This is a genomic window from Serratia sp. CY52157, assembly GCF_052168495.1.
Lineage (GTDB): Bacteria > Pseudomonadota > Gammaproteobacteria > Enterobacterales > Enterobacteriaceae > Serratia > Serratia ureilytica.
Map to the genome: position 1 here is coordinate 57672 of NZ_JBJNMO010000005.1, position 57243 is coordinate 114914.

Sequence of the window (57243 nt, forward strand, 5' to 3'; positions counted from 1 at the left end):
CAGTATTTCCTGGCCTTCAAACTCGCTCACGGAAACGTGGTCGCGGCTCAGCAGGTAATATTCGGTATCGTCTTTCTTCAGCGGGAACGGATCTTGATAGTGGAACGGTTTATTCGACATTGATCTCTCACTTGCAACATCAGCTGCGTTAAATTCACACTTGCGGCGCGCGAGGCGGCGCCTTGTCAAAAAACTGCCTTCACCTTACGTATTTTTAATCAGTCAGTTATTGCGCCAAATCGCAAAATAACCGCTCTTTGCGTAAGGGATTGCCACAGGCGGCGTTTCAACCTTGCTCGGTGAGAACTGCGGGTACAGGCTCATCATGCACGCTTTATTATCCCGCAGTTAACACATTGATTACAATCCATCGGTGGCGATCGCTTTATCAATGTGGCGAAAAAGCGCCGGATGCGATTTGCGCCGGTGCGTATTGTCAGCCGCCGCGCCATTGCTTAAGCTAGCCGCAATGAACAAACCGAGAATCCCCATCGCGCTGCAACAAGCGGTGATGCGCTGCCTGCGAGAAAAGCTGCAGTTGGCCCGCCAGCATTTTGCCGTCGAGTTCCCCGAACCCAGCATCGTCTATCAGCAACGCGGCACCAGCGCGGGCACCGCCTGGCTGCAAAGCTGGGAAATCCGCCTGAACCCGGTGCTGCTGCTGGAAAACCAACAGCCGTTTATCGATGAAGTGGTGCCGCACGAACTGGCGCACCTGCTGGTGTTTCGCCAATTCGGCCGGGTGGCGCCGCACGGCCGCGAATGGCGCTGGATGATGGAAAGCGTGCTGCTGACGCCCGCCAGCCGCACTCACCGTTTCGAAACCGCCTCGGTGCAAAGCAAGACCTTCCCCTACCGCTGCGCCTGTGGGCAGCACCCGCTCACCATTCGCCGCCATAACCGCGTGCTGCGCGGCGAAAGCGAATACCGCTGCCGCCGGTGCGGCGAAAAACTGAAATTTCTTGCTAGCGAGAACCTTTAGTTAAACGATTTATACGTTAAAACAAGCAAATATCGCCATTTGCCACTACCGGCAAGTTCCGTTACCCTGCCTGCTTTTCCAATTTTGAGCTGTTTTGGAATATGCTTCGCAGAATTTTGTTTATGGCGGTTTTCGCCGCAGGCGCCGTACAGGCACACGGCATCAATAACTTCTCTCAGGCCAAAGCGGCGGCGGCCAAGATTAACCAGGATGCGCCGGGCAGCTTTTACTGCGGCTGCCGCATCGACTGGCAAGGCAAGAAGGGCATCCCGGATCTCGCCGGCTGCGGCTATCAGGTGCGTAAAAACGCCCAGCGCGCGCAGCGCATCGAGTGGGAACACGTGGTGCCGGCCTGGCAGTTCGGCCACCAACTGCAGTGCTGGCAAGACGGCGGACGCAAAAACTGCAATAAGGACGCCACCTATCGCCAGATAGAAACCGATCTGCACAACCTGCAGCCGGCGATCGGCGAAGTGAACGGCGACCGCAACAACTTCATGTACAGCCAATGGAACGGCGGCGCAGGCCAATACGGGCAGTGCCCAATGAAGGTGGACTTCAAGAATAAACAGGCGGAGCCGCCCGCCCGCGCCCGCGGCGCCATTGCCCGCACCTACTTCTACATGCGCGATCGCTACCAGCTGCGGCTGTCACGCCAGCAAACCCAACTGTTCGAGGTGTGGAACCGGCAATATCCGGTGAGCCAATGGGAATGTCAGCGTGAAGCACGTATCGCCAAGGTGCAGGGCAACCACAACCCCTATATTCAACAGGCTTGTCAGCAGCGGAAAAGCTAACCTACTATAGCCTTTATCTTTCATGGCGCCGCCAACCCGCGGCGCCGTTTCGTCAGGATCAGACTACCCATGCGCATACCCCGCATTTACCATCCGCAGCCGTTGACCGACCGGGCGGAGATCGCCCTCAGCGAGGACGCCGCCAACCACGTCGGGCGCGTGCTGCGCATGAGCGCCGGCCAGGCGCTGCAGCTGTTCGACGGCAGCAACCAGGTGTTCGACGCCGAGATAGTCCGGGTGGACAAAAAGAGCGTGCTGGTGCGCCTCGGCGACGGCCGCGTGGAGGACATCGAATCGCCGCTCAACCTGCATCTGGGCCAGGTGATCTCGCGCGGCGAGAAGATGGAGTTCACCATCCAGAAATCCATCGAGCTGGGCGTCAACGTCATCACCCCGCTGTTTTCCGAGCGCTGCGGCGTCAAGTTGGACGGCGAGCGTCTGGCGAAGAAAATCCAACAATGGCAGAAGATCGCCATCGCCGCCTGCGAACAGTGCGGCCGCAACCGCATTCCCGAAATCCGCGAGGCGATGTCGCTGGAGGCCTGGTGCGCCGAGCAGGACGGCAGCCTGAAACTCAACCTGCACCCGCGCGCCAGCCACAGCATCAACACGCTGCCGCAGCCGGTAGACCGCGTTCGCCTGCTGATCGGCCCGGAAGGCGGTTTGTCCGCCGACGAAATCGCCATGACCACCGACCACGGATTTACTGATATTCTGCTGGGACCACGCGTTCTGCGTACCGAAACCACAGCGCTCACCGCCATTACCGCTCTGCAGGTCCGCTTCGGCGACCTGGGTTAAAGGAGAAAAGATGATTAAGCTCGGCATCGTGATGGATCCTATCGATTCCATCAACATCAAGAAAGACACCAGCTTCGCCATGCTGCTCGAAGCGCAGCGCCGCGGTTACGAATTGCACTACATGGAGATGAACGATCTCTATCTGCACGCCGGTGACGGGCGCGCCCGCACCCGCCTGCTGAGCGTGAAGGAAGACAAGGAGAGCTGGTTCAGCTTCGGCGCCGAGCAGGATCTGGCGCTGCACGATCTGGACGTGATCCTGATGCGCAAGGATCCGCCGTTCGATACCGAATACATCTACGCGACCTACATTCTGGAACGCGCCGAAGTCAAAGGCACGCTGGTGGTCAACAAGCCGCAAAGCCTGCGCGACTGCAACGAGAAGCTGTTCACCGCCTGGTTCTCGGAACTGACGCCGGATACGCTGGTCAGCCGCAGCGCCGCGCACATCCGCAAATTCCACCAGCAGCACGGCGACATCATCCTGAAACCGCTGGACGGCATGGGCGGCGCGTCTATCTTCCGCGTGAAGCAGGACGATCCTAACCTGTCGGTGATCATCGAAACCCTGACCGAACACGGCAGCCGTTTCTGCATGGCGCAGAACTTCCTGCCGGCGATCAAGGACGGCGACAAGCGCATCCTGGTGGTGGACGGCGAGCCGGTGCCTTACTGCCTGGCGCGCATTCCGGCGCAGGGTGAGACCCGCGGCAACCTGGCGGCCGGCGGCCGCGGCGAAGCGCGCCCGCTGAGCGAAAGCGACTGGAAAATCGCCCGCGCCGTCGCCCCGACGCTGAAAGAGAAAGGGCTGATCTTCGTCGGCCTGGACGTGATCGGCGATCGCCTGACCGAAATCAACGTCACCAGCCCAACCTGCGCGCGCGAGATCGAGGCGGCATTCCCGATTTCGATTACCGGCATGCTGATGGATGCCATTGAAAAGCGCCTGGCGGCGAAGTAATGCGTCATGCGGGCGGCATGCCGCCCGCTATCCTGTATCGCGCCCGCCAAAGCCCGCCTTTCCGGCAGCGGCTTGAAAGGCGGCGGGTATAGCCGCATACTGGCGGCTGTTTATTTTCTCACCCATTGATTACCTTATACTAACGCCATGAATTTACAGCACCATTTTCTGATCGCCATGCCAACGCTGCAGGATCCTCGCTTCAAGCGCTCGGTGATTTACATTTGCGAGCACAATGAAGAAGGCGCCATGGGTTTGGTGATCAATAAACCGGTGGAGCAGTTCACGGTAGCCACGGTGCTGAGCAAGCTGAAGATCATGCCGCCTGCGCGCGATCCGGCCATCAGCCTGGACAAGCCGGTGTTCGCCGGCGGCCCCCTGGCGGACGATCGCGGATTTATCCTGCATACGCCGCGCCACGGCTTTGGCGCCAGCATTCAAATTTCCCCCAACACCATGATCACCACCTCGAAAGACGTGCTGGAAACGCTCGGCACGCCGGAGCAACCGGACGACGTGCTGGTGGCGCTGGGTTATGCGGGTTGGGAGAAGGGCCAGTTGGAGCAGGAAGTATTGGAAAACGCCTGGCTGACTATCGAAGCCAACACCGACATTTTGTTCCGCACGCCGATCGCCAGCCGCTGGCGCGAGGCGGGGAACCTTTTGGGTATCGACATTCGCAGCATCGCCAACCACGCAGGACACGCCTGATGAGTAACCGCACCATTATCGCCTTCGACTTTGGCACCAAAAGCATCGGCGCGGCCGTCGGCCAGGAGTTGACCGGCAGCGCCCGCGCCCTGCCGGCTTTCAAAGCGCAGGACGGTTCGCCGGACTGGCTGAAAATCGAAAAACTGCTGAAGGAGTGGCAGCCGGATTTGGTGGTGGTCGGCCTGCCGCTGAACATGGACGGCACCGAACAGCCCGTTACCGCCCAGGCGCGCAAGTTCGCCAACCGCCTGCACGGCCGCTTCGGCATCCAGATCGATCTGCATGACGAGCGTCTGAGCACCGTGGAGGCGCGCGCCAACCTGTTCGATCGCGGCGGCTTCCGCGCGCTTGATAAAGGCAGCGTGGATTCCGCCTCCGCGGTGGTTATCCTCGAAAGCTGGTTCGAACGGCAGCTGGGCTAAACGCCCGTTCCCTCCCCCGCGCAGTCCCCCAACACACCGGCGTCGATCCGCTGCTGCAAACCTTGCTCAAAGGTTTGCATGCCGGACTGCGCGCCGGTTTGCAACACGCTCGCCAACTGATGCGTTTTCCCTTCACGGATCAGGTTGCTGACCGCCGCCGTCGCCGTCAGCACTTCAAAGATCGCCACTCGTCCGCCGCCGGGGCGCCTCATCAGCTTTTGCGCGATCACCGCTTGCAGGCTGCCCGCCAGCTGGGCGCGCACATAGGGTTTCTCTTCCGCCGGAAACACGTCCACCAGCCGTTCCACCGCCTGCGGCGCGCTGCGGGTATGCAGCGTCGCCAGCACCAGGTGGCCGGTCTCCGCCGCAGTGAGCGCCAGCCGGATGGTGGCGGTATCGCGCAGCTCGCCCAGCAGGATCACATCCGGATCTTCGCGCAGCGCGGCGCGCAACGCCGCATCGAAGCTGTGGCTGTCGCGGCCGATCTCCCGCTGCTGGATCAGCGATCGCCGGCTGCGGTGCAGGAACTCGATCGGATCTTCCAGCGTCAAAATATGCCGCTGCTGGTGCCGGTTGATCTCGTCGATCATCGCCGCCAGCGTGGTGGACTTGCCGCTGCCGGTGGCGCCGGTGACCAGGATCAATCCGTCGGCGCGCCGCAGCAGCGCCGGGACGATGGCCGGCGCCGCCAGCTCGGCAAGCGAAGGCGATTGCCCGGCGATACGCCGCAACGCGAGAGAAATCCCCGCGCTTTGTTGAAAAACGTTGGCGCGCAACCGCTCCCCGCCCGGCCTGTGCAACGCCAGATCGACCTGCCCCAGCCGCCGCAGGCTCTCGCGCTGCTGCGCATTCAGCAATCCATCGCAGAGGGCCTGCGCGCCTTGCGCCGTCAGCGTTGGCGCCGCCGCCAGCGGCTGCAGTTCACCGTCGATGCGCAACATCGGCGGATGACCGGCACAAAGGTGCAGATCGGAAGCATTATGCTTTACACTAAGGGCCACGAATTCATCGATATCCATATCACTCTCCCGGGTCAATAATGAGCACTATCCAACAGAACCTGCAGGATGTCAGAAACCGCATCGCGGCCGCCGCGCAAAACTGCGCACGGGCGCCGGAAGACGTTGCTCTGCTTGCAGTCAGCAAAACCAAACCTGTGGCGGCGATCGAAGAAGCCATCGCCGCCGGCCAGCGCGCCTTCGGCGAGAACTACGTGCAGGAAGGGGTAGACAAGATCCGGCATTTCGCCGAGTCGCCGCAGGGCGGTGAGTTGGTGTGGCACTTTATCGGCCCGCTGCAATCCAATAAGAGTCGGCTGGTGGCGGAACATTTCGCCTGGTGTCATACCGTGGATCGGCTGCGCATCGCCCAGCGCCTGAGCGATCAGCGCCCGGCCGACATGCCGCCGCTCAACGTGCTGATTCAAATCAACATCAGCGATGAGCAGAGCAAATCCGGCATCGCGTTGAACGAACTGCCGGCGTTGGCCGACGCGATCGCGGCGCTGCCGAATCTGGCGCTGCGCGGCCTGATGGCCATCCCGGCGCCGGAAACGGATTATCAGCGGCAGTTGGCGGTATTCAGCCGGATGAACGACGCATTTCTCGCCCTGCGTCAGCGTTATCCGCAGGCCGATACGCTGTCGATGGGCATGACGGACGATATGGCGGCGGCGATCGCCGCAGGCAGCACCCTGGTGCGCATCGGCACCGCAATTTTTGGCGCCCGCGACTACTCGCAGGCCTGACAAACAGACGAGGGATTTGATGCAACATCGCAAGATTACCTTTATCGGCGCCGGCAACATGGCGCGTGCAATCATCGCCGGCCTGGTCGCGGGCGGCTATCCGGCCAAATCCATCAGCGTCTGCGCCCCTTCGCCGAAAAACCGTGACGCGCTGGCGGCGGACTACGGCATCGTCAGCAGCGGCGACAACGTCGCCTGCGCGCGTGAAGCCGACGTCGTGGTACTGGCGGTCAAACCGCAAATGATGGCCGACGTGTGTCAGCCGCTGCGCGAACAGGTCGATTTCGGCGGCAAACTGGTGCTGTCGATCGCCGCCGGCATTCAGGTCAGCCGTTTCTATCAGTTGCTCGGCGACCAACTGGACATCGTGCGCATCATGCCCAACACCCCGTCGCTGGTCGGCAAGGGCATGAGCGGGCTGTACGCGCCGGCGCAGGTCAGCCAACAGGATCGCGACTACACCGGCGATTTAATGGCCTCGGTCGGTAAAGTTTGCTGGGTAGATGACGAAAATGGCATCAACGGCGTGATCGCCGCTGCGGGCAGCGCCCCGGCTTATTTCTTCCTGTTTATGGAAGCGATGCAAAAAGAAGCCGAACGCATGGGCTTCGACAGCCAGACCGCGCGCGATCTGGTGCAGCAGGCCGCTACCGGCGCCGCCGCGCTGGTTGAAGCCAACCCGGATACGCCGCTGGGCACGCTGCGCGAGCAGGTGACCTCCAAAGGCGGCACCACCGCCGAAGCGCTGCGGGTGTTCAACGAACGCCAACTGCCGGAAACCGTGGCGCAAGCGATGCAGGCCGCCGTTTCCCGTGCGCAAGAAATGGAAAAATTATTTTAAATAACCCCGAGTTAAGGAGAAGGACCACTTCATGCTAACGCTGACTTTCCTGGTCAAGACCGTTATTGATCTGTACGTGATGGTGCTGTTGCTGCGCATTTGGATGCAATGGACGCGCACCGATTTTTACAATCCGTTCTCGCAGTTTGTGGTGAAGATCACCCAACCGGTGGTCGGCCCGCTGCGCCGCATCATCCCATCGCTTGGGCCTATCGACAGCGCTTCGCTGCTGCTGGCGTTCCTGCTGATGACCATCAAGTACCCGCTGCTGCTGCTGATACAAAGTCACGCGCTGTCGCTCAGTCCGTATAACCTGCTGTTCGGCCTGATCTCGCTGGTCAAGTCCGCCGGCTACCTGATCTTCTGGGTGATGATCATTCGTGCGCTGATGAGCTGGGTAAGCCAGGGCCGCAGCCCGATCGACTACGTGATGTACCAACTGACCGAACCGTTGATGGCGCCGATCCGTCGCATCATCCCGGCGATGGGCGGCATCGATTTTTCCGCCATGGTAGTGATCCTGATCCTCTATCTGATCAACTACCTGGGCATGGATGTGTTCGGCGAGATCTGGTTCCTGCTGTGAGTGCAGTCACTCCCGTGCTGGACGGGCTGGCGCTCAGGCTATATATTCAGCCGAAAGCCAGCCGCGACCAAATTATCGGCTTGCATGGCGACGAACTGAAAGTCGCCATCACCGCCCCGCCGGTCGACGGTCAAGCCAACGCCCATTTGATCAAGTTTATCGCCAAGCAGTTCAAAGTGGCGAAAAGCAACGTCACCATCGAGAAAGGCGAACTGGGGCGGCATAAACAGTTACGCATCGTGAATCCGCAACAGATCCCCGCCGTGGTCGCGGCGCTCATCGAATAATTTTCAAGGTAGTCATTATGCAAAAAGTCGTTCTTGCCACCGGTAACCCGGGCAAAGTGCGCGAACTCGCCGACCTGTTGGCCGATTTCGGCCTGGACGTGGTCGCGCAAACCGATCTGGGCGTGGAGTCCGCCGAAGAAACCGGCCTGACGTTTATCGAAAACGCCATTCTGAAAGCGCGCCATGCGGCACAGGTCACCGGCCTGCCGGCGATCGCCGACGACTCCGGTCTGGCGGTAGATGCGCTGGGCGGCGCGCCGGGCATCTACTCCGCGCGCTACGCCGGTGAAGACGCCGACGATCGGCAGAACCTCGACAAGCTGCTGGCGGCGATGAAAGACGTGGCGCCGGGCCGGCGCGGCGCGCAATTTCACTGCGTGCTGGTCTATCTGCGCCATGCGCAAGATCCGACGCCGCTGGTGTTTCACGGCAGCTGGGCCGGTGAAATCACCGAACAGGCCGCCGGTGAAGGCGGTTTCGGTTACGATCCTATCTTTTACGTGCCGGAGCTGGGCCGCACCGCCGCCGAGCTGAGCCGCGACGAGAAGCGGGCGATTTCGCACCGCGGCAAGGCGCTGAAGCTGATGTTGGAAGCCATGCGCAATGCTTAAGCTGCCCCCGCTGAGTCTCTACATCCACATCCCGTGGTGCGTGCAGAAATGCCCGTACTGCGACTTCAACTCCCATGCGCTGAAGGGGGACGTGCCGCATCAGGAGTATGTCGATCATCTGTTGGCGGATCTGGATGCCGACCTGCCGCTGGCCGGCGGCCGGGAAATCAGCACTATCTTTATCGGCGGCGGCACCCCCAGCCTGCTGAGCGCCGAGGCGATGCAAGCCTTGCTGGACGGCGTGCGGGCGCGCATTCGCGTCGCCGACGACGCCGAAATCACCATGGAAGCCAATCCCGGCACCGTGGAGGCCGATCGCTTCAGCGGCTACCAGCGCGCCGGCGTCAACCGCATCTCCATCGGGGTGCAAAGCTTCAGCGCCGAGAAGCTGAACCGTCTGGGGCGCATCCACGGCCCGGAAGAAGCCAAACGCGCGGCGACGCTGGCGACCGGCCTCGGCCTGCGCAGCTTCAACCTCGATCTGATGCACGGCCTGCCGGACCAGTCGCTGGAAGAGGCGCTGGACGATTTGCGCCAGGCTATCGCCCTCAATCCGCCGCACCTGTCGTGGTATCAGCTGACCATCGAGCCGAACACCCTGTTCAGCTCGCGCCCGCCGGTTCTGCCGGACGACGATGCGCTGTGGGACATCTTCGAGCGCGGCCACCGGCTGCTGAGCGCCGCCGGCTATCAGCAGTATGAAACCTCGGCCTACGCCAAGCCGGGCTACCAATGCCAGCACAATCTCAACTACTGGCGCTTCGGCGACTATCTGGGGATCGGCTGCGGCGCGCACGGCAAGGTGACCTTCAGCGACGGACGCATCCTGCGCACCGCCAAGACCAAGCACCCGCGCGGCTTTATGCGCGGCGACTACATGGACAAGCAGCATGAGGTGGCGGCGGCGGATCGGCCGTTCGAATTCTTCATGAACCGCTTCCGCTTGCTGGAAGCCGCGCCGCGCGCCGACTTCGCCAACTACACCGGGCTGACGGAAAGCGTCATTCGCCCGCAGCTGGACGAAGCGCTGGCCAAAGGCTATCTGGAAGAAACCGCGGAGCACTGGCAGATCACCGAGAAGGGCAAACTGTTCCTCAACTCGCTGCTGGAACTGTTCCTGGCGGACGACGAGTAAAAAAAAGCGCTGAATGATCAGCGCTTTTTTATTGGTGTTAATCCGGGTAAAACGTCTGAGACAGAATCTGCTGAGTTTCCCAGATGCCGTTTTCCGGATACACATCCAGCCCGGTTTCGGCCGTGGCGAGCGCAACGGCCTTCGACCAGACGACATCCAGCCAATCGGCATCGCTCAGTTTACCTTTTAGGCTGGGCGACTCTTTCAAGCTGTAAAGCACCTCTTTGCGCTGCGCTTTAATCGTTCTTTCCCAGCTGGTTCCGCGCCTGGCCGGCTGATATTTCCATTTAAGCAAATGTGCAATCAGCACCGTCATCCGGCTAGCAAGTTCCCTTTGCTCGCTCTTCCCCACGTCCTCAATCTCCTCGGCGATCTTTTCAATATCGATCTCAGACAATTTTCCGGAGCGCAAAAGAGCGGCCTGTTCATTTGCCCAGGCAACAACATCGGTTTCGTAACGTGTATGGCTCATAGCGTCCTCCGTAAACATCCATAAATCTGTACGTAGTTTGATCAGTCTGTCAGATAAGCTTCAGAAGGTCAAAAAACGGTCTACCAAGAAGATTCTTAAATCACTTCAACGCGTTAAGCAGATCCTTGCGCTGGGTTTCCAGTGCGGTGACGCGGTTGCACACGTCATGACCGAAGTTCTGGAAGTCCTGTTCCTGGTTGTTCCATTCGTTCTGGATCGCCTTCTGCAAGCCGCCCAAATTGCCCATGATCGCCTGCAGCGGGTTGCCGCCGCTGTTGGCGGCCTGTTTGACGCCCATCTCGTTCAGGCTGTCCTGCAGCACGCCGCCCATGCTCTGCTGCACGATGTTGCGGCCGTCCTGCTCCACCTGGTCGATCGCCTTGTGGTGGAAGGTCAGGCCGTCGCTGCGGTGCTCGATGATGCGGTTCATCTGCTGTTTCAGTTGGCCATTCAGGGTGGTCAGCCGGTTGCGCACGTTACTGTTGCTGCCCAGCTCTTTAACGATCACTTTATCCAGCGCTGCGCGGGCTTTCTCCAGGTGTTTCTGCGCGCCGTCGTCGATCCACGGCAGCTGTTTGCGCAAGGCGCTCTGGTAACTGAAGGCTTTCTGCCGCTGGCTGTCGTTCAAGCTCAGCGCCTGGCCGTTGCGGATCACGTCGCCATCCGGCGATATTTGCAGATCGCCGCTGGCGCCTTTCACCTGCACGCTCTGCGGGCTGATGATCACATCGTCCTGGGGTTTAACGCTGCACTGGTACTCGGCGTGGGCCTGCGCGGCAGTCGCCGCCAGCAGCAGTAAGGCTAACCCGGTTTTCTTCAACATAGCTTCTCCTGACTCCCATCCAGACTGGGATTAAAAAATCGAACGGCCGATACGTTGAGACAACAGTTCCAGCGCCGCAGTTCCCGCCAGCGAGTTGCCGGAAGCATCCAGTTCCGGCGACCAAACGACGATCGACAGTTCGCCCGGCACGATGGCCACGATGCCGCCGCCCACGCCGGACTTGCCCGGCATCCCCACCCGATAGGCGAATTCGCCGGCGCCGTCGTACATGCCGCTGGTCATCATCAGGGCGTTGATCTGCCGCGCCTGCAGCGGGCTGATCACCGCCTCGCCGCTGAGATCGCGGCCGTGATTGGCCAGATAGACGAAGCTGCGCGCCAGTTCCACGCAGCTCATGCGCAGCGCGCAGTAGTGGAAATAGGTTTGCAGCACGGTGATGACGTCGTTTTCGAAGTTGCCGAACGATTTCATCAGATAGGCGATGGCCGCATTGCGATCGGAGTGTTCGAACTCGGAGCGCGCCACCCGCAGATCATAGGCCAGGTCGTCTTCACCGGCCAACTGACGCACCACCTCCAGCATACGCTGTTTGGGGGCGCTGAGCCGGGTTTGCAGCATGTCGCACACCACCAGCGCGCCGGGGTTGATAAACGGATTGCGCGGTTTGCCCTGCTCCATCTCCAGCTGCAGCAGCGAATTGAACGGCAGGCCGGAAGGCTCTTTGCCGACGCGCCGCCAGATCTCATGCTCCTGATAGCGCGTCAGCGCCAGCGTCAGACTCAGCACTTTGGAGATCGACTGGATGGAGAAGCGCTCCGCGGCGTCGCCGGCCTGGAACAGTTCGCCATCCACCGTACACACGGCGATCGCCAGCCGATCGGCGGGCACTTCCGCCAACGCCGGGATGTAGTCGGCCACTTTTCCCTGGCCAATCAGCGGGCGCACCTGTTGCAGGATCTCTTCCAGCAACGCGTTATCCAATGTTGTTACCACCTCGGTCACACTCCGGGCAAAACAAAGGCGCCGTTAAGGCACCTTAGATCAATAAAACGGCGCGGCGCGAAGCCGCGCTCATCGGGCAAGCGCGATCAATCCCACCAGATATCGAACAGATCGCTGACCTTAACGTCGGTCAGTTTGCGCGCTTCCAGCCAGTTTTTCACCAGTTCGCGATGCTCGTCGGTGCAGTGGCCGATCTTCTGCAGGCAGATCAGACCTTCCCACTGCAGGTAGCCGCTGCCGTCAAACGCCAGACCGTTCGGCTCGATCACTTCATCGATGAAGGTATCCAGCGTGCTGTCGATATCTTCCACCGACGTGCCTTCGGCGAAGCGCCAGGCTACGGAGAAACCCAACTCCTGAAATTCTTCAATGTGCAACTTTTTACGTAAACGACGACTGCGGTTCTTAGCCATTATTCTTTCCTCTCAAACATCAAGTCCCAAACGCCATGTCCCAGGCGCTGGCCGCGTAATTCAAATTTCGTCAGTGGGCGCGAATCCGGACGCGGCACATAATCATTATCGCTGGAAAGATTACGGTAGCCTGCGACCCCGTTCATAACCTCTAACATATGTTCCGCATAAGGTTGCCAATCGGTGGCCATGTGGAAGACGCCGCCGGTCTTCAGCTTGCGCAGCACCAGTTCGACAAACGGCGTTTGCACGATGCGGCGCTTGTTGTGGCGCGCCTTGTGCCAAGGATCGGGGAAGAACAGCTGCACCATGTCCAGCGAGCCGTCCGGGATCATGTTTTCCAGCACTTCAACCGCATCGTGGCACATTACGCGCAGGTTGCTCAGCTTCGCCTCGTGGGCGTCGGCCAGGCAGGCGCCCACGCCCGGCGAGTGTACTTCGATCCCTAAAAAGTTCTGCTGCGGGTTGTTGCCCGCCATGGTCACCAGCGAGGCGCCCATGCCAAAACCGATCTCCAGCACCGTCGGCGCTTCGCGGCCGAACAGCGCGGCGAGATCGACAGCGTCAGCCTGATACTCCACGCCCATCACCGGCCAATAGTTCTCCAGCGCATGCTGCTGGCCTTTGGTCAGCCGCCCCTGGCGGCGGACAAAACTGCGGATACGGCGCATCGCGCGGCCGTTCTCATCAAATTCCGGGGAGATGACGTCATTAATCATAGTGCTTTCTGTCTGTTTGGCTGCCAATTAGGGAAACGCGCATTATGCAAAGATACATTGGTTTAGCAAGTGTTCATCTTCTGTACCCGCCGTGCGGCGTCGGAAAGTTCCGGTTTACAGCATCATGACTCTATGCTGCAATCTCGCTTCATTTTCTGCCGGATAACGACTCTTCATGATGCAAGCACAACAATTCGCACAGGTGGTGCTTGACTGGTACCAGCGCTACGGCCGCAAAACCCTGCCATGGCAGTTGGAGAAAACCGCCTATCAAGTATGGCTCTCCGAAGTGATGTTGCAACAGACTCAGGTTGCCACCGTCATTCCTTATTTTCAGCGCTTTATGGCCCGTTTTCCCAACGTGCGCGCGCTGGCGGAGGCCCCGCTGGACGAAGTGCTGCATCTGTGGACCGGCCTCGGCTATTACGCCCGCGCCCGTAACTTGCACAAAGCGGCGCAGACCATTGTCGCACAGCACGGCGGCGAGTTCCCGACAACCTTCGCAGAAATCGCCGATTTACCGGGCATCGGCCGTTCCACCGCCGGCGCGGTGCTGTCGTTGGCGCTGGGCCAACACTATCCGATCCTCGACGGCAACGTGAAGCGCGTGCTGGCTCGCTGCTACGCGGTGGAAGGCTGGCCGGGCAAAAAAGAGGTCGAAAACCGGCTGTGGAAAATCAGCGAAGAAGTCACCCCGGCCCAGGGCGTCGGCCAGTTCAACCAGGCGATGATGGATCTGGGCGCCATGGTCTGCACCCGCTCCAAGCCCAAGTGTGAGCTCTGCCCGCTCAACGTCGGCTGCCTGTCTTACGCCAACCACAGCTGGGCCAACTACCCCGGCAAGAAGCCCAAGCAGACCCTGCCGGAAAAAACCGCCTACTTCTTATTGCTGCAGCACGGCGACCGCGTGTGGCTGGAGCAGCGCCCGGCGGTGGGCCTGTGGGGCGGCCTGTTCTGCTTCCCGCAGTTCAGCGCGCGCGTGGATTTGGAACTCTGGCTGCAGCAGCGCGGTCTGAAAGGCAAGCGCCTGGAACAGCTGACCGCGTTTCGCCACACGTTCAGCCATTTCCATCTCGATATCGTGCCGATGTGGCTGTCGCTCGACGCGGCGGGCAGCGGCATGGATGAGGGCGCGGGTCTCTGGTATAACTTAGCGCAGCCGCCGTCGGTCGGGCTGGCAGCGCCGGTGGACCGCCTGTTGCAACAGCTGGCGAAGCAGCCCCCGATCCAACAAAACTTATATGGCGATAGCGCCATCGATGAGGAATTAGCATGAGCCGCACCATTTTTTGTACTTTCCTTCAACGCGACGCCGAAGGCCAGGACTTCCAGCTTTATCCCGGCGACGTCGGCAAGCGCATCTACAACGAGATCTCCAAGGAAGCCTGGGGCGAGTGGATGAAGAAGCAGACCATGCTGATCAACGAGAAGAAGCTGAACATGATGAACGTGGATGATCGCAAACTGCTGGAAGAGGAAATGATCAAATTCCTGTTCGAAGGGCACGACGTGCACATCGAAGGCTATACGCCGCCGAGCGAATAACGCTGTTGGGGCCAGGCGCTGGCCCGCTTCAATCCTCTTATACTTCTTCCAAACGGCTTTAAGATGAAGAAAATTTTAGCTTTGCTCGTAATAGCGCCTTTGCTGATCTCCTGTTCCGGCAAAAAAAGTGAAGAAATCAACGAAGCCTGGATCAAAGACACCAACGGCTTCGACATTCTGATGGGCCAATTCGCCCACAACATCGAGAACATCTGGGGTCTGAACGAAGTTCTGATCGCCGGGCCGAAAGACTACGTCAAGTACACCGACCAATACCAAACCCGCAGCCACATCAACTTCGACACCGGCGCCATCACCGTCGAGACCATCGCCACCACCGATCCGGCCACGCACCTGCGCCAGGCGATCATCAGCACGCTGCTGATGGGTGACGATCCGGGTTCGATCGACCTCTATTCCGACGCCAACGATATCCAGATCAGCAAAGAGCCGTTCCTGTACGGCCAGGTGCTGGATAACAAAGGGGCGCCGATCCGCTGGGAATGGCGCGCGGCGCACTTCGCCGATTACCTGCTGCAGACCAAGCTGCAAAAACGCACCTCCGGCCTGCACGTCATCTACTCGGTCACCATCCAACTGGTGCCGAACCACCTGGACAAACGTGCGCATAAATATCTGCCGATGGTGCGCAAGGCGTCGGAAAAATATGGCGTGGACGAGTCGCTGATCCTGGCTATCATGCAGACCGAATCGAGCTTCAACCCGTATGCGGTGAGCGGTTCGGACGCGCTGGGCCTGATGCAGGTGGTGCAGCACACCGCCGGTAAGGATGTGTTCCAGATGCGCGGCAAATGGGGCACCCCGAGCCGCAGCTACCTGTTCGATCCGGAGAACAACATCGATACCGGCACCGCCTACCTGGCGATCCTGCAGAACAACTACCTGGGCGGCATTCAGAACCCGACCTCGCGCCGCTATGCGGTGATCACCGCTTACAACGGCGGCGCCGGCAGCGTGCTGCGGGTGTTCTCCAGCGACAGAACGCGCGCGGTGGGCATCATCAACGGCATGCAGCCGGGCGACGTGTACCAAACGCTGACCACCAAGCACCCGGCCGCCGAGTCGCGCCGCTATCTGGTGAAAGTGAATACCGCGCAGAAGAGCTACCGCAGAAAGTAGCGCTTCCCGCGTGGATAGAAGAAGGGCCGGTGCGAACCGGCCCTTTTTTCATGGCTTGATCATATAGCCGAAGATGCGCTTCCAGCCGTGATCTTTTTTCTCGATGTAGACCCCCTGCAGCTCCGGCGAGAAGCCCGGCAGGCGGTTGATGCCCTCCTCGAGCGCCAGGAAGTAGCGCTGCACCGCGCCGCCCCACACTTCGCCCGGCACCACGCACAGCACGCCCGGCGGATACGGCAGGGCCCCTTCCGCCGCGATGCGCCCTTCCGCCTGGCCGATCGGCACCAGCTCGACGTTGTCGCGGATAAACTCCACGTTGGCGTCCTGCGGGTTCATCACCACCTGCGGGAAATGATCCTGACGGAACATCTCCTTTTGCAGCTGCTTAACGTCAAAGCTGACGTACAGATCGTGCATCTCCTGGCACAGCCGGCGAATGCTGTAGCCGCGATAACGCTGCTCGTTCTTGCGGTACACCGTCGGCAGCACCACGCTCAGCGGCGCATCCTCTTCGACATAGCGTTCGAACTGCGCCAGCATCTCCACCAGCTGTTCCATCTTGGCCGGGTTCTCCGCCGGGGTCAGCAGGAACAGGATCGAGTTGAGATCGCACTTCTCCGGCACGATGCCGTTCTCGCGCAGGAAGTTGGCCAGAATGGTGGCCGGCACGCCGAACTCGGTGTATTGGCCGGTCGCGGCGTCAATCCCCGGCGTGGTCAGCAGCAGCTTGCACGGATCCACCAGATACTGATCCTGGGCATAGCCTTCGAAGCCGTGCCACGTCTCCCCCGGCACGAAGGTGAAGAAGCGCGCGTCGTTGGCGATCAGATCGGTATCGTAATCCTGCCAGTCCTTGCCCGCCACCTGCAGCGGAATAAACGGCTTCAGCTGCGAGCAGCGCGTGAGCAGCTGTTTGCGCGTCTCGATGCCCAGCTTGACGCAGTCCATCCACATGCGGCGCCCGGCGGGGCCGGCGTGCATCTTGGCGTTGACGTCCAGCGCGGCGAACAGCGGATAGAACGGGCTGGTCGACGCATGCAGCATGAATGCGTTGTTCAGGTGCTTGTGGTTGCAGTGGCGCTTTTGCCCTTTGATGTGGTCGTCTTTCTTGTGGATCTGCGAGGTCTGCGAGAACCCCGCCTGCTGTTTATGCACCGACTGGGTGACGAAGATACCCGGATCGTGCTCGTCCAGCTCCAGCAGCAGCGGCGAGCACTCTTTCAGCATCGGAATAAAGCCTTCATAGCCCACCCAGGCGGAGTCGAACAGGATGTAGTCGCACAGGTGGCCGATGGTGTCGATCACCTGGCGAGCGTTGTAAATCGTGCCGTCGTAGGTGCCAAGCTGAATGATCGCCAGCCGGAACGGCCGCGCCGCCGCGGCCTTCTCCGGCGCCACCTCGCGGATCTGCTCGCGCAGGTAGCGCTCATCGAAGCAGCGCGCATCGATGCCGCCGATAAAGCCGAACGGGTTGCGGGCGGTTTCCAGATACACCGGCGTGGCGCCGGCCTGGATCAGCGCCCCGTGGTGATTGGATTTGTGGTTGTTGCGATCGAACAGCACCAGATCGCCACGGGTCAGCAGCGCGTTGGTCACCACCTTGTTGGCCGCCGAGGTGCCGTTGAGCACGAAGTAGGTTTTATCAGCGTTGAACACCCGCGCCGCATGCTTTTGCGCATCCTTGGCCGAGCCTTCGTGGATCAGCAGATCGCCCAGCTTGACGTCTGCGTTGCACATATCGGAACGGAAAAGAGTTTCACCGTAGAAATCGAAAAACTGCCGGCCGGCCGGGTGCTTGCGGAAGAACTCGCCGCCCTGATGGCCTGGACACGCAAAGGTCGAATTCTCCATCTCGACGTAGGTCTTCAGCGTTTTGAAGAACGGCGGCAGCAGCGCCTGCTCGTAGGCGTCGGCGGCTGCCTCCAACTGCGCCATGTAGAATGGCTTGCTGGCGCCGGCCAGCAGCGCGAAGACCCCGCTGACAAACGGCAGATAATCCGGGGAAAGATGCTCGTCCCCTTCCACCGCCACGAAGGTCGGAATATCGAACCCCGTCGCCTGCAAGCGCGCCAGAATGCCGGCGTCCACGTCGGCGACCGACACCACCACCGCCGCCACGTCGGTGTAGTCCGTCTGCTCTACGCGCACGATCTGGCGCAGCGTCTCAATGGTGGCGACCAGGCTGGCGCTGGTTGCGATTTTCAATTCTTTCATCATGCTGACTCTCAAACGGTGAAGGATGAGGGTGTGCCACCGGCACGGTAATGAGATAACGCGGTTATCCCGGTAAAAGCGATACCCGGGCACGGCAGCATAAGCGGCGTGCGTGACCGCCTCATGATCGGGGACCATCAGGCAGCTATCGGGGGAACTGGTCTTGGCAGCGTCCGACAGGCATCAGTAAAATCAGGGCCGCAGCGCTGGCTTTACGCATGCCTAACAGCGAGCATCACGCGGCCTTACCGCATGATCGGCAGGCGTATTCGGACAGATGGCGTTCGGAGCAAGCAGAGACGGAACGGTGGCGGCGTCAGAGGTCTGGTGCGCGACAGCGCTTGAGCGACAAAACCAGTCATGCCAATAACCCTCTGACTTATAAGAAGCGGGAACACCGTCAGGGAACGGAGAGTGCTAAAATTTGCGCAATGATTGCATGATTCGTTACGAGGTTCAAGCGAGAATCACCTGGATTGAGCTTGCATTAATGCAAAGGTAACGTTTTGTTATTTAAAAATAAATATGAAACACGGCCTTGATAAGGTGGTATAAATACACGTTTTTTATGCATATTTATTGGGTGGCGATATCGCCACAGGCTCTAGCGCTTCGGATTCGCTGCCTGAAAATAGAGCAACCGATCGGCTTTGTGACAGAAAGCGATTGACGCCATCCGGCCAATACGGTTTAATGCGCCCCGTTGCCCGGATAGCTCAGTCGGTAGAGCAGGGGATTGAAAATCCCCGTGTCCTTGGTTCGATTCCGAGTCCGGGCACCATATTTAGAGAACCCAGCCTATGGCTGGGTTTTTGCTTTTCAGGGACAGGACTCTCCATCGAACTGCGTTCGATTATTCGGCCAAGGGCCTCACCCTGCGGGCCAGCTCTAAAGCGCTGTTCAACGCGGCGCCAGCGCTGAGACCTTGAATACCGAGCAGAAGTGCTCCTGTTCCTATCTCTTTAAGCTAAATCTCGGCCTTTATATTCGCAGTCTTAATTGATGCCTGCCCCCCTGCCCTGTGTTTACGGCACTGTATTATTTCCATTTGCGCCATAACCCGACCTTACTTATTTTCGCCGTCATTTGAATTAATACGCAAACACGGGTTACGCAACAATGCCATTAATGTTTTCATTCTGCGCCTGATAAAAACCCACAGCCAAAAACCGATAAAAACATTAAATAACAATCAATTAAACAGAACTCCGCCACGTAATTCCCTGCCGTTATTAAAAATAAACCAAAAATGCGGTCGGCACTCACCTTGTGATTTTTTGATAAATACCGTCCGTTGCCGCTGCTAATTTACCGACAGGCGTTCTTAAAACATCACATCGGTGAAGATCGTCATATCACCGTAATAGAACGCTTAATTTAGCCTGCTCACCCACTGATATTTTGGCCTTTTTTGGCTCTGGCATTAAACACCCGTTGAGAAAAAACATATGGAATATGGTTTATCAGACAATGGCGAACAGCCGGATCAACACAGCAAGGGCGTCAGCCGCAGAAATGTCTTGCTCGGCCTGGCGTCAACGCTTGTCGCCACCGCATTGGCCGGCGCCCCATTCCTCACGCTGGCGGAACAGCATACCGCCGCGCAAAACCCCCTGCTTTTTGCCCGTTTCTTCGCGCTCTCCCGGCAATTGACAGAACGTCAGGATATTGACCCAGGCATTTCGGCTCGTATTTTCACTGCGTTGAGCCTCGCAAACCCGCAATTCTCATCACAGGTTGAGCGATTAAGCGCACGCGTGAAGGCCGGACAAAGCGCCGGGCAACTTCAGCAAATCGCCGGCCAACTGGGGCTCTCGGTATTGGTCTCGGCCATCGTCACCGCCTGGTATACCGGTACCGTGGGCCAGGGGGCAAACGCCAGTCTCATCGCTTATAAAGATGCCCTGATGTATCGCCCGGTTAAAGATGCCTTGATTGTGCCCACCTATTGCGGCAACGGCCCGCTTTGGTGGACCGCCGCCCCGCCTGAGGTTAACGCCTTACTGCCCTCTGAGAGCTGAATCATGAAAAAACCGGTATTCACGGCTGATGGCGATGCCTCGGCCGATATTGTCATCGTCGGCTCGGGGATCGTCGGCGGCATGATGGCGGACCAGTTGGCCGGCCAAGGCTATTCCGTGCTGGTATTGGAGGCGGGCCTGCGTATCGATCGCGCGCAGGCCGTCGAAAACTGGCGCAATATGCCGTTTGATAACCGTGCGGGCTCCGATTTTCAAGGCTTGTACCCGCAATCAGCCTACGCCACCGCGCCGCTCTATTTTCCGCCAAACGATTATGTCGCGTTAAGTGGCCCAAGCGCGGACAGCTTTAAGCAGGGCTATTTACGCACCGTGGGCGGCACGACCTGGCACTGGGCGGCCTCCTGCTGGCGCCATCTGCCAAACGATTTCAAAATGAAAACGCTGTACGGGGTTGGCCGCGACTGGCCCATCGCCTATGACGATCTCGAGCCCTACTACTGCCGCGCGGAGGAGGCGATTGGCGTCGCCGGCCCAAACGATCCGGCCAAACAATCGCCTTCAGCGCGCAGCAAGCCTTATCCCATGGATATGGTGCCCTGGGCCCACGGAGATACGCGCTTCGCCGAAGTGGTCAACCCGCACGGTTACCGCTCCGTACCGATCCCCCAAGGGCGCAGCACGCGACCATGGCAGGGGCGGCCCACCTGCTGCGGCAACAATAACTGCCAACCTATCTGCCCGATTGGCGCCATGTATAACGGCATCCATCACATCGAACGCGCCGAAATGAAAGGAGCGCTCGTGCTGGCGGAAGCGGTGGCGTACAAAATCGATACCGATGGACAAAATCAGGTTACCGCCGTGCATTGGCTGGACAACCAAAAGCGGTCGCACAAAGCCAGCGCCAGCGCGTTCGTCCTGGCATGCAATGGCATCGAAACCCCGCGCCTGCTGTTGATGGCCGCCAATGCGCAAAACCCGAATGGGATCGCCAACAGCTCCGATCAGGTTGGCCGCAATATGATGGATCACTCCGGCTTTCACTGCACCTTCCTGGCGAAAGAGCCGCTGTGGCCTGGACGCGGCCCGGCGCAGAGCAGCTGTTTGGTCGGCCCGCGCGATGGGGATTTCCGCAAGCATTACTCAGCCAACAAGATGATCCTCAATAACATCAACCGCGTTTTGCCGGCTACGCGCCAGGCCCTGGCGCAGGGCCTGGTGGGGAAAGCGCTGGATGACGAGATCCGCCGCCGCGCGGCGCACGGCGTCGATTTGTCCATCAGTCTGGAACCGCTGCCCGATCCCAATAACCGTCTGACGTTGAGCGCAACGCGTAAAGACGCCCACGGTTTGCCTTGCCCGGACATTTACTATGACGTGGGGGACTATGTGCGAAAAGGGGCTGAAGCGGCGCACCGGCAGCTCAAGCATATTGGCCAATTGTTTGATGCCGATGAATTCAACATCACCACCAGCCTGAATGCCAATAATCACATTATGGGCGGCACCATCATGGGCAACGATGAGAAAAATTCCGTGGTGAACGGCGATTGCCGTGCGCACGATCATCCGAACCTGTGGCTGCCCGGCGGTGGCGCCATCCCTTCAGCCAGCGTGGTGAACAGCACGCTGACGATGGCGGCCCTGGGCCTTAAAGCGGCGGACGACATTGCCCGCAAACTGGCGGTGAAATCATGAGAAAACCTGCAAGGATAGCCTGGCTGGCGCTGCTCCTCGCGGCGGGCGGCGGCTCGGCGTTCGCCGCCGACGAAGGACCGTATTTCAGCGCCGAGCTGATTGAAAAAGGCGAGCGGCTCGCGGTGGCGGCGGACTGCCAGGCCTGCCACACCCAAACGGGAGGCGGCGAGCGATTTGCCGGCGGTTACAGCATCGCCACGCCGGTAGGCGTGATTTACACCACCAACATCACCCCCGACAAGGAAACCGGCATTGGCCGCTACAGCGAAGCGCAATTCGCCCGCGCCGTGCGTGAAGGCATTCGCGCGGACGGCACCCCGCTGTACCCGGCAATGCCTTATACGTCATACGTCAAATTAAACGACGAGGACATTCACGCGCTGTACGCCTACTTTATGAACGGCGTCGCCCCCGTCGTTCAGCACAACAGGCGAACCGAACTGCCCTTCCCCTTTAACCTGCGCTTTATCATGCCGGCCTGGAACAGTTTGTTTCTGGAAGAGGGGCATTTCAGCGCCGACAGCAGCGAAGATGCGCAATGGAACCGCGGCGCCTACCTGGTCAACGGCCCTGGACACTGCGATACCTGCCATACGCCGCGCAACGTGTTACTGGCTGAATACAGCGGGCAACCGCTTTCCGGCGCCATGGTCGGCAGTTGGTATGCGCCCAATATTACTTCCGACCCGATCAGCGGCATTGGCGGATGGAGCCGGGCTGAGCTAATCCAGTATTTGAAAACCGGGCGCGCGGCGGGAAAAAACCAGGCGGCGGGGGGCATGGCGGAAGCGATAGAAAACAGCCTGCAATATTTGTCGGACGACGATCTGGCCGCGATTGCCGCTTACCTGAAAAACAGTCCGCCGATCAGAGATCGACGCGATACGCGGCCGGCAGACAGCTTTGGCAAGCCGTTCAACGTTGAACCCGAGCTGCGCGGCGCGCATCCGCCGACCGCCAACGAGACGGTGATTGACGGCGCCGCCTTGTTCAGCGGCAACTGCGCCAGCTGCCACCAACCCGACGGCAGCGGCAGTCAAAACCAGGCCTATCCATCGCTGTTCAACAACACGGCGACGGGCTCGCGCAATCCCTCCAATCTGATCTCGGCCATTTTGTTCGGCGTCGAGCGCCGCGTCGGGGATCAACATATCCTGATGCCGAATTTCGGCCCGCAATCCTATGTCAATCCCTTGAACGACCAGCAGATTGCGGCGATCGGCAACTATGTCTTGCAACACTACGGCAACCCCGCGGCGCACGTCACCGTCGAAGACGTTGCGACCCTCAGACGAGGAGGCCCGGCGCCCTTGCTGGCCGAGATGCAGCCCTATATGGCCCCGGGGTTGGGCGGCGGCGCGCTCGCGCTATTGGCCGCCATCGCGTGGCGGGTGCGCAAACGCCGCGGCGCGTGATTCACGCCAATTAAAGCTCCCTACGCTGGCGGCCGCAGGGAGCTTGTCTGCCGGCGCGCAAGGCTCTGATGCCATACGCCAATGATGTGCTAAAAATAGGCCCCGCCGGCGTTTTGCACTATTTTGGTTATGTCTGCCTGTTCATTCCGGGCGGTGCCTCGCTACGACGATAAACCCTGTACACCGTTCGCCTCGGTCACAAAACACAGTCAATCACGCCAGGAGCCCGACCATGAAAAACGCAACGTTCCCCAACATCGCCAAGTTTTCCTTTCTGTCTTTATTATTGCCGGCCTGGGTCACCCAGGCCGCTCCCCCGCAGCCGCAGCCGGGCAGCACCGCGCAAATCGTTTTGATTGGCACCTGGACAGGGGAAAGAGACGGCGATCGGGTTCAGCCGCCCGTTTATCCCAGCCAGGGGATGTATCGGTTGGCGCTCAACGAAGACGGCAGCCTGCTGCCATTGAATCGCATAAAAATGGACAGCCCTTCCTGGATAGTTCTGAGCAAAAATCGCCAATTTGCCTATACCACCAATGAAACTCAGCAAGGCCAAATCAGCACGCTCAGGCTCGGCAAAGGCGGCGACCCGCAACGCATCAGCGGCATCGACTCGCAGGGACAAGAGCCGACGCATGCCGCCATCAGTCCAGACGGGCGCTACTTATTGGCCGCCAATTACTCCAACGCCCCCGGGCATGCCAGCGTCATCGTGGCCCCCATTCTCCAGAACGGTGAACTCGGCGAGGTGCTGCAGCGCTTTCCCTTCACCAAGGGCTCAGAGGCCGTTGCCGAGCGGCAAGCCAGCGCCCATATTCACTCCGTCAACTTCACCCCCGACGGGCGCATGATGTACGCCGCCGATTTGGGCGGCGACATCATTCATGCCTTCTTCTACGACGCGGCAAATAAGGCCGCGCCGTTCAGGCTCGCGCCGGATTACGATTTGTCGTTTCCACCGGGCACCGGCCCGCGACATATGATCTTTTCCGCAAATGGCAGATTCGCCTACGTGATCAGCGAAATGTCGGCGAATATTTTTGCCTACCAGATTAATAACGATCGGTTGGAGAACATCCAGACATTAGCGCTGACGGAAAGCGCCCGCGCGGATGCAAAGGGCGGCGGCGGGCTGGCGTTTTCCCCTGACGGAAAATACCTCTATGCGAGCAATCGCCAAAAAACCAACGAAATCGTGGGTTATAAAATTAACCCGGAGAATGGCAAACTCACGCTGATTGGCCGCACGCTTTCCGGCGGAATCGAACCGCGCGCTTTCGCCTTCGATAAAAGCGGAAAGTTTCTGCTAATCGCCAATGTGTTTAGTAATAACGTTACCGTATTACAACGCGATCTGGATACCGGCGAATTATATGGCAACGGCGTAAGCGTCCAGATAGGTACGCCAACTGACGTTAAATTTATCCACGAGTAAATTATTGCTGCGGCAATCCGTTTGTCGCAGCGCCAACATCGATTCTCTTGCCCACGAGCGCCATACTTTACCCCATTCCCATGGCGTTTAACGTTCAGGTAATGAGAATCATCATCAGCGGCAAAGGAATTATAAAAGAGAAACGCCAAAACAATTCAAACCGGGTTGATATCATGGCGGCTACATTCAGGCAAGTTCCGGCGGCACACGGATATCCTTGCACGTCACGCCGTCGCTGAACCTAAACGAACCTAAACGTCGAACTGTCGGCCAATCGGTTTTTAATTGGCGCTTTTCCAACGTCAACAGGCGCCTCTGTATATAACATGAACATTCACTCATTGAAATTAATGCATATAGGGATAATTTCCCGCCATACAGGCCCGCAAACAACAAAACTGGGCGCATTGGCCGATGTGAAAGCGGATACCCCCATGCCGCCCAGACGCAATAGCTCTCGCATCCAAAAGATAATAACACATTGAATACAATGATAAAAATACCATCAAAACGGCCTAATTTCATAATTTCACTTTAATTTCATCTTTTCAAAAAGCGCTCAACGCCTAATATCATGTTATTTCACCTTCCCAGAATCCCTTTTAACGCTATTCTAAGCAGCGAATACCTGATTCAAGAAACACAAGCCGAACGCAGAACGGCGTATACACGTTAACAGTCAATAGTCGATGCCAATCCCATGCGGCTTATCCTCTTTGCGGAGTGTCGTTTACATGGAATGATGAACGCGGTTTCTAAGATTATTGCTTAAGAATATTAATTAAACACATACGCAAACTTTCGCAGGGACTTTCATGGAAAGAAATACACCCGTAGCCTTTACCTGATGTGCTACCGAATTCTAAACGGGCATTTAAAAATGACGCATTTTTAACCCGCATATCTTTTAATTATTTTTAATTCATGTCGTTTACTTATAAGAAAAAGGCAGCCTGGTTGCTATAAGCCAACCCCTTTGCAGCCGTATTTCTGGGTATTATTCTCATTATACTGGAGCTTATTAATGAATCAGCGTTTCGATATCATCGGTATTGGCCTTGGCCCGTCGAATCTTAGCCTGGCGGCCTTAGGGAGCGAAATCGAGGGATTTACGGGGCAATTCCTTGAGCGCAAACCTCATTTCTCCTGGCACCCGGGCATGATTTTGGCTGACTGCAACATGCAAACCAACTTTTTAAAGGATTTGGTGAGCGCGGTTGCCCCAACCAATCCCTACAGCTTTCTCAACTATCTGGTAAAAAACCGAAAATTCTACCGTTTCCTGACGACCGAACAGCGTACCGCATCGCGTGAAGAGTTCGCCGATTACCTCACCTGGGCCGCAAGCGGGATGGGATCGTTGGCGTTCAATCAAGACGTTCAGCGAGTCGAGTTTGACGATCGGCAACGCCAGTTCGTGGTGACCACCTCACGGGAGGTCTTCCACGCCAGACACGTAAGTATCGGTATTGGCAAGAAAATAAAGTTACCTGATTGCGTGACGGCGCAAAACGATCGCTGTTTCCACGCCAGCGAAATGATGCTGCGCAACCCTAATCTGGCAGGCAAACGCGTGGCGATCGTCGGCGGCGGCCAGAGCGGCGCCGATCTGTTCCTGAATATTTTTAAAGGGGAATGGGGGCAGCCGGAACAACTCGACTGGATATCGCGGCGCAACAATTACAACGCGCTTGATGAGGCGGCCTTTGCCAATGAATATTTCACGCCAGATTACGTCGAGAGTTTCTACTCACTGGACAGCGCGGCCAAGCGGCATATGCTGGCCGAACAAAAGATGACCTCAGACGGCATCACCAGCGAGTCGCTGCTGGCCATCTATCGCGCCATGTACCACCGCTTCGACGTACTGCGCGAGAAATTATGGGTGCGCCTGCTGCCCAGCCGTTCGCTGACGGCCGTAAAACACACGCTGGATAACGCCTACCAACTCGAAACGCGTCATCATCTCGATCACGGCGAGGAAATCTTCAAGGCGGACGTGGTGATCTTTGCTACCGGTTATCAATCGGCGACGCCTGAGTTCCTTGCGCCTCTGGCCCACCGACTGTTGACCACGGCGGACGGCGAGTACCGCATAGCCCCGGACTTTACCTTTGAGTGGGAAGGCCCGGCGGAGAACTGCTTATTTGCGATGAACGCCAGTATGCATAATCACGGCATTGCCGATCCTCAGCTGAGCCTGATGGCGTGGCGTTCGGCCCGCATTCTTAATCGGGCGTTAGACCACCAGCCATTTGATTTGGGAACAACGCCGACAGCCATTCAATGGCGCAGTGAAGGCGCGCCACCCGCGTTTTAAATACAAGAACGTCTTAATCATTGTCACTATGCTTTGATGGAATTACGTATATGAAAAGACAAATAAACAAGTTCATTATGAATCAGTTGGCCGTATTGGCCCCCGAATTCAAGGCCAGGTTGATCTACAAAAGAGCATTTGGCAAACCGCTGAACTTGCAGGCGCCATCGACCTGGAATGAAAAAATCAATCACCTTAAGTTGAATGACTACAGTAAAAATGCCTTAGTCACTCAATGCGCAGATAAATATGCGGTTAGAGAGTACATCAAGGCAAAAGGATGTGAAGAGATCCTAAATGAGCTGTACTTTGCCTGTGATTCGGTACAGGAGATCCCATGGGAAACGCTGCCTGAGAAATTTGTCATCAAGGGGAATCACGGCTCAGGATATAATTTAATTTGCCAGAATAAACAATCGTTGAACATTAAAAGCGCCTCCCAGCTGATCGATGGCTGGATGAAAGACGATTACTGGAAAACCTATGTAGAACTCAACTACAAAGGGATACAAAAAAAGATCATTGGAGAAAAGTATATCGAATCGGCCAATGGTCACGGGCCTGAAGACTATAAAATTTATTGTTTTCGCGGTGTGCCTTACTGCACCTTGCTGTGCGTCGGCAGGGATACCGGGACGCCGAAATATTACTTCTTCGACAAAGATTTCAAGTTCCTTTGCTATAGCGAGGACTGCCTGGCGTTGAGCCAGGAGGAGATAGACGCCTTCGTGAAACCGGAGGGATACGATGAGCTGTTTGAGTATGCCGCTCGCTTGTCGGCGCCCTTCGAGTTCGTGCGCGTTGATTTCTACATCTCTCAGGGCCAAATCATTTTCGGTGAGCTGACCTTTACCCCCTCGGCCGGGCTGGATACGGATATTCTGCCACCGACCGATGTTTTGCTTGGCAAGATGCTGACGCTGCAACAGCACTGATTATCATCAACAAAAGGCGGCGCAATTCCCCTGCGTATCCATCAAACAGGAGATACCGGCCGGCGTTTTCGCAGGCCGCCCGCCGGTATCTCACTGTGGGGCGGCGGGCCGGCACCGCCCCGCCGCCTGCGCTTTATCCACAGCGGAGTGGCTTGCACCGCCAACGGGAACGTTCCCCCTTGGGCGACATAACCCTTTGAAAAACAATGGCATTAGAACATTAATAAGAATCGTTTACATATTTATAATAAAATGTTCTATATGTATAGGAAGCTATAATATAAGATACCGGAAAGTTTCCCTGGTGTTGTTGTGTGTCTTTGCCCTATTTTATAGGGCTTTTTTTTCGCTAACACCCATTGATGATTGAGTGTTTTTGCACCCATCAGCAGATTATCCCCTCCAAAAAAACATAATCATTTCTAATTAATTGTAACCCTTCTTATTCCTGACTTGCCAATAATAACAATGAGTTGCTATTAACCCTGCGAAGCATCAGGCAGCCACCGCCTGATCCCGGCCGCACTTCGCCACTGAAATACCCGCCCGAAGGAGAGGTTTTTACTGGGCGCGTACCGATGCTAATATCGGCCTTTTTCGAGGACGCTGCCCCGCATGTTATTGTCTCACCGGCATTTTATCTGCACGCTTCTGGCGCTCGCCATCGGCTTTTGGTTGCCGACTGCCGTGCAGGCCAGGCCCGATCTGGAACGCAGGATCGGCGTGACCGTCGCCGATAGCGACTCTGCGGATTACCGCTTCAGCGATCTGCGCTTCACCTCCGCCGATGGTCAACGGCGTTACCGCGTCCGTATCGCCCAGCCGCGTCGGGCGCCTGCGCCTGACGGCTATCCGACGATTTATTTCCTCGACGGCAATGCGGTGCTGATGGAGCTGAACGCCAGCTTACTGGCCAGATTGGCGACGGCGAAGCGGCCACCGGTGCTGGTGATGATCGGCTATGACAACGATCTGCGCATCGATGCCTCCGGCCGCGCCTACGACTATACGCTGCCTCTGCCGACGGGCATGAAGAAACCGCCGCAGGGGGGCGGGGGCGCGGAGGCCTTCCTGCAATTGATGGAAACGCGGATCAAACCGGCGATCGCCGCCAAACTGGCGGTCGATCCGCAGCGGCAAACGCTGTGGGGCCATTCCTACGGCGGGCTCTTCGTTCTGCATACGTTATTCACCCATCCCGCCGCCTTCCAGCATTATATCGCCGTGGAACCCTCGCTGTGGTGGGGCAACGGCATGATCCTGCAAGAGGCGCAGCAGTGGGCGGAACGGCATCCGACGCCGGCGGCAAGGCTGCAGTTGTGGGTGGGTCTGGCGGAGCGCGATCGCGCGGCCCCGCCCGGCGTGAAGAGCCCTGCACTGCCGGCGAACGCGGCGCAAATGCTGGCGGAACGCCTGGCAAAGCTCGACGGTCTTACCGTCGGCTATCGGGAGTGGCCCGGCTTGGGACACGGCGCCATGCTGGGTGCCGCCATCGAGCCGGCACTGAACAGCGTGGCATATGAAGACTAAAGGAGGGTATCGACCGCATTTTCATCGGCGGCTCATATCTTCTGATAAGAAGAGCGTTTAATATCTGAGACAGCGCGCAGTCATCGCGGAACGGATGCGCAAAAACAAAGTGGCTCCCCCGTCGGCAAGTTAGCTTGCTCTATCCGGTGGAGCCATACAGTACTGCAGTTTTCCCTGTGGGGCCCTGGTGAGGCGCAAGTAGGAAAAGATGGTGTTGGCAGGGCATTTCAGCGTTTTAATACTGCCTGTTTCGCTATTTTCTTCACCCTGTGATGCTTACTATAAGCGCCCGCCTGCACGGCGGAAAAGGGTGAAAACCACCCTTGAAATACATTAATAAAAGTGATAATAGAAGCGGTTGGGGCGAAAGCGTCTAGTTCATATTTGAATAATTAAATCAGGGAATTATATTAAAAATGAATATTAACATCACCGACAAACCCAACCCGCAGGATGAAGAGTTCGTTATCGACAGCCTCTGGGCGCACAACCATAAAACCCAGCCCGTAGACATTCACCCGCTGTTCCTGACCGTCACCGACGACAACCAGCAGATCGTCGGCGGTCTGGTCGCACGTACCTGGTGGGGCGGCCTGGAAGTACAGTATCTTTGGGTCGGCGATCAATGCCGCAAAAGCGGTTACGGTCGCCAACTGATGCAGCTGGCCGAAGAAGAAGCCCGCAAGCGCGGTTGCCATATGGCCTACGTCGATACCTTCGATTTCCAGGCCAGAGGCTTCTACGAAAAACTGGGCTACCGGGTCTATGGCGAGCTGGGTGACTATGCGCATCGCCATACCCGCCATTACCTGGCTAAAAGCCTGTAACGCGGCCTGAGCGGCGCAGAGGTGGGTATGGGTTCATCGCATAAAAATAATGAATCTTATTTCAAGGGCCTCATCACCATGATGGAGCACCTGAGCGAGCCCTGGGGCATCAAAGACCAGCTGTCCCGCCACCTCTATATGAACCGCGCCGCTTATCTCTATACCAATACGCCGCTGAATTTCGACGTCGCCGGAAAATATGACCACGAATTCCCCGCCGACTGGGCCGATTCCGCCGCCGACTTTATCGAGCATGACAAGATGACCGAAGCGGCGCGCGATCGGGTCACGGTCATCGAGACGCACTACTGGTATGGCAAAGACAGCCTGACGCCGTTTATCAGCGAAAAGCTGCCGGTCTACAACGATGACAAACAGGTGATCGGCGTGATCTGGAACGCCAAGCCGATGAACAGCCTGTCGCCGCTGAAATACATCAATCAGCAAAAACCCAGCATCTTGACCACCGAAGTTAACAACGAGCTGTTCACCCGCGCCGAGCTCGATGTCATTTTCCTTATGCTGCAGCGATTTACGGTGAAAGAGATCGCCAAAATCTATAACGTCAGCAATAAGACCATCGAAAACCGCATTTATAATATTTACCAGAAGGCCAACGTGCATACTCAGCAACAGTTTGAAGAGTATTGCAAATACGCCAACCTGGATAACTACATTCCCGATCGCCTGATAACCAAGGGCATTCAGTTTATTTGAACCGCAAGGAAGATCTCACCGTGATAAAGATCGAAGATTATCCGCTCACCCGGGTGCCGCAGGATAAAAGAGTCTCGTTTTTAAGCGTGGCCATCGTGCATATGGGCATGCTGACCGCGTTGGACCAGTTCATGCTCGGCGCCGTGCTCGGCAACTCCATGACGCTGATTGACGCCTTCACCGCCATTTTCGTCGGCAGCCTGATCTTCGGCGTGGTGACCTATGGGCTTGGGATGGCGGGCATGCGCGAAGGGATTTCCGGCAGCCTGCTGGCGCGCTGGTGCGGCTTTGGCCGCCTGGGCTCGGTGCTGATCGGCGTGGTCGTGGCCGTCAGCCTGCTGGGTTGGTTCGGCATTCAAAACGCCATTTTCGCCAAGTCGCTCGATTTCGCGCTCGGCAATAAGCTGGGCTTTGGCCTGGCCGCCGGGCTCTCGGGCACGCTGTTGACCATCCTGGTGGCATTCGGCTTCAAGGCGTTGCGCATCGCCGCCCGTATCGCGGTGCCGATGTTCATTATTCTGGTGGCCTATATTTCAGTGGCCGCGCTTTCCGGCCATAACCTGCAGGAGATCATCCAGCTGGCGCCGCCGGGTGAACCATTGACCATCAGCGCCGGCATCACCATCGTCGTCGGCGGCGCCATCGTGGCCAGCCTGATGACGCCCGATCTGACCCGTTACTCCAAAAACGGCAAACACGTGCTCGGCGTTACGATCTTCACCATCGTCGCCGGCGAGTTCGTGGTGAATGGCCTGGCTATCCTGATCGCCAAAACCCTGGGCACTGCGGATGTGGTCACCATCATGTCGCAAGCGGCCGGCGGCGCCGGTTTGCTGGTGGTGGTGTTTTCCACCCTGCGCGTCAACGATCTCAACCTGTACTCCTCTTCGCTGGGCATCGTCAACGCGGTGGAAGGCATCACCGGCAAAAAGCTGAAGTACACCTACACCACGTTGGCGATCGGTATTCTGGGCACCACGCTGTCGGTGCTGGGCATTCTCGACCGCTTCGTCGACTTCCTGACGGTGCTTGGCGTGGTCTTCCCGCCCATTATCGGCATCATGCTGGTGGACTATTACCTGCTGCGCAGCCACCGCAAAATCCTGGACGAGAGCCGCCGTACGGGCCAGTTGCCGAACGAAACCCCAACCATCGGCTGGGCGGCGATCGTCGCCAGCATCGCCGGCGGCGCCGTTGGCCTGGCGACCGAATGGGGCGTACCGACCATCAACTCACTGGTGGCCGCCAGCCTGCTGTATTGGGTGCTCAAACTGGCCTTCAGTCGGGCGCAAAAACCCCTGGCCTCGCAGAAGTCGCTCTGATTTTCGCACAGGCGTTAACGCACTCCTCCGATGATGGGGGAGTGTTTTATTGCTCGCAAAGTGCGGAGTTCAGCGCAAAGGAATAGGCCGATCGCGCAGACAAACGGCCGTGGTGATGAGGGTCCCTGGTGTCGGTAGCAAGCTATCCATTATGCTCAGAGTGCGGGAACATCCCCCTCTGAGCTTTTTATTATAAAAGTCGTTAGCTTCAGTGTTTTGATCGTAAAGAAAAACTTCAGCTTGCATGAACAGTAGCCCATGAAATCGCCTTTGGTCAACATAAAAGTGAACATAAAATTGGCTTTTGTGTTCACTTTTCCATAAGCAAAAGCTAATCAATTGATTTGCACAGCTTTATCATTTCCCCAAACCGCCTTCCGCATCCACGTCGCCCGCCCCCCGCCAAGCCGCTGACAGAAAGCAATAATTAACGAAAATAATCAGTCTGTTATCCTACTCCCTGCGCCTTTTTATCTGGACAACGCCAACGCGTAAGATATAGTGAAGCCAGCGTAATGTTTGTAAGGACAGCCTATGAAAACCCCCAACGCACAGCGCAAAATCAACATCATTAAAAATATTGAATATCTAATGCGTACCCGCGGTGAAACCAAGGCTTCCTTTTCCAACCGCAGCGGCCTGACGCGCACTACCCTATACAAAATTCTTGATGGAAGAGTGAACAACGTTCAGCAATCCACCGTTAATCGGATTTCCGATTTTTTCGGTGTCTCCTGTGAAGAGATCGAAGACTACGATCTGGAAAAACTGGAGCTGCTCAACGAAACGTTGTCCACCGAAGGCAACAAGAACCCTTCCGCCATTCCGGTGATCCCGCAGTCGCGCTATCTGGCCGTCTCGCAGCGCAAGATCGGGCAACTGGTCACCGAGTTTCCTTTGACTTATTTCTTCGGCGATGAGTCGAACATGTTGGCAATGAAAATAGAGACCGAAATTAAAGGGTCATTCATTCCGGGCGAAGTCATTATCATCAAACGTCCGCCGGTACTGATTTGCGATTCACCTTTGCTGTATCACTCGGGAAAAAGCGGCTTCTTTGTGGTTGACGACAAAGACAGCGAAAGCATGGACAAACGCCTTCAGGAGACGGTGCAATTCCTGGGTTATATCGTTGGAGAAAGGTTATAAATGGAACCGAATCAGAAGTTCAAGCTGTTGGGCTTCACCCGACATGGCACCATCGCGGCCAATGTCATGGTATTGGCCACCGGCAAAACCATTACCATGGGGCTCAATGAGCTGGCCGACAGCGAAATATCGGAAGATCTGAGCCGGCACGAGCTGCAGGCGCTGTACCGTAAACTCTACGGCGACAATCAACAAAAAACCGCCTATGAGCTCAGCGATCGCCATGAACGTTCCTGGTACGCCTACCTGATTATTACCGTGGCGCTCAGCGTGATTTATATCTTCTCGACGCTGTGCGGCGTCAAGCCGATCCAAATTCCGGTGCTGAATCTCATCACGCCGCCGGCGATCTTCATCTATCCGCTCACGTTCATCCTGGTGGACATTCTCAACGAGTTCTATGGGTTGCGGCTGGCCAGACGCACCATCATCATCTCGTTCATCGCCAACCTGACCTTCGTCCTCGGCGTCTGGGTGACGACGCTGGTGCCGAGCATTCCACAGTGGGAGTACAGCGAGACCTACAACGGCATCGTTCACAGCATCATGGCGGTGCTGGTGGCCTCTTCGGCGGCCTATCTGATCTCCGAGAACGTCAACTCCTATCTGCTTTGCAAGATCAAGGAGTTGACCAACTCCCGCTACCTGTTCGTGCGCGTGATCACCAGCACCGTAATCGCATCGGCCATCGACAGCGTGGTGTTCTGTACGCTGGCGTTCTACAACGTGCTGAGCTGGGACATCATCAAAACCATGATCCTGTCTCAGTTCCTGATCAAGGTGGTTTACGCCCTGCTGGGCGTCGGGCCGATTTACGCCACCCGCAGTCTGTTTAACCGCTACATCAATACCGAACAAGCAAAGGGCAATGAATATGCATATCCAAAAGCAAGATAAGATCACCCATCTTGGCGCGAACTCCGATTATCCGGACCAATATGCTCCCGCATTGCTCGAAGCCTTGCCGCGCGCACGCGGCCGCGATCTGATCGGCGTGGACGAACGGCGGCTGCCGTTCAGCGGCTTTGATCTGTGGACCGCCTTCGAGTTGTCGTGGCTCAACGGCAAGGGCAAACCGGTGGTGGGCATCGGCGAATTTACCTTCCCGCACTCTTCTTCCAACCTGATCGAATCCAAATCGTTCAAGCTGTATCTCAACAGCTTCAACCAAACGCGCTTCGACAGCGTGGAACAGGTGAGCGCCGCCATGCAGAAGGATCTGTCGCAGGCGGCCAATGGCCAGGTCACCGTCAAGCTCTATCCGGGTTTGGAAGGTTATCCGGCTCAGATCGATCGTCTGCCGGGCATCAACATCGACGATCTGGATATCGCGGTCGACGACTTCGCCTTCAAACCGGAATACCTGAGCGGCGCGGCCGATCAAGGGGAGCACGTAGCGGAGACGCTGTCTTCCAATCTGCTGAAATCCAACTGCCTGGTCACCAACCAGCCGGACTGGGGCAGCGTGGTGATCCGCTATGAAGGCCGCAAAATCGATCGCGAAAGCCTGCTGCGCTACCTGATCTCCTTCCGCCAGCACAACGAATTCCACGAGCAGTGCGTCGAGCGCATTTTCAACGACATCAAGCAGAGCTGCCGCCCGGAAAAACTCAGCGTGTTCGCTCGTTACACCCGCCGCGGCGGCCTGGACATCAACCCCTTCCGCAGCGATTTCGAAACGGCGCCGACGCTCGGCCGCCTGATCAGACAGTAAGCCCCATCCCCCAATGCTCCCGCCAGGGAGCATTGTTTCTCTCGCTTTCATCTCCCTGTTATTTTTCGCCATTATCGTCGTCAGCGGCTATCTTCAAAGCACACTGACGGAGATTAACGACGCATGCCTGACCTTTCTCGCAGAGACATCCTGCGGGCTGCCGCCATCGGATCGGCGTTCTCGCTGTTGCCCGCCTCGATTCGCAAAGCGCTGGCCATTCCCGCCAATAACCGCACCGGCACCCTGCGCGACGTCGAACACGTGGTGATCCTGATGCAGGAGAACCGCTCTTTCGATCACTACTTCGGCACCTTGCCGGGCGTGCGCGGCTTCAGCGATCGATTTACCATTCCACTGCCCGGCGATCGCCTGGTCTGGCAGCAACAAGGCGCCGAACGGCTGGTGCTGCCCTACCATCTGGACAGCAAACGCGGCAACGCCCAGCGCGTCACCGGCACGCCGCACTCGTGGGTGGATGAGCAAGCCGCCTGGGATCACGGCCGCATGAGCGCCTGGCCCACCTACAAAACGCCGGCCTCGATGGGCTACTACCGCCAGCAGGAGCTGCCGTTCCAGTTCGCGCTGGCCAACGCCTTCACCCTGTGCGATGCCTATCACTGCTCCATCCACGCCGGCACCAACACCAATCGGCTGTTCCACTGGACCGGCACCAACGGCCCGTCCGCCGCCGACGTGGCGGTAGTGGTCAACGAATGGGACAGCCCCGGCCCGGCAGAGATCGGCTACCGGTGGACCACCTATCCGGAACGGCTGGAGGCGAGCGGCGTCAGTTGGAAGGTGTACCAATTCCTGCCGGACAACTTTACCGACAACCCGCTGGCGGGCTTTCGCCAATACCGCGCCGCCAGCATTCAGGTGGGCAACCCGGCTCGGCCGCCAAAAGACTTCAACGCCTTCGTGCCTTATCGCGACGAGCTCAACGCGACCGCGCCGCTGTACAAAGGCAACGGCAACACCCTGCCGGCCGCCGACGGCAACGATCTGGACGCCATGCTGGCCGGATTCCGCACCGACGTGCAGCAGGGCAAACTGCCGCAGGTCAGTTGGATCATCGCGCCGGCGGCCTATTCGGAACATCCCGATCCCTCCAGCCCGGTGCAGGGCGGCTGGTTCACGCAAGAGATCCTCAACGCGCTGACCGACAACCCGGAGGTGTGGAGTAAAACCGTGCTGCTGGTCAACTACGACGAAAACGACGGTTTTTTCGATCATATGCCTTCGCCTTCCGCGCCGTCGCTGCGCGAAGACGGCAGCTTCGCCGGTAAATCGACGGTGCCGTTCGATACCGAGATCTTCCAGCACGTGGCGCCGCCCGGCTCGCAGAACCAGCCGCCGCCGGACGGCCGCATCTACGGCCCCGGCCCGCGGGTGCCGATGCTGGTGCTGTCGCCCTGGAGCCGCGGCGGCTGGGTCAATTCGCAGGTCTTCGATCACACCTCGGTGCTGCAATTCCTGGAAAAGCGCTTTCAGGTGCATGAACCCAACATCAGCGCCTGGCGCCGCGCGGTGTGTGGCGATCTCACCTCGGCGTTCAACTTTGTCGATCCTAACGGCGAAGCATTGCCGAGCCTGCCCGCCACCAGCCGCCACGCCGCCGACGGTCTGCGTCAACGCCAGGAGCAGCTGCCGCAGGTGCCGCTGCCGCCGCCCGCCCGCCAGCGTTTGCCACACCAACGCCGCCTGGCGCGCCCTTCTCGCGCACTGCCCTATCAGCTGCACGTCGAGGTCAGCGTCGCGGCCGAGCAGCGGCGCGTAACGCTGAACCTGTTCAATACCGGCGAGCAAGGGGCGGTGTTTCACGTCTACGACCGGCGAGATCTGACGCAGATCCCGCGCCGCTATACCGTCGAGGCCGGCAAGGCGGTCAGCGACGACTGGCAGACGGAGGACGAGTACCATCTGTGGCTGCTCGGCCCCAACGGTTTTCATCGTGAAATGCGCGGCGCGCTGAGCCGGCCGCAGCCGGAAGTGCGTTTGCGCCCGACGGGCCGCAGCCTGCTGCTGCAGTTGGATAACCCAGGTGCCGAAACGGTGACGGTCACTCTCGACCGCTGCCCTTACACGCAACAAGGCCCGTGGCCCATCACGCTGCCTGCGGGCGGCAGCCACCGCCAAACGTTTGACGCCCGCGCCAGCGGCGGTTGGTATGATCTTGCGCTGCACAGCGCCGGAGGCTGGCGGCGCCGCCTGGCGGGCCGACTGGAGGATGGCGAACACAGCGTCAGCGACCCGCTGATGGGCCAGGAGTAACCTATCGACAGCGAAGAGGTTCAAAAAGCGAAAGGATATCGCTTATCATTGCGTTCTCGTTCCTAGCCGATTACTCAAGGATCTCCATGTCCGCTGTTCTTATCGCCAAAGCCGGCCGCTGGCTGGCCGCCTGCGTTTTGCTGTTGGCCGGCGCCGCTCAAGCCGCGCCGATCGTCGTTACCGATGTCGCCGGCCGTCAGGTTACGCTGCCGCAACCGGCCAAGCGCGTTATCCTGGCCGACGCCCGAGCGCTGTTGGCGCTGAATATTCTGCATCCGCAGGAGCCGCTGAAAAACATCATCGCCTGGGACAACTCGCTGAAGGTCAAAGCCCCGGATCTGGTTGAGGCCTATGCGAAAAAATTCCCTCAGGTCATGCAAATCCCCACCTTCGACAACCCCTACACCAGTGACTTCAGCGTGGAGAGCGCGGTGGTGCGCCAACCGGATCTGATCATTTTCGACATCGGTCTGCTGAGCAAATTGAAGGACAGCGGCGTACTGACCCAGCTGGAAAAAGTCGGCATCCCGGTGCTGATCATCGATTTCCGCCAGCAGCCGCTGACCAACACCGTCGCCAGCATGGCGCTGTTGGGCAAAGTGTTTGACGAGCAGCCCAACGCCGACGCCTTTATCCGTTTCTATCAGCAACGCCTCGAGCTGGTGCGCCAGCGCGTCGCCACGCTGAAACCGGAGCAGCGCCCCAGCGTCTTCATCGAACGCAGCGCCGGCATCAAAGGCGAGCAGTGCTGCAATACCTTCGGCAAAGGCAGCTTCGGGCAGTTTATCGATACCGCCGGCGGCGACAATATCGGCAGCAAACTGTTTTCAGACATGGGCGGTGAAGTGAACGTCGAACAGGTGATCGCCAGCAATCCGGATTTCTATCTGCTGACCGGCGCCGACTGGAGCCGTGGCCATCGCGGTACGCTGGCCGTGCCGCTGGGCTACACCACCGATATGGCCACCAGCCAAAAGAAACTGGCGCATCTGCTGGATCGCACCGGCATTAACGTGTTGAAAGCGGTGAAAGAAAAACGCGTGATGGCGATTTATCATCAATTTTACGACACGCCGCTCAACTTTATCGCGGTCGAGGCGATCGCCAAATTCCTGCACCCGGCGCTGTTTAAAGATATTGATCCGCAAGCGGATATCGAAAGCGTGCACCAGAAATTCACCGCGCTGGATTACAGCGGGGTCTTCTGGCTTACGCCGCAATAATCCCCGCCAGGGCCCGCCAACCGGGCCCTGCTACCGGCATCCTTCATGTAGTTACCCGCTTAACTATTCCATAACAATTCTATTTACTTGCCAATAATTATCATTAAGATTGTCGTTTCTAAAAAAACACATCCGGGTCTGAAACTTCTAAGGCATTATTATGTCAATTCTTTTTCGCCTCTCCCTGCTGGCGACCTCTATCGCCGTTGCTTTCCCCATCCTTGCTGCTGATAACTCATCTCAAAACGATGCCGATACGGTAACCGTCGTCGGCAACTGGCTGGACAACCCTGATACCAGTTCGGTGCTGCTCAACCATCCGGGCGCGCGATCCATCGTCACTCAGCAGCAGATGCATGAGCAAGGCGACCAAACCATCGCCGACAGCCTGCGCGGTGTGCCCGGCGTGCAGGTGCGCGACAGCAACGGCACCGGCGGCAGCGACATTTCGCTCAACGTCGGCGTGCGCGGCCTGACCTCACGCCTTTCTCCGCGCTCCACCATTCTGATGGACGGCGTTCCGTTGGCCGTCGCGCCTTACGGCCAGCCACAGCTGTCGATGGCACCGCTGTCGATCGGCAACCTGCAATCGGTTGACGTGGTGCGCGGCGGCGGCGCGGTGCGTTACGGGCCGCAAAACGTCGGCGGCGTGATCAACTTCGTCACCCGCGACATTCCAAAAGCGTTTGGCGGCACCGCCGGCGTGCAAACTCAGGGCGCCAGCCACGGCGGCCTGAAGACCCTGACCAGCGCCTCGGTGGGCGGCACCGCAGATAACGGCTTCGGCGCCGAGCTGCTTTACTCCGGCCTGCACGGCCAGGGCTACCGCGACAACAACGACAACACCGACATCGACGATTTCATGCTGAAAACGCGTTATGCGTTCACCGATCGCGACGAACTGCTGGCCAATTTCCACTACTACGACGCCAAAGCCGGCATGCCGGGCGGGCTGAGCAGCGCGCAATACGCGCAGAACCCGTTCCAGTCCACGCGTCCCTGGGACCAGTTCGAAGGCCGCCGCAAGGATATGTCGTTCAAATACAAACATCAGGAAGACGACAAACAGTTCGAAGTGTTGACCTACTTCACCGACAGCTACCGCGGCAGCAACATCGAGTCGGAAGGCACCGGCAAAAATGCCGGATTGCGGCGCATGGTGTCCTATCCGCGCCACTATTCGACCTGGGCGATCGAACCAAGCTATTCGCAACTGTTTCGCTTCTGGGATATGGCGCACGAGATCACCCTCGGTTACCGCTACCTGAATGAAACCATGGATGAAAAGGCGTCGCGTTCGGCCTGGTATAACCCGGCGAATGTCGGCGCCACGCCGGATACCCCGGACTATTACCAGCACACCTCCGGCGGCACCGCAGCCAACGCGTTCTATATCGACGATACCATTAACGTCGGCAACTGGACGGTCACGCCGGGCCTGCGTTATGAAAGCATTCGCACCCACGTGGACGATTCGTTCAACAACATCAGCCGCGAGAAAAGCTACAGCGAACCGCTGCCGTCATTGAACGTGATGTACCACCTGTCCGACGCCTGGAAACTGTTCGCCAACGCCAACACCTCGTTCGGTAGCATGCAGTATTTCCAGCTGACCAAAGGCGGCAACGGCAACCAGCCTGCGCCGGGGCTGACGGCGGAAAAAGCGCATACCTATGAGTTCGGCACCCGCTACGACGACACCGTGGTCAAGGCCGAAGCCACGCTGTTCTATATCGACTTCGATAATCAGCTGCAATACATCAGCAACGATGTGGGCTGGACCAACATGGGCGCCACCAAGCACAAAGGCATCGAGTTGGCGCTCAGCTACGATCTCAGCGAGCTGAACCGCGCGCTCGACGGCGCCAGCGTCTACACCAGCTATACCTACACCAAGGCCAGCACCGACAAGAGCGACTTCGCCGGTAAAGACCTGCCGTTCTACTCGCGCCAGGTCTATACCGTCGGCACGCGCTACGCCACCGGTAACTGGGTATGGAATCTGGACGGTTACGCGCAGTCCAAACAGCATTCGCCGGGCACCGGGCCGGAGTACGTCACGCAGGAAAGCGCCGATGGTCAGTTCGGCAATATCGCCGGTTACATGGTGTGGAACATGCGCGGGGAATATAATTTCGGGCCGCAGCTATCGAACCTGACGCTGGGCGCCGGGGTGAAAAACCTGTTCGATCAGCGCTACTTTACCCGCTCCAACGACAATAACTTCGGCAAGTACGTCGGTGAACCGCGCACCTTCTTCGTGCAGGGTTCCGTCGCATTCTGACACCACAGGCGCTTCGCTCATCCATACCGCCCGCTCGCATCGCGGGCGGTATTTCCTGCGCCTGACCCGCCCTATTTTTTGATCTTCCTCACTCCCCAAACGCCTGACGCATTATTTCATTGCTTTGCTAAACCGGTTCTTCTATTTTAGCCACCCATCAGACATCGGTAGAAACAGGGATTAAGCATGGCGAATCGCGTATGGGTGCTGGGCGACGCAGTGGTCGATTTGGTGCCAGAAAATTCAAACAGTTATCTTAAATGCCCCGGCGGCGCGCCGGCTAACGTGGCGGTGGGCGTCGCCCGCTTGGGCGGCGACAGCGCCTTTATCGGCCGAGTGGGGCAAGACAGCTTCGGCGCCTTTCTGCAGCAGGTGCTGAGCGAAGAAGGGGTGGATATTGACCATATGCTTTCGGATCCCGAACACCACACCTCCACGGTAGTGGTGGATCTCGATCAGCACGGTGAACGCTCATTCACTTTCATGGTACAGCCCAGTGCCGATCTGTTTTTACAGCCTGACGATCTGCCGGCCTTCCAACGCGGCGAGTGGCTGCATCTCTGCTCCATCGCGCTGTCGCAGGAGCCCAGCCGCAGCGCGGCCTTTACGGCAATGGAAAACATTCGGGCGGCCGGCGGGCGGGTCAGTTTCGATCCCAATATCCGCGAAGAGATCTGGCGCCAACCGGAAGCGCTGCGCCCCTGCCTGCAAAAGGCGTTGCTGCTGGCGGACGTGGTGAAACTGTCGCGCGAAGAGCTGGTTTTCATCAGCCATCTTGACGATGTGGAGAACGGCATCCGCTGGATGATGCAAACCTACCCGTTGCGCCTGTTGCTGGTCACGCTGGGCGGCGACGGCGTCTACGTGCATGACGGCCAACGGCTGCGTCATTTCCGCGCGGCGCCTGTCGTGCCGGTCGATACCACCGGTGCCGGCGACGCGTTTGTCGCCGGGCTGTTAGCGGCGCTGGCGCGCCTTCACGCATTGCCGCAAGAAGCGCAATGGCCGGCGATTATCGCCCAGGCTCAGGCCTGCGGCGCGTTGGCCACCACCGCCAAAGGCGCCATGACCGCCCTGCCGCGCGCCGAAGAGCTCGCCGCTTTTCTGCGCTGATCCTCTGCATCCACGGCGACCCCCTGGGCGCCGTGGTCTTTTAACCCCACGATTTGCGCACTCGATCACAATAGCTGAATCGGGTTAGCAAACTTGATTGCCAGTCCGCTTCTCGATCGTTATCTTTCGCCATGAAAAACCGGTTTAGCAATTTAGCAAAAAATAATAACAACCCTTCCCGGATGATAGACGATGATGAAAAAACTCAGCTATTTGGCGATAACAACAGGGCTTTTCCTCTCCACTTCTGCCGCTGCGGCCTCCGGCGACGGCAGTATCGAGACGCGTCTTAACGCGCTGGAACAACGTCTGGCGCAGGCGGAACAGCGCGCCGCTCAGGCTGAAACCCGCGCCACGGCGGCGGAACGCCGGGCGCAACAGCTGGAGCAGCGCACCGCCAGCACCGAGCGGCAAACCGCGCGGGTCGCGCAACGCGCCGCCGCGCTGGAAACGCAATCCCCCGCAACCGGCGCGCTGAAACTGAACGGCTTCAACGATCTGAAGCTCTACGGCGACGTGGAGTTCAATCTGGACGGCGCCAGCCGCAGCGGCCAACTGACGTCGTTGAAAGGCAGCGATCACAAGGATTGGAAACCCGGCAACAAAGAGCGCTGGGATATCAACGGCCGCATTCTGGTGGGGCTGGACGGCTATCGCCGCAATCCGGACGGCAACTTCTCCGGCTTCAGCGTCCAGCCGCTGGCGGACATGACCGGCAAAATGAACCTGGACGACGCCGCTTTCTTCTTCGGCAATGAAAAGAACTGGCAAACCAAAATCGGCCGCTTCGAAGCCTACGACATGTTCCCGCTGAATCAGGACACTTTCATTCAGTATTCAGGCAACACCGCCAACGATCTTTACGCTGACGGCTTTGGCTATATCTATATGATGAAAGAAGGCCGTGGCCGCAGCAGCAGCGGCGGAAACCTGATGTTGAGCAAATACGCCGGGGATGTCTATTTCGAACTGAACACGCTGGTGGAAGACGGCACCTCGCTGTTCCAGGACAACAGCTACCACGGCAATGCGCTGAACAATAAGAAAAACGTCGCCTATTTGCGCCCGGTGATCGCCTGGAAGAAAGAGGCCTTCAGCATCGCGGCGGCGATGGAAAGCAACGTGGTGAATAATGCCTACGGCTATCAGGACAGCCAGGGCCGCTTCGTCGATCAATCCAAGCGCAACGGCTACGGCATGACCATGAGCTGGAACACCAACGCGGCCGATCCGGATAACGGCGTGGTGGCCAACCTGAGCACCGCCTACCTGGACGCCGCCGGCGAGCAGGACTTGACCGCCGGCGTCAACGTGCTGTGGCGGCGCTTCGAACTGGGTTATATCTATGCGCACAACAACATCAAAGAGTTCAATACCGCCGGGATCGCCGCCGATATCCACAATCCGCTCAGCGAGCCGGGCAACTACGACATCCACACCGTTCACGCGTCGTATCAGATACCTAACATTATGAATATGAAGAATTTCAATGTGTATTTAGGCGCCTATGTTTCGCTGCTGGAAGCCAACGCCGAGAACAAGATCGCCAACGGCGACAACGACCAGCGTTACGGCGTGCGCGCCAGATTCAAGTATTTCTTCTGACATCGATGAACGTATTTCCGCCGCGCAGAGCGCGGCGGCATTTTAATTCAGCAAGGGGACAACATGGACATTACCGCAACCGCCAACGCGCTGTTGCCGCTGCTCGGCGGTAAAGAGAACATCGCCAGCGCCGCCCACTGCGCCACGCGCCTGCGCCTGGTGCTGGTGGACGACAGCAAGGTGGACAAAGAGGCCATCGGCAAACTGGACGGCGTCAAAGGCTGCTTCAGCAACGCCGGTCAGATCCAGGTGATCTTCGGCACCGGGCTGGTCAACAAGGTGCATGCGGAATTCATCAAGGCGGCGGGCGTCAGCGAATCCAGCAAGGCCGAAGCCGCCGATATCGCGGCGAAAAAGCTCAACCCGCTGCAGCGCATCGCCCGCCTGCTGTCGAACATCTTCGTGCCGATCATCCCGGCCATCGTCGCCTCCGGCCTGCTGATGGGGCTGCTCGGCATGGTGAAAACCTATGGCTGGGCGGATGCCGACAGCGCGCTGTTCGTGATGCTGAACATGTTCAGCTCGGCGGCGTTCATTATCCTGCCGATTCTGATCGGTTTCACCGCCGCCCGCGAATTCGGCGGCAACCCCTATCTGGGCGCCACGCTCGGCGGCATTCTGACGCACCCGGCGCTGACCAACGCCTGGGGCGTCGCCGAAGGGTTCCATACCATGAACTTCTTCGGTCTGGAGATCGCCATGATCGGCTATCAGGGCACGGTATTTCCGGTGCTGCTGACGGTGTGGTTCATGAGCCTGTTGGAAAAACGCCTGCGCAAGGTGATCCCCAACGCGCTGGATTTGATCCTGACGCCGTTCCTGACGGTCGTGATCTCCGGGTTTGTCGCCCTGCTGTTTATCGGCCCCGCCGGCCGGGCGCTGGGCGACGGCATCTCCTTCGTGCTCAGCACGCTGATCGCCCATGCCGGTTGGTTCGCCGGCCTGCTGTTCGGCGGCCTCTATTCCGCCATTGTCATCACCGGCATCCATCACAGCTTCCACGCGGTGGAGGCCGGGCTGCTCGGCAACCCCAACATCGGCGTCAACTTCCTGCTGCCGATTTGGTCGATGGCCAACATCGCTCAGGGCGGCGCCTGCCTGGCGGTGTATTTCAAAACGCGCGATGCCAAAATCAAAGCCATCGCGGTGCCTTCAGCCTTTTCCGCCATGCTCGGCATCACCGAGGCGGCGCTGTTCGGCATCAACCTGCGCTTCGTGAAACCGTTCCTGGCGGCGCTGGCGGGCGGCGCGCTCGGCGGCGCCTGGGTGGTGGCCAATCATGTCGGCATGAACGCGGTCGGGCTGACGGCGATCCCCGGCATGGCGATCGTGCAGGCCAGTTCGCTGGTCAGCTATATCATCGGCCTGGCGATCGCGTTTGGCAGCGCCTTCGCCCTCTCCCTGCTGCTGAAATATAAAACGGACGCGCAATGATGGAGGAACTCAGCTTAATCAAACAGGCAATGCGGGCGGTCATGAACGGCCTGCCACTCGCGCTGCGCGATCCGCACCGCCCGGCCTGGCATCTGGCGCCCAGCGTTGGCCTGCTGAACGATCCCAACGGCTTCATTCAGCACAACGGCGTTTATCATCTGTTCTATCAATGGAATCCGCTGGGCTGCGACCATCGCAACAAGTGCTGGGGACATTGGCAGTCGACCGACTTGCTGCGTTGGGCGCATCAGCCGATCGCCCTGGCGCCGGGCGCCTGTTACGACAGCCACGGCTGTTACTCCGGCTCGGCGGTGGTGGCGGAAGACAAAATCACGCTGATCTACACCGGCAACGTGAAATTCCCCGACGGCTCACGCACCGCTTACCAGTGCCTGGCTCAGGAAAGCGATCGGGGCGAGTACCGCAAACTCGGGCCGGTGCTGCCGCTGCCGGCGGGCTACAGCGGGCACGTACGCGATCCGAAAGTGTGGCGTCATCAGAATGCGTGGTACATGGTGCTCGGCGCGCGGGACTTGCAGGATCGCGGCAAGGTGCTGTTACTGCGCTCCGCCGATCTGCGCGGCTGGCAACCGTTGGGCGAGATCGCCGGTTCCGGCCTGAACGGCTTAGGCGAATTCGGCTACATGTGGGAGTGCCCGGATCTGTTCTCGCTGGACGACGCCGACGTGTTGATCTGCTGCCCGCAGGGGCTGACGCCGCAGCCGGAACGCTACCTCAATCGCTATCAGGCCGGTTATCTGATCGGCAAGCTGGATTACCGCCAGGCGGCCTTCCGTCACGGCGAATTCCGCGAACTGGACGCCGGCTTCGAGTTTTATGCGCCGCAGACGACGCTGGCGGAAGATGGCCGCCGCTTGCTGTTCGGCTGGATGGGCGTGCCCGAGCAAGATGAAGAAGCCCATCCGACGCGCCGCTACGGCTGGATCCACACCATGACCTGCCCGCGCGAGCTGTCGCTGCGGCATGGCCGCCTCCAGCAGCGTCCGGCGCGCGAGCTGCAACAGCTGCGCGGCGAACGAACATGCTGGCAGGGCCGAGCCGATGACGCCCCCGCCTGCGCACTGGGGGCCGCGGAGCTGCAGTTGGCGCCACAGGGCGCGTTCAACGCCGCCTTTGGCGACGCCATGACGCTGAACTGGGACGGCGAAAGGCTGCGGCTGACGCGCGCTTCTCTGGCCGACGGCCAGCCGGAGCACCGTTACTGGCGCGGCCCGGTCACGCATCTGCAGCTGCTGTTCGATCGTTCCAGCGTGGAGATCTTCATCAACCGCGGCGAGGCCGTGATGAGCGCGCGCTACTTCCCGGCCATTGAGCCGCAACTGCGGCTGTCCGGAAACGCGCCGCTGGCGTTGGAATACTGGCCGCTGACGCCATGCATGCTAGAATGACGCATCCTCCGATGACTTCAGATGGCGTCAGTGAAAAAAAATAAACGCATTACCATCAGTGACATCGCCACGCTGGCCGGGGTGTCGAAATCGACCGCCAGCCTGGTGCTGAACGGCCGCAGCAAGGAATACCGGGTGTCCGACGACACCCGCGACCGCATTCTGGCGCTGGCGCACGAGCACCATTATCAGCCCAGCATCCACGCCCGCTCCCTGCGCTCCAACCGCAGCCACACGCTGGGGCTGGTGGTGCCGGAGATGACCAACTACGGCTTTGCGGTGATTTCACGCGAGCTGGAAACGCTGTGCCGCGAAGCCGGCCTGCAGCTGTTGATCGCCTGCACCGATGAAAACCCGGCGCAGGAGATGATGGCGGTGAACAGTCTGGTACAGCGGCAGGTGGACGGCTTGATCGTCGCCTCCAGCCAGTTGAACGACGCAGAATACCAGAAGATCAACGCCGGGCTGCCGGTGGTGCAGATGGATCGCCTGATCGCCGGCTCCGAACTGCCGCTGGTGATCACCGATTCGGTCAATTCGACCTCCGACCTGGTGGAAACGGTCGCGCGCCAACATCCGGATGAGATCTATTTTCTCGGCGGGCAGCCGCGCATTTCGCCGACCCGCGATCGCCTGGCCGGCTTCCAGCTTGGCCTGGAGCGCGCCGGCGTAACGTGCAAACCGGAATGGATCATCAACGGCAACTATCACCCCAGCTCAGGTTACGAGATGTTCGCTCAGCTGTGCGCACAGTTGGGGCGTCCGCCCAAAGCGCTGTTTACCGCCGCCTGCGGCCTGCTGGAAGGCGTATTGCGTTATCTGACTCAGCATCAGCTGATGGAGAGCGACATTCACCTGTGCAGCTTCGACGATCACTACCTGTTCGACTGCATGACGCTGAAGATAGACACGGTCGCGCAAGACTGCCTAGCACTGGCGCAACATAGCTTCGACAATGTCACCGCGCTTATCGACGAGCGGCCGCTGGAACAGAACGCGCTGTATCTGCCGGGCCGCATCCACTGGCGCCATGCCGGTTCCAGGGATTTGTTGGCAAAGGCGTGACAGCTCTTTAGCCGTAAAAAAAGGGCGCCTGAGCGCCCTTTATCGTTTTGCTGCCGCTACTTGGCGGCGCCTTCCATGCCCACCAGCCCCACTTTCAGGTAACCGGCTTTACGCAGGGTGTCCATCACGCTCATCAGCGTTTCATAGTCCACGCTCTTGTCCGCCTGGAAGAAGATGGTGGTTTCTTTGTTCGCCTGAGTGCGTTGATCCAGCACCGAGGTCAGCTGATCGGCATTCACCGGCTGATCGCCGACGTAGAGCTGCTTGTCGGCCTTCACCGACAGGAAGACCGGTTTTTCCGGCCGCGGCTGCGGCTTGGCGGAAGAAGCCGGCAGATCGACGCGGATATCTACCGTTGCCAGCGGCGCGGCCACCATAAAGATGATCAACAGCACCAACATGACGTCGATAAACGGCGTCACGTTGATTTCATGCAGTTCGCCGCTGTCGTCCAGATCTTCATTTAAGCGCATCGCCATGACTCACCCCGCCCGCAGTTGATGTGCGTGCTGTGAGCGCTTGGCTTCCGCCGTTGCGGCCAGATCCAGATCGCGGCCCTGCAGCAGCAAGACCTGAGCCGCCACGTCGCCCACCTGGGCGCGATGGCCGCTGATGACGCGGGCGAAGATGTTGTAGATAACGACCGCCGGGATCGCCGCCACCAGGCCCATTGCGGTCGCCAGCAGCGCCTCGGCGATGCCCGGCGCCACGACCGCCAGGTTGGTGGTCTGCGAATGGGCGATGCCGATGAAGCTGTTCATGATGCCCCATACGGTACCGAACAGGCCGACGAACGGCGAGATGGCGCCGATGGTGGCCAGAAAGCCGTTGCCGCGGCCCATGTTGCGGCTGTAGGCCGCCACGCGGCGCTCGAGGCGGAAACCGGTGCGCTCTTTGATGCCGTTGTTGTCGTCAGACTCGGCGGACAGCTCCAGCTCGTTTTGCGCATCGTTCAGCAGCACCGCGCTGACGCTCTCCGGGGAGAAATTTTGCGCCAGCTCGGAAGCTTCATCCAACGAGCGCGCGTCGGCCAGCGCCGACTGCTCGCGGCGCAGACGGCGCTTGGCGCGCAGCAGTTCGCTGCCTTTGGCGAACAGAATGGTCCAGGTCACGATAGACGCCAGCACCAGGCCGATCATCACCGCTTTCACCACCGCGTCGGCGTGCTGGTACATGCCCCAAATGGACAAGTCCATACCGCGGGTTTCCGGTGGCTGGATCGTGGGCGCCGGGTTCACCGGCGTGATGCTTTCCGGCGCGGCGGCTGCAGGCGCAGGCGCGGTGGCCGGCGCAACGCTTTCGGCAACGGCCGGATGGGTCGCCGGCGCAGCCTGCGCGCTGCCGGCCAACCCTACGACCAGCACCATTGAAGCCATCAGGCTGCGGCCAAAGGCCTTGCCCCACTGCGCCCGGCCCTGGCCGAACGATCCTTGATTTAAATTCTTGCCAGCCGTTTTCACGCTGTGCCTCCACCCATTACCGATCAAAATTAAGGAATAATTCAGCGTGCGATCATATCAAACCAACCGGGGATTGATAGTAGTTCTCATTATTATTTACCAAATAAACGAGAAAATTTTAGACACCTCCGCAACCAAACGCCAATCCACGCCCGTTCACCGCTAAAAGCCCCTTTTATAGGGCGATTTCGTTACTTTTCTCCCACAACGGCGCAACAACTCCACGCTGCCGAACGGCGTCTCGACCGATGAATGGGCTTCTCTCTGGCCGCTCGGCAGAAGGATGACGCGAAAAATGCGCGGGCGGCAGCCAATTATAGCCGTTTCTATATCCAGAAGTTAAAACGTCTGGATGGCTATAATAACTCATGCTAACGTAAGGGCTATCGCAAACGGGCAGTGCAGAGCAACCAGAGGTGAGCCAGGTACCATGACGTCAAAACACATCGAAACCACGCTGATCGGCGCCGGCCGCGGCAAACGCTATACCCAGGGCTCCGTCAACCCCGTGACTCAACGCGCCTCTTCCCTGGTCTTCGACTCCGTCGCCGCCAAAAAACAGGCCACCGCGCAACGCGCCCACGGCGAGCTGTTTTATGGCCGACGCGGCACGCTGACCCACTTCGCGCTGCAGGATGCGATGGTGGAGCTGGAGGGCGGCGCCGGCTGCGTGCTGTACCCCTGCGGCGCGGCGGCGGTGGCCAATGCGATCCTGTCGTTCGTCGGCGCCGGCGATCACCTGCTGGTCACCGGCTCAGCGTATGAACCGACCCAGGACTTCTGCACCCACATCCTCAGCCGCATGAACGTCAGCACCACCTATTTCGATCCGCTGATCGGCGCCGACATCGCCACGCTTATCCAACCCAATACCCGCGTGGTGTTCCTTGAGTCCCCCGGCTCCATCACCCTGGAAGTGCAGGATATCCCGGCGATGGTGCAGGCCATTCGCGCCGTGGCGCCGGACGTGGTGATCATGATAGACAACACCTGGGCGGCGGGCGTGCTGTTCAAGGCGCTGGATTTCGACATCGACATTTCCATTCAGGCCGGCACCAAATACCTGATCGGCCATTCCGATTACATGCTCGGCACCGCCGTCGCCAACGCGCGCTGTTGGGAGCAACTGCGCGAGTACTCCTATCTAATGGGGCAGATGGTGGATGCCGACACCGCCTACATGGCGAGCCGCGGCCTGCGCACCCTGAGCGTGCGGCTCAAGCAGCACGAACGCAGCAGCATTGAGGTCGCCAACTGGCTGGCCGAACGGCCGGAGGTGGCGACGGTCAATCACCCGGCCCTGCCCAGCTGCAAGGGCCACGCGTTCTACCGCCGCGACTTCAGCGGCTGCAACGGGCTGTTCTCTTTCGTGCTGAAAGAGCGGCTGGATGAGGCGCAGCTGGCCGCTTACCTGGACAACTTCAGCCACTTCAGCATGGCCTACTCCTGGGGCGGCTTCGAGTCGCTGATCCTGGCCAATCAGCCGGAAGAACTGGAAGCGATCCGCCCGGCGGGCGGCGTCGATTTTTCCGGCACGCTGGTGCGGTTGCATATCGGTCTGGAGAACGTCGAAGACCTGATCGCCGATCTGGCGGCCGGCTTCGATCGCCTCAACGGCGTGCGCTAAGGCGGATTCCGGTAATTTTCTTCGTCTCGTTTAATGTCGGCTTAAGCTATTAGCGGTACACTAACCGGGTAACTGTCAGATACGGTAACCGCCGCATCCTGGAGAACGTGACCCCGGGCGCAACCGGCATGCAACAGGACATAAAATGGATGTATTACGAGAGATTATTCATGCGCTTTGGCAGCAGGACTTCATCGCCCTCGCCGATCCCAGCGTGATTTGGGTGGTTTACGCCGTACTTTTCACCACCTTGTTTTTGGAAAACGGACTGCTGCCCGCCTCCTTCCTCCCCGGTGATAGCCTGCTGTTGCTGTCGGGCGCGCTGATCGCCAAAGGCGTGATGGGCTTTGCCCCCACCCTGTTGATTCTGACCGCCGCCGCCGGCCTCGGCTGCTGGCTGAGCTATATCCAGGGCCGCTGGCTGGGCCACACCAGCCTGGTGAAAGGCTGGCTGCTGCAACTGCCGGCGCAATACCATCAGCGCGCGCATAACCTGTTCAACCGCCACGGGCTGACGGCGCTGCTGATCGGCCGCTTCCTCGGCTTCGTGCGTACGCTGCTGCCGACCATGGCCGGCATTTCCGGGCTCAACAGCTCGCGCTTCCAGGTTTTCAACTGGCTGAGCGCAGCGATCTGGGTCTGCGCGCTGGTCGGCCTCGGCTACGCTTTCAGCCAAATTCCGCTGGTGAAACGCCACGAAAGCCAGGTGATGACCGGCCTGATGCTGCTGCCGCTGCTGCTGCTGTTCGTCGGCCTGCTCGGCGCCATGCTGGTGGTCTGGCGTAAAAAACGCGCTTCCTCTTCCTGATCCCGGCGCGCTACAGCGCTTTCTCGACCAACGCCAGGCGAGGCGGCAACTTGCTCACCAGCGTATCCACCGCCAGCCGCACCTTCAGCGGCAGGTGAGGCGTGTGCGGCCACACCGCATGCGCTTCAAAGGCGGCGCCGGGCCGATCGCGCAGCAGGCGCACCAGCGCCCCGCTCAACAGCTGCTCACGCACCAGCCAACACGGCAGCCAGGCTATGCCGAACCCGGCCGTCGCCGCATCCGCAATCGCCTGCAAATCGTCCATCTGCAATCGGTTATTCGGCATCACTTCCTGCGGCTCGCCGTTCTCGTCCAGCACCCGCCAGCTGCGCCGCGCGCCGGCGCGCATATAGGTCACCGCCTCGTGCTGGGCCAGTTGCTCAATGCTGTGCGGTTCGCCGCACCGCTGCAGATAGGCCGGCGAGGCGCACAGCGTCATGCGGTGATCGCCGATGCGCCGCGCCACCAGCCCATTGCTGTTGGCCAGCGTGCCGTTGCGGATCGCCATATCGAAGCCGTCCTCAATCAGATCCACCACCCGAGCGCTGAACGACAGCTCCAGCTCCAGGCCGGGATGCTCACGCGTCAGCTCGGTCAGCAGCGGCGCGATGCACATGCGGCCAAACAACACCGGCATCGATACCCGCAGCCGGCCACTGACCTGCCGCTTGCCCGACTCCAGCAGCGTTTCCGCGCCGCGGATCTCCTCCAGCGCCCGCAGGCAACGCTCATAGAACAACGCGCCATCGTCGGTCAGGCTCTGGCTGCGGGTGGTGCGATGAAACAGCCGCACGCCCAGCCGCTGTTCCAGCCGGGCGATCGTTTTCCCCACCGCCGAGCGCGACAGGTGCAGCCGACTGGCCGCCAACGCAAAACTGCCCGCCTCCACGGCGGTGACGAATACCGAAATGCCGCTCAATCGATCGCTCATGGTTTGTCGCTCTAAAAGAAACAATCTGCGGAAATCTTATCGCCACTGGCGAACCTTCATCAACGATATTATCGACAGGTCGTTAATCGCAGACTTTGGAGAACATCATGACCGACACGATGCAACGCTGGACGATGGACGCCCTGGGGCGTGAACACCTGCAGCTGACCACCGACGCGATCCCGCAGCCGGGGCCGCGCGAGATCAGAGTGAAAGTGAAGGCGGTAGCGCTCAACTACCGCGACAAAATGATGATTGAAAGCGGCATGGGGCTGACGCTGCCGCAGTCGTTCACCCCCGCCTCGGACATGGCCGGCGAGGTCGACGCCGTCGGACCCGGCGTCAGCCGTTTCCAACCCGGCGCCCGGGTCATCTCTACCTTTAGCCCCGGCTGGATCGACGGCCGGCAAAAACCGTACGGCAATGCGCGCCAGGTGCCTTACCACACCCTTGGCGGCTTCTATCAGGGCGTGCTGGCGGAATACGTGATTTTGCATGAAGACTGGTTGGTGGCGGCGCCGGCGTCGCTGGACGACGTGCAGGCCAGCACCCTGCCTTGCGCCGGGCTGACCGCCTGGTTCGCGCTGGTGGAACAGGGCAAACTGCATGCAGGCGAGACGGTACTGGTGCAAGGCACCGGCGGCGTGGCGCTGTTCGCGCTGCAGATCGCCAAAGCCCACGGCGCGGAGGTCTATGTCACCTCCGGCAGCGATGAAAAGCTGGCGCGAGCCCTGGCATTGGGCGCCAATCATGGCATCAACCGGCTGGACGGCGATTGGGTGGAGGCGATTTATGCGCTGACGCAGGATCGCGGCATCGACCATGTGATCGATACCGTCGGCGGCCCGAATTTGGGCAACTCGGTGCGCGCCGTGGCGGTGGGCGGCCGCATCTCAGTGATCGGCGTGCTGGCGGGCGCCGAGATCACCGCCCACGCCGGCCTGCTGCTGCTGAAATCGGCGAAGATCCAGGGCATCGGCGTCGGCCACCGCCGCGCGCTGGAAGATCTGGTGCGCGCCGTGGACGCCGTCAACCTGCAGCCGGTGATCGACCAGGTATACCGGCTCGATCAACTGCCGCAGGCGTTGGATCACCTCGATCGCGGCCCGTTCGGCAAGATCGTGCTGACCCCATAGCCCGCCGCCCGGCGGCGGCTCACCCCTCCAGCATCAGCGGATTGGCGTCGCGCAGCCGGGCGACTTCATCCCCCGGCGTGACGCCAAACAGGCGTTTGAATTCACGACTGAACTGCGACGCGCTCTCGTAGCCGACGCGGATCGCCGCGGTACTGGCCTTCAGGCCGTCATGCACCATCAGCAAACGCGCCTTGTGCAGCCGGTACGACTTCACGTACTGCAGCGGCGAGGTGTTGGTCACCGCCTTGAAGTTATGGTGAAACGCCGACACGCTCATGTTGACCTCGCCGGCCAACTGCTCGACGTTGAGGCTCTCGGCATACTGATTTTCTATGCGCCGCAGCGCCTTGGCGATCTGACTGAAATGGGTATGACGGTTGACCAGCTCCTGCAGCGACGCGCCGCAGGCGCCGCGCAGCACGTAGTAGAGGATCTCGCGCACGATCTGCGGCCCCAACACCCGAGCGTCGAGCGGCTTGGCCATCACGTCCAACAGACGTTCGGTGGCGCACAACAGCTCTTCCGTCAGCTCGGCCAGGTTTACGCCGTTGCTCTCCGCGCGCGGCTGCATCAGGTAGTCGTCGTCGCCGATGTCGATCAGCAAGTCCTGCAGCATTTGGGTATCGATATTGACCGCCAACCCAACCAACGGCAGCTCCGGGCTGGCGAAGGTTTCGCACTCGAACGGCAGCGGCACCGTCATCAGCAGGTAGTTGCGCGGATCGTACTGGAACACCTTGTTGCCGCAATAGCCGACCTTGTGCCCCTGAAAGATGATGACGATCCCCGGTTCGTACATCACCGGCTGGCGCGGGCAGTGGCGATCGACATACAGGATCTTTACCCGCGGCACCGGTGACGGCGTATAGCCGTTGCCGGTGGCGATAGCCATCGCCTGGCGCGCCATGCGGCTGCGCAGCGCATCGATTTCAGTCACGGAAACACCCTCTTACAGTCAGAACGATTCGGCATAAATCATAATTTAAAACTCTCTATTTCTACAGTCATCTGTAGAAATAGGCAAGAACCAAACAGGAATGTGCATTGTGCGTTACCGCCAGGTTGCTGACAATACGGGCCAGAAACCTTTGCGCCGCTTTGGCGCCCGCCTGACAGAAAGAGAGAAATCAACCATGCAAAACTTCATTCTGCATACCCCAACCAAAATCCTGTTCGGCAAGCAGCAAATCGCCGAAGTGGCCGGCCAGATCCCGGCGGACGCGCGCATTCTGATCACCTACGGTGGCGGCAGCGTGAAGAAAAACGGCGTGCTCGACCAGGTGTATAGCGCGCTGGCCGGCCGCGACGTGCGGGAATTCTCCGGCATCGAACCTAACCCGACCTACGAAACCCTGATGAAAGCGGTCGAGGTGGTGAAAACGGAAAACATCGATTTCCTGCTGGCGGTCGGCGGCGGTTCGGTGGTTGACGGCACCAAGTTCATCGCCGCCGCGGCTCGTTATACGGCCGACAGCGATGCCTGGCATATTCTGCAAACCGTCGGCAGCCACATCACTGACGCGGTGCCGATGGGCTGCGTGCTGACGCTGCCGGCCACCGGTTCAGAATCCAACAGCGGCGCGGTGATCACCCGGAAGAGCAGCGGCGACAAGCAGCACTTCTTCTCACCGCTGGTGCAGCCGCGCTTCGCCGTGCTGGATCCGGTGGTGACCTACTCGCTGCCGCCGCGCCAGGTAGCCAACGGCGTGGTCGACGCCTTCGTACACACCCTGGAACAGTATCTGACCTACCCGGTCGACGCCAAGGTGCAGGATCGCTTCGCCGAAGGCCTGCTGTTGACCCTGCTGGAAGACGGCCCGCGCGCGCTGGCCGAGCCGGAGAACTATGCGGTGCGCGCCAACGTGATGTGGAGCGCCACCATGGCGCTGAACGGCCTGATCGGCGCCGGCGTGCCGCAGGACTGGGCGACCCACATGCTGGGTCATGAGCTGACCGCCATGCACGACCTCGACCACGCGCAAACGCTGGCCATCGTGCTGCCGGCGCTGCTGCACGAGAAGAAAGCGCAGAAACGCGAAAAGCTGCTGCAGTACGCTGAACGCGTCTGGGGCCTGCGCGAAGGCAGCGAAGACAGCCGCATCGACGACGCGATCGCCGCCACCCGCGCCTTCTTCGAGCAGATGGGCGTGCCGACCCGCATGGCGGATTATCAGCTCGACGGCAGCAGCATTCCCGCGCTGCTCGACAAGCTGCAGCAGCACGGCATGACCGCCCTGGGCGAGCATCAGGACATCACCCTGGACGTCAGCCGCCGCATTTATGAAGCGGCGCGTTAATCGCAAAACGGCGATTTTTTGCTAGGCTTTAGTCTTCGCCAGCCATTTTTCGCCGCATTCTGCGCTCGGCCGATCGCCGGGCGCAGTCGGGCGCCTCAGCGCGCCGCCGCTCGTTTCGCACCCTTCGTCTTACCGCTCATTCGCAGGGAGAGCGGGGAGAAAATCGCCCTCCCGCCACCGCTGAAATTAGGCTGGCAAACCCGGCAACCGCCCATTTTGCCAACTAGAATTTATCTATAGCCGTTTCGGTGCCGCAGGCGCCGCAATCCGTACACAAGGAGATGCGCATGACAACGCAACAACCCATCATCAAACTCCACGATGGTAATCTGATGCCGCAGTTGGGTCTCGGCGTTTGGCAGGCGAGTATTGAAGAGACCACCCGCGCGGTCAGCAAAGCGCTGGAGATCGGTTACCGCTCCATCGACACCGCCGCGATCTACAAGAACGAGGAAGGCGTCGGCGCCGCGCTGCAGTCCAGCGCGCTGCCGCGCAGCGACCTGTTCATCACCACCAAGCTGTGGAACGACGATCAGGGCGATCCGCTGGCGGCGCTGGAAACCAGTCTGGAAAAGCTCAAGCTGGACTACGTGGATCTGTATCTGATCCACTGGCCGCGCCCGCAGCAGGATCAATACGTCTCCGCCTGGCGCGAGCTGATCAAACTGCGCGAACAAGGCCTGGTGAAAAGCATCGGCGTGTGCAACTTCCATACGCCGCACCTGCAGCGTCTGTTGGATGAAACCAACGTGGCGCCGGTCGTCAACCAGATCGAGCTGCACCCGTTGCTGCAACAGCGCCAGCTGCGCGCCTGGAACGCCACGCACCATATCGCCACCGAATCCTGGAGCCCGCTGGCGCAGGGCGGTGAAGGGGTATTCGACCAGCCGCTGATCAAGGTGCTGGCCGAGAAATACGAGAAGACTCCGGCGCAGATCGTGGTGCGCTGGCACCTGGACAGCGGCCTTATCGTGATCCCGAAATCGGTCACGCCGTCGCGCATCCGCGAAAACTTCGAGGTGTTTGATTTCAAACTCGATAAGGACGAACTGGGCGAGATCGCCAAGCTGGACGTCGGCAACCGCCTGGGGCCGGATCCGGATACCCTGTAACCCCCCTCAAGCCCTCTCCCGCCGGAGGGGGCTTTTCCTTCCTGCACATTGCTCCTTTGCGCCGCCTGACGTTATGATGACGACGCCGGAGGCTCCGGCCACCGGTTAACGCCGTTAAAAAAACAGACAAGCACGGAGCACCATGAAATTCTCTTTCTCACACGGGTCACGGCTGGGCATGCTTTGCATCATGCTGGTGCTGGCGGGTTGCGCCGGCAAGAAACAGCGCGTCAGCTACGATCGCCACGCCTTCG

At 59.3% G+C, this 57243-nt stretch carries 54 protein-coding genes and 1 tRNA gene (2 of these 55 running past the window's edge); 43 read left to right on the top strand and 12 right to left on the bottom strand.

Going from position 1 to position 57243, the window contains the following annotated elements:
* Positions 1-120, bottom strand: the 5' portion of a protein-coding gene (gene fumA / locus ACJ8IP_RS16895; RefSeq protein ID WP_089192247.1) for a class I fumarate hydratase FumA. 1527 nt of this gene lie to the left of the window's left edge; 120 of the gene's 1647 nt are visible here — the first part of the coding sequence; it begins with the start codon at positions 118-120; its stop codon lies off the left edge, out of view.
* A 349-nt stretch (positions 121-469) separates the two neighbouring features.
* Here fumA and ACJ8IP_RS16900 point away from each other — a divergent pair, with 349 nt between their 5' ends.
* From ACJ8IP_RS16900 to ruvX, 6 genes are all read left to right on the top strand, one after another.
* On the top strand, positions 470-982 hold the full coding sequence (locus tag ACJ8IP_RS16900) for a SprT family zinc-dependent metalloprotease (protein ID WP_164057073.1): 513 nt from the start codon (positions 470-472) through the stop codon (positions 980-982).
* Positions 983-1083: 101 nt separating this feature from the next.
* Positions 1084-1779, top strand: coding sequence for a deoxyribonuclease I (endA, locus tag ACJ8IP_RS16905; protein ID WP_025304243.1), 696 nt, complete (start codon positions 1084-1086; stop codon positions 1777-1779).
* 69 nt (positions 1780-1848) lie between these two features.
* Positions 1849-2580, top strand: a complete 732-nt coding sequence (gene rsmE / locus ACJ8IP_RS16910; protein WP_025304244.1) for a 16S rRNA (uracil(1498)-N(3))-methyltransferase — start codon at positions 1849-1851, stop codon at positions 2578-2580.
* A 10-nt stretch (positions 2581-2590) separates the two neighbouring features.
* Positions 2591-3541, top strand: a complete 951-nt coding sequence (gshB, locus tag ACJ8IP_RS16915; protein ID WP_033651325.1) for a glutathione synthase — start codon at positions 2591-2593, stop codon at positions 3539-3541.
* Positions 3542-3688: 147 nt separating this feature from the next.
* Positions 3689-4252 (top strand): YqgE/AlgH family protein, encoded by a 564-nt coding sequence (locus tag ACJ8IP_RS16920; RefSeq protein WP_004937452.1) that lies wholly within the window; start codon positions 3689-3691, stop codon positions 4250-4252.
* The gene (gene ruvX / locus ACJ8IP_RS16925; RefSeq protein ID WP_015379046.1) at positions 4252-4674 is read left to right on the top strand and encodes a Holliday junction resolvase RuvX; all 423 of its coding nucleotides are present in this window, start codon (positions 4252-4254) and stop codon (positions 4672-4674) included. The genes ACJ8IP_RS16920 and ruvX overlap by 1 nt, the downstream gene beginning before the upstream one ends.
* On the opposite strand, the gene ACJ8IP_RS16930 is transcribed toward ruvX, so the two are convergent.
* Complete coding sequence (locus ACJ8IP_RS16930) at positions 4671-5693, bottom strand: type IV pilus twitching motility protein PilT (protein WP_042785368.1); 1023 nt, start codon at positions 5691-5693, stop codon at positions 4671-4673. The genes ruvX and ACJ8IP_RS16930 overlap by 4 nt on opposite strands.
* 20 nt (positions 5694-5713) lie before the next feature.
* Here ACJ8IP_RS16930 and ACJ8IP_RS16935 point away from each other — a divergent pair, with 20 nt between their 5' ends.
* The 6 genes from ACJ8IP_RS16935 to hemW are packed head-to-tail and all read left to right on the top strand — an operon-like array spanning position 5714 to position 9881.
* Positions 5714-6421: a YggS family pyridoxal phosphate-dependent enzyme gene (locus ACJ8IP_RS16935; RefSeq protein WP_042785369.1), complete on the top strand. Its 708-nt coding sequence runs from the start codon at positions 5714-5716 to the stop codon at positions 6419-6421.
* 19 nt (positions 6422-6440) lie between these two features.
* On the top strand, positions 6441-7262 hold the full coding sequence (proC, locus tag ACJ8IP_RS16940; RefSeq protein WP_033651322.1) for a pyrroline-5-carboxylate reductase: 822 nt from the start codon (positions 6441-6443) through the stop codon (positions 7260-7262).
* A 31-nt stretch (positions 7263-7293) separates the two neighbouring features.
* A complete protein-coding gene (locus ACJ8IP_RS16945) occupies positions 7294-7848 on the top strand; it encodes a YggT family protein (RefSeq protein ID WP_042785370.1) in 555 nt (184 codons plus the stop codon).
* Positions 7845-8135, top strand: coding sequence for a DUF167 family protein YggU (yggU, locus tag ACJ8IP_RS16950; protein ID WP_164106419.1), 291 nt, complete (start codon positions 7845-7847; stop codon positions 8133-8135). The genes ACJ8IP_RS16945 and yggU overlap by 4 nt, the downstream gene beginning before the upstream one ends.
* Before the next feature lie 17 nt (positions 8136-8152).
* The gene (locus tag ACJ8IP_RS16955; RefSeq protein WP_042785371.1) at positions 8153-8746 is read left to right on the top strand and encodes an XTP/dITP diphosphatase; all 594 of its coding nucleotides are present in this window, start codon (positions 8153-8155) and stop codon (positions 8744-8746) included.
* Positions 8739-9881, top strand: coding sequence for a radical SAM family heme chaperone HemW (gene hemW / locus ACJ8IP_RS16960; RefSeq protein WP_042785372.1), 1143 nt, complete (start codon positions 8739-8741; stop codon positions 9879-9881). The genes ACJ8IP_RS16955 and hemW overlap by 8 nt, the downstream gene beginning before the upstream one ends.
* Positions 9882-9918: 37 nt before the next feature.
* Here hemW and ACJ8IP_RS16965 read toward each other — a convergent pair whose 3' ends face one another.
* The 5 genes from ACJ8IP_RS16965 to trmB all read right to left on the bottom strand — a co-directional run bounded on the left by ACJ8IP_RS16965 (position 9919) and on the right by trmB (position 13271).
* Positions 9919-10353 carry a DUF29 domain-containing protein gene (locus ACJ8IP_RS16965; protein WP_016930094.1) on the bottom strand — a complete coding sequence of 145 codons (435 nt, stop codon included), beginning with the start codon at positions 10351-10353 and terminating at the stop codon, positions 9919-9921.
* 100 nt (positions 10354-10453) lie between these two features.
* Positions 10454-11176, bottom strand: coding sequence for a DUF2884 domain-containing protein (locus tag ACJ8IP_RS16970; protein WP_033644667.1), 723 nt, complete (start codon positions 11174-11176; stop codon positions 10454-10456).
* A 30-nt stretch (positions 11177-11206) separates the two neighbouring features.
* Entirely contained in the window at positions 11207-12130 is a 924-nt protein-coding gene (gene glsB / locus ACJ8IP_RS16975) for a glutaminase B (protein ID WP_047575480.1), read from the bottom strand.
* Positions 12131-12225: 95 nt separating this feature from the next.
* Entirely contained in the window at positions 12226-12552 is a 327-nt protein-coding gene (locus ACJ8IP_RS16980; protein WP_004937412.1) for a YggL family protein, read from the bottom strand.
* A complete protein-coding gene (trmB, locus tag ACJ8IP_RS16985) occupies positions 12552-13271 on the bottom strand; it encodes a tRNA (guanosine(46)-N7)-methyltransferase TrmB (RefSeq protein ID WP_004937410.1) in 720 nt (239 codons plus the stop codon). The genes ACJ8IP_RS16980 and trmB overlap by 1 nt, the downstream gene beginning before the upstream one ends.
* Before the next feature lie 175 nt (positions 13272-13446).
* Between trmB and mutY the strand changes: the two genes are divergently transcribed.
* The 3 genes from mutY to mltC all read left to right on the top strand — a co-directional run bounded on the left by mutY (position 13447) and on the right by mltC (position 15956).
* A complete protein-coding gene (mutY, locus tag ACJ8IP_RS16990; RefSeq protein WP_042785375.1) occupies positions 13447-14547 on the top strand; it encodes an A/G-specific adenine glycosylase in 1101 nt (366 codons plus the stop codon).
* Positions 14544-14816, top strand: coding sequence for an oxidative damage protection protein (locus ACJ8IP_RS16995; protein WP_004937404.1), 273 nt, complete (start codon positions 14544-14546; stop codon positions 14814-14816). The genes mutY and ACJ8IP_RS16995 overlap by 4 nt, the downstream gene beginning before the upstream one ends.
* Positions 14817-14879: 63 nt before the next feature.
* Positions 14880-15956: a membrane-bound lytic murein transglycosylase MltC gene (mltC, locus tag ACJ8IP_RS17000; RefSeq protein WP_047026455.1), complete on the top strand. Its 1077-nt coding sequence runs from the start codon at positions 14880-14882 to the stop codon at positions 15954-15956.
* A gap of 48 nt (positions 15957-16004) precedes the next feature.
* Here the strand turns inward: mltC and speF are convergent, their stop codons facing one another.
* The gene (gene speF / locus ACJ8IP_RS17005; protein WP_047026478.1) at positions 16005-18170 is read right to left on the bottom strand and encodes an ornithine decarboxylase SpeF; all 2166 of its coding nucleotides are present in this window, start codon (positions 18168-18170) and stop codon (positions 16005-16007) included.
* A gap of 705 nt (positions 18171-18875) precedes the next feature.
* On the opposite strand from speF, the gene ACJ8IP_RS17010 reads away from it, so the two are divergent.
* The 22 genes from ACJ8IP_RS17010 to ACJ8IP_RS17115 all read left to right on the top strand — a co-directional run bounded on the left by ACJ8IP_RS17010 (position 18876) and on the right by ACJ8IP_RS17115 (position 47618).
* Positions 18876-18951, top strand: a tRNA-Phe gene (locus ACJ8IP_RS17010).
* A gap of 667 nt (positions 18952-19618) precedes the next feature.
* Positions 19619-20191, top strand: a complete 573-nt coding sequence (locus ACJ8IP_RS17015) for a sorbitol dehydrogenase family protein (RefSeq protein WP_198793298.1) — start codon at positions 19619-19621, stop codon at positions 20189-20191.
* Positions 20192-20194: 3 nt separating this feature from the next.
* On the top strand, positions 20195-21850 hold the full coding sequence (locus tag ACJ8IP_RS17020; protein ID WP_033644658.1) for a GMC family oxidoreductase: 1656 nt from the start codon (positions 20195-20197) through the stop codon (positions 21848-21850).
* Positions 21847-23265 carry a cytochrome c gene (locus ACJ8IP_RS17025; protein WP_164106423.1) on the top strand — a complete coding sequence of 473 codons (1419 nt, stop codon included), beginning with the start codon at positions 21847-21849 and terminating at the stop codon, positions 23263-23265. Before ACJ8IP_RS17020 ends, ACJ8IP_RS17025 begins: the two co-directional genes overlap by 4 nt.
* 232 nt (positions 23266-23497) lie before the next feature.
* Positions 23498-24700 carry a lactonase family protein gene (locus tag ACJ8IP_RS17030; protein WP_164106426.1) on the top strand — a complete coding sequence of 401 codons (1203 nt, stop codon included), beginning with the start codon at positions 23498-23500 and terminating at the stop codon, positions 24698-24700.
* Positions 24701-25724: 1024 nt separating this feature from the next.
* Positions 25725-27020 (top strand): lysine N(6)-hydroxylase/L-ornithine N(5)-oxygenase family protein, encoded by a 1296-nt coding sequence (locus ACJ8IP_RS17035; protein WP_042785378.1) that lies wholly within the window; start codon positions 25725-25727, stop codon positions 27018-27020.
* 50 nt (positions 27021-27070) lie between these two features.
* Positions 27071-27955 (top strand): ATP-grasp fold amidoligase family protein, encoded by an 885-nt coding sequence (locus tag ACJ8IP_RS17040; RefSeq protein ID WP_033651313.1) that lies wholly within the window; start codon positions 27071-27073, stop codon positions 27953-27955.
* Between the two features lie 615 nt (positions 27956-28570).
* Entirely contained in the window at positions 28571-29485 is a 915-nt protein-coding gene (locus ACJ8IP_RS17045) for an alpha/beta hydrolase (RefSeq protein WP_164106430.1), read from the top strand.
* Between the two features lie 416 nt (positions 29486-29901).
* Positions 29902-30312, top strand: a complete 411-nt coding sequence (locus ACJ8IP_RS17050) for a GNAT family N-acetyltransferase (RefSeq protein ID WP_019453029.1) — start codon at positions 29902-29904, stop codon at positions 30310-30312.
* Positions 30313-30339: 27 nt separating this feature from the next.
* Positions 30340-31029: a helix-turn-helix transcriptional regulator gene (locus ACJ8IP_RS17055; protein WP_033644646.1), complete on the top strand. Its 690-nt coding sequence runs from the start codon at positions 30340-30342 to the stop codon at positions 31027-31029.
* Positions 31030-31049: 20 nt separating this feature from the next.
* Positions 31050-32351 (top strand): cytosine permease, encoded by a 1302-nt coding sequence (locus ACJ8IP_RS17060; protein ID WP_089192636.1) that lies wholly within the window; start codon positions 31050-31052, stop codon positions 32349-32351.
* A 534-nt stretch (positions 32352-32885) separates the two neighbouring features.
* Complete coding sequence (locus tag ACJ8IP_RS17065; RefSeq protein ID WP_033644644.1) at positions 32886-33500, top strand: helix-turn-helix domain-containing protein; 615 nt, start codon at positions 32886-32888, stop codon at positions 33498-33500.
* On the top strand, positions 33501-34397 hold the full coding sequence (locus ACJ8IP_RS17070; protein WP_033644642.1) for a queuosine precursor transporter: 897 nt from the start codon (positions 33501-33503) through the stop codon (positions 34395-34397). It begins immediately after the preceding gene.
* Positions 34375-35214 carry an NADPH-dependent 7-cyano-7-deazaguanine reductase QueF gene (queF, locus tag ACJ8IP_RS17075; RefSeq protein WP_046687812.1) on the top strand — a complete coding sequence of 280 codons (840 nt, stop codon included), beginning with the start codon at positions 34375-34377 and terminating at the stop codon, positions 35212-35214. The genes ACJ8IP_RS17070 and queF overlap by 23 nt, the downstream gene beginning before the upstream one ends.
* 123 nt (positions 35215-35337) lie before the next feature.
* Positions 35338-37485 carry a phosphocholine-specific phospholipase C gene (locus ACJ8IP_RS17080; RefSeq protein WP_164106432.1) on the top strand — a complete coding sequence of 716 codons (2148 nt, stop codon included), beginning with the start codon at positions 35338-35340 and terminating at the stop codon, positions 37483-37485.
* A gap of 86 nt (positions 37486-37571) precedes the next feature.
* On the top strand, positions 37572-38708 hold the full coding sequence (locus ACJ8IP_RS17085; RefSeq protein WP_033644639.1) for an ABC transporter substrate-binding protein: 1137 nt from the start codon (positions 37572-37574) through the stop codon (positions 38706-38708).
* Between the two features lie 160 nt (positions 38709-38868).
* Positions 38869-40992, top strand: a complete 2124-nt coding sequence (locus ACJ8IP_RS17090) for a TonB-dependent receptor family protein (protein WP_164106434.1) — start codon at positions 38869-38871, stop codon at positions 40990-40992.
* Positions 40993-41178: 186 nt separating this feature from the next.
* Complete coding sequence (locus ACJ8IP_RS17095) at positions 41179-42105, top strand: aminoimidazole riboside kinase (RefSeq protein WP_047573657.1); 927 nt, start codon at positions 41179-41181, stop codon at positions 42103-42105.
* A gap of 195 nt (positions 42106-42300) precedes the next feature.
* A complete protein-coding gene (locus ACJ8IP_RS17100; RefSeq protein WP_164057113.1) occupies positions 42301-43710 on the top strand; it encodes a carbohydrate porin in 1410 nt (469 codons plus the stop codon).
* A 63-nt stretch (positions 43711-43773) separates the two neighbouring features.
* Positions 43774-45144: a sucrose-specific PTS transporter subunit IIBC gene (locus tag ACJ8IP_RS17105; protein ID WP_164106436.1), complete on the top strand. Its 1371-nt coding sequence runs from the start codon at positions 43774-43776 to the stop codon at positions 45142-45144.
* On the top strand, positions 45144-46553 hold the full coding sequence (locus ACJ8IP_RS17110; RefSeq protein WP_164106580.1) for a sucrose-6-phosphate hydrolase: 1410 nt from the start codon (positions 45144-45146) through the stop codon (positions 46551-46553). The genes ACJ8IP_RS17105 and ACJ8IP_RS17110 overlap by 1 nt, the downstream gene beginning before the upstream one ends.
* A gap of 21 nt (positions 46554-46574) precedes the next feature.
* Positions 46575-47618 carry a LacI family DNA-binding transcriptional regulator gene (locus tag ACJ8IP_RS17115; protein WP_164106439.1) on the top strand — a complete coding sequence of 348 codons (1044 nt, stop codon included), beginning with the start codon at positions 46575-46577 and terminating at the stop codon, positions 47616-47618.
* A 56-nt stretch (positions 47619-47674) separates the two neighbouring features.
* Here the strand turns inward: ACJ8IP_RS17115 and exbD are convergent, their stop codons facing one another.
* Positions 47675-48097, bottom strand: a complete 423-nt coding sequence (gene exbD, locus ACJ8IP_RS17120) for a TonB system transport protein ExbD (RefSeq protein ID WP_004937307.1) — start codon at positions 48095-48097, stop codon at positions 47675-47677.
* A 3-nt stretch (positions 48098-48100) separates the two neighbouring features.
* On the bottom strand, positions 48101-49078 hold the full coding sequence (gene exbB / locus ACJ8IP_RS17125; RefSeq protein ID WP_080280861.1) for a tol-pal system-associated acyl-CoA thioesterase: 978 nt from the start codon (positions 49076-49078) through the stop codon (positions 48101-48103).
* 430 nt (positions 49079-49508) lie between these two features.
* Here exbB and metC point away from each other — a divergent pair, with 430 nt between their 5' ends.
* A complete protein-coding gene (gene metC, locus ACJ8IP_RS17130; protein ID WP_164106441.1) occupies positions 49509-50705 on the top strand; it encodes a cystathionine beta-lyase in 1197 nt (398 codons plus the stop codon).
* A 145-nt stretch (positions 50706-50850) separates the two neighbouring features.
* Positions 50851-51513 (top strand): DedA family protein, encoded by a 663-nt coding sequence (locus ACJ8IP_RS17135; RefSeq protein ID WP_033644630.1) that lies wholly within the window; start codon positions 50851-50853, stop codon positions 51511-51513.
* Between the two features lie 10 nt (positions 51514-51523).
* Here the strand turns inward: ACJ8IP_RS17135 and ACJ8IP_RS17140 are convergent, their stop codons facing one another.
* Positions 51524-52444: a LysR family transcriptional regulator gene (locus ACJ8IP_RS17140; protein WP_164106443.1), complete on the bottom strand. Its 921-nt coding sequence runs from the start codon at positions 52442-52444 to the stop codon at positions 51524-51526.
* A gap of 107 nt (positions 52445-52551) precedes the next feature.
* Here ACJ8IP_RS17140 and ACJ8IP_RS17145 point away from each other — a divergent pair, with 107 nt between their 5' ends.
* A complete protein-coding gene (locus ACJ8IP_RS17145; protein WP_198793301.1) occupies positions 52552-53580 on the top strand; it encodes a zinc-dependent alcohol dehydrogenase family protein in 1029 nt (342 codons plus the stop codon).
* 19 nt (positions 53581-53599) lie between these two features.
* Here the strand turns inward: ACJ8IP_RS17145 and ACJ8IP_RS17150 are convergent, their stop codons facing one another.
* Entirely contained in the window at positions 53600-54487 is an 888-nt protein-coding gene (locus ACJ8IP_RS17150; RefSeq protein WP_202396379.1) for an AraC family transcriptional regulator, read from the bottom strand.
* Between the two features lie 226 nt (positions 54488-54713).
* Here ACJ8IP_RS17150 and yqhD point away from each other — a divergent pair, with 226 nt between their 5' ends.
* From yqhD to ACJ8IP_RS17165, 3 genes are all read left to right on the top strand, one after another.
* Positions 54714-55877 carry an alcohol dehydrogenase gene (gene yqhD / locus ACJ8IP_RS17155; protein WP_033644626.1) on the top strand — a complete coding sequence of 388 codons (1164 nt, stop codon included), beginning with the start codon at positions 54714-54716 and terminating at the stop codon, positions 55875-55877.
* Positions 55878-56164: 287 nt separating this feature from the next.
* Positions 56165-56989 carry a 2,5-didehydrogluconate reductase DkgA gene (gene dkgA / locus ACJ8IP_RS17160; protein WP_042785384.1) on the top strand — a complete coding sequence of 275 codons (825 nt, stop codon included), beginning with the start codon at positions 56165-56167 and terminating at the stop codon, positions 56987-56989.
* Between the two features lie 142 nt (positions 56990-57131).
* Positions 57132-57243 carry the 5' portion of a transglycosylase SLT domain-containing protein gene (locus tag ACJ8IP_RS17165; protein ID WP_033644624.1) on the top strand. 494 nt of this gene lie beyond the right edge of the window, so only the first 112 of its 606 coding nucleotides appear in the window; the start codon lies at positions 57132-57134; its stop codon lies beyond the right edge, outside the window.

What these genes read in the sequence shown, in the direction of transcription:
- ACJ8IP_RS16900 (WP_164057073.1), top strand. Translation starts at nt 470, where the DNA reads ATGAACAAACCGAGAATCCCCATCGCGCTGCAACAAGCGGTGATGCGC.
- endA (WP_025304243.1), top strand. Translation starts at nt 1,084, where the DNA reads ATGCTTCGCAGAATTTTGTTTATGGCGGTTTTCGCCGCAGGCGCCGTA.
- rsmE (WP_025304244.1), top strand. Translation starts at nt 1,849, where the DNA reads ATGCGCATACCCCGCATTTACCATCCGCAGCCGTTGACCGACCGGGCG.
- gshB (WP_033651325.1), top strand. Translation starts at nt 2,591, where the DNA reads ATGATTAAGCTCGGCATCGTGATGGATCCTATCGATTCCATCAACATC.
- ACJ8IP_RS16920 (WP_004937452.1), top strand. Translation starts at nt 3,689, where the DNA reads ATGAATTTACAGCACCATTTTCTGATCGCCATGCCAACGCTGCAGGAT.
- ruvX (WP_015379046.1), top strand. Translation starts at nt 4,252, where the DNA reads ATGAGTAACCGCACCATTATCGCCTTCGACTTTGGCACCAAAAGCATC.
- ACJ8IP_RS16930 (WP_042785368.1), bottom strand. Translation starts at nt 5,693, where the DNA reads ATGGATATCGATGAATTCGTGGCCCTTAGTGTAAAGCATAATGCTTCC.
- ACJ8IP_RS16935 (WP_042785369.1), top strand. Translation starts at nt 5,714, where the DNA reads ATGAGCACTATCCAACAGAACCTGCAGGATGTCAGAAACCGCATCGCG.
- proC (WP_033651322.1), top strand. Translation starts at nt 6,441, where the DNA reads ATGCAACATCGCAAGATTACCTTTATCGGCGCCGGCAACATGGCGCGT.
- ACJ8IP_RS16945 (WP_042785370.1), top strand. Translation starts at nt 7,294, where the DNA reads ATGCTAACGCTGACTTTCCTGGTCAAGACCGTTATTGATCTGTACGTG.
- ACJ8IP_RS16955 (WP_042785371.1), top strand. Translation starts at nt 8,153, where the DNA reads ATGCAAAAAGTCGTTCTTGCCACCGGTAACCCGGGCAAAGTGCGCGAA.
- hemW (WP_042785372.1), top strand. Translation starts at nt 8,739, where the DNA reads ATGCTTAAGCTGCCCCCGCTGAGTCTCTACATCCACATCCCGTGGTGC.
- ACJ8IP_RS16965 (WP_016930094.1), bottom strand. Translation starts at nt 10,353, where the DNA reads ATGAGCCATACACGTTACGAAACCGATGTTGTTGCCTGGGCAAATGAA.
- ACJ8IP_RS16970 (WP_033644667.1), bottom strand. Translation starts at nt 11,176, where the DNA reads ATGTTGAAGAAAACCGGGTTAGCCTTACTGCTGCTGGCGGCGACTGCC.
- ACJ8IP_RS16980 (WP_004937412.1), bottom strand. Translation starts at nt 12,552, where the DNA reads ATGGCTAAGAACCGCAGTCGTCGTTTACGTAAAAAGTTGCACATTGAA.
- trmB (WP_004937410.1), bottom strand. Translation starts at nt 13,271, where the DNA reads ATGATTAATGACGTCATCTCCCCGGAATTTGATGAGAACGGCCGCGCG.
- mutY (WP_042785375.1), top strand. Translation starts at nt 13,447, where the DNA reads ATGATGCAAGCACAACAATTCGCACAGGTGGTGCTTGACTGGTACCAG.
- ACJ8IP_RS16995 (WP_004937404.1), top strand. Translation starts at nt 14,544, where the DNA reads ATGAGCCGCACCATTTTTTGTACTTTCCTTCAACGCGACGCCGAAGGC.
- mltC (WP_047026455.1), top strand. Translation starts at nt 14,880, where the DNA reads ATGAAGAAAATTTTAGCTTTGCTCGTAATAGCGCCTTTGCTGATCTCC.
- speF (WP_047026478.1), bottom strand. Translation starts at nt 18,170, where the DNA reads ATGAAAGAATTGAAAATCGCAACCAGCGCCAGCCTGGTCGCCACCATT.
- ACJ8IP_RS17015 (WP_198793298.1), top strand. Translation starts at nt 19,619, where the DNA reads ATGGAATATGGTTTATCAGACAATGGCGAACAGCCGGATCAACACAGC.
- ACJ8IP_RS17020 (WP_033644658.1), top strand. Translation starts at nt 20,195, where the DNA reads ATGAAAAAACCGGTATTCACGGCTGATGGCGATGCCTCGGCCGATATT.
- ACJ8IP_RS17025 (WP_164106423.1), top strand. Translation starts at nt 21,847, where the DNA reads ATGAGAAAACCTGCAAGGATAGCCTGGCTGGCGCTGCTCCTCGCGGCG.
- ACJ8IP_RS17030 (WP_164106426.1), top strand. Translation starts at nt 23,498, where the DNA reads ATGAAAAACGCAACGTTCCCCAACATCGCCAAGTTTTCCTTTCTGTCT.
- ACJ8IP_RS17035 (WP_042785378.1), top strand. Translation starts at nt 25,725, where the DNA reads ATGAATCAGCGTTTCGATATCATCGGTATTGGCCTTGGCCCGTCGAAT.
- ACJ8IP_RS17040 (WP_033651313.1), top strand. Translation starts at nt 27,071, where the DNA reads ATGAAAAGACAAATAAACAAGTTCATTATGAATCAGTTGGCCGTATTG.
- ACJ8IP_RS17045 (WP_164106430.1), top strand. Translation starts at nt 28,571, where the DNA reads ATGTTATTGTCTCACCGGCATTTTATCTGCACGCTTCTGGCGCTCGCC.
- ACJ8IP_RS17050 (WP_019453029.1), top strand. Translation starts at nt 29,902, where the DNA reads ATGAATATTAACATCACCGACAAACCCAACCCGCAGGATGAAGAGTTC.
- ACJ8IP_RS17055 (WP_033644646.1), top strand. Translation starts at nt 30,340, where the DNA reads ATGGGTTCATCGCATAAAAATAATGAATCTTATTTCAAGGGCCTCATC.
- ACJ8IP_RS17065 (WP_033644644.1), top strand. Translation starts at nt 32,886, where the DNA reads ATGAAAACCCCCAACGCACAGCGCAAAATCAACATCATTAAAAATATT.
- ACJ8IP_RS17070 (WP_033644642.1), top strand. Translation starts at nt 33,501, where the DNA reads ATGGAACCGAATCAGAAGTTCAAGCTGTTGGGCTTCACCCGACATGGC.
- queF (WP_046687812.1), top strand. Translation starts at nt 34,375, where the DNA reads ATGCATATCCAAAAGCAAGATAAGATCACCCATCTTGGCGCGAACTCC.
- ACJ8IP_RS17080 (WP_164106432.1), top strand. Translation starts at nt 35,338, where the DNA reads ATGCCTGACCTTTCTCGCAGAGACATCCTGCGGGCTGCCGCCATCGGA.
- ACJ8IP_RS17085 (WP_033644639.1), top strand. Translation starts at nt 37,572, where the DNA reads ATGTCCGCTGTTCTTATCGCCAAAGCCGGCCGCTGGCTGGCCGCCTGC.
- ACJ8IP_RS17090 (WP_164106434.1), top strand. Translation starts at nt 38,869, where the DNA reads ATGTCAATTCTTTTTCGCCTCTCCCTGCTGGCGACCTCTATCGCCGTT.
- ACJ8IP_RS17095 (WP_047573657.1), top strand. Translation starts at nt 41,179, where the DNA reads ATGGCGAATCGCGTATGGGTGCTGGGCGACGCAGTGGTCGATTTGGTG.
- ACJ8IP_RS17100 (WP_164057113.1), top strand. Translation starts at nt 42,301, where the DNA reads ATGAAAAAACTCAGCTATTTGGCGATAACAACAGGGCTTTTCCTCTCC.
- ACJ8IP_RS17105 (WP_164106436.1), top strand. Translation starts at nt 43,774, where the DNA reads ATGGACATTACCGCAACCGCCAACGCGCTGTTGCCGCTGCTCGGCGGT.
- ACJ8IP_RS17110 (WP_164106580.1), top strand. Translation starts at nt 45,144, where the DNA reads ATGGAGGAACTCAGCTTAATCAAACAGGCAATGCGGGCGGTCATGAAC.
- ACJ8IP_RS17115 (WP_164106439.1), top strand. Translation starts at nt 46,575, where the DNA reads ATGGCGTCAGTGAAAAAAAATAAACGCATTACCATCAGTGACATCGCC.
- exbD (WP_004937307.1), bottom strand. Translation starts at nt 48,097, where the DNA reads ATGGCGATGCGCTTAAATGAAGATCTGGACGACAGCGGCGAACTGCAT.
- metC (WP_164106441.1), top strand. Translation starts at nt 49,509, where the DNA reads ATGACGTCAAAACACATCGAAACCACGCTGATCGGCGCCGGCCGCGGC.
- ACJ8IP_RS17135 (WP_033644630.1), top strand. Translation starts at nt 50,851, where the DNA reads ATGGATGTATTACGAGAGATTATTCATGCGCTTTGGCAGCAGGACTTC.
- ACJ8IP_RS17140 (WP_164106443.1), bottom strand. Translation starts at nt 52,444, where the DNA reads ATGAGCGATCGATTGAGCGGCATTTCGGTATTCGTCACCGCCGTGGAG.
- ACJ8IP_RS17145 (WP_198793301.1), top strand. Translation starts at nt 52,552, where the DNA reads ATGACCGACACGATGCAACGCTGGACGATGGACGCCCTGGGGCGTGAA.
- ACJ8IP_RS17150 (WP_202396379.1), bottom strand. Translation starts at nt 54,487, where the DNA reads ATGGCGCGCCAGGCGATGGCTATCGCCACCGGCAACGGCTATACGCCG.
- yqhD (WP_033644626.1), top strand. Translation starts at nt 54,714, where the DNA reads ATGCAAAACTTCATTCTGCATACCCCAACCAAAATCCTGTTCGGCAAG.
- dkgA (WP_042785384.1), top strand. Translation starts at nt 56,165, where the DNA reads ATGACAACGCAACAACCCATCATCAAACTCCACGATGGTAATCTGATG.